Annotated in this window: 62 protein-coding genes and 2 pseudogenes (2 of these 64 running past the window's edge); 32 read left to right on the plus strand and 32 right to left on the minus strand. The window is 74.3% G+C overall.

The window, feature by feature from the left end; genetic code table 11:
* Positions 1–518, plus strand: partial view of a hypothetical protein gene (locus SJY06_RS01635; RefSeq protein WP_380163973.1) — the 3' end only. Its footprint begins 2,431 nt before the window's first position; 518 of the gene's 2,949 nt are visible here — the last part of the coding sequence; the start codon falls outside the window, past its left edge; the stop codon is at positions 516–518.
* A complete protein-coding gene (locus tag SJY06_RS01640) occupies positions 491–847 on the plus strand; it encodes a hypothetical protein (protein WP_380163975.1) in 357 nt (118 codons plus the stop codon). Before SJY06_RS01635 ends, SJY06_RS01640 begins: the two co-directional genes overlap by 28 nt.
* 72 nt (positions 848–919) lie before the next feature.
* On the opposite strand, the gene SJY06_RS01645 is transcribed toward SJY06_RS01640, so the two are convergent.
* Positions 920–1,285, minus strand: a complete 366-nt coding sequence (locus SJY06_RS01645) for a hypothetical protein (protein ID WP_380163977.1) — start codon at positions 1,283–1,285, stop codon at positions 920–922.
* Positions 1,286–1,510: 225 nt separating this feature from the next.
* On the opposite strand from SJY06_RS01645, the gene SJY06_RS01650 reads away from it, so the two are divergent.
* The 4 genes from SJY06_RS01650 (at position 1,511) to SJY06_RS01665 (ending at position 4,104) form a co-directional block, all read left to right on the plus strand.
* A complete protein-coding gene (locus SJY06_RS01650; RefSeq protein ID WP_380163979.1) occupies positions 1,511–2,434 on the plus strand; it encodes a hypothetical protein in 924 nt (307 codons plus the stop codon).
* A gap of 70 nt (positions 2,435–2,504) precedes the next feature.
* Positions 2,505–3,236 carry a DinB family protein gene (locus SJY06_RS01655; RefSeq protein ID WP_380163981.1) on the plus strand — a complete coding sequence of 244 codons (732 nt, stop codon included), beginning with the start codon at positions 2,505–2,507 and terminating at the stop codon, positions 3,234–3,236.
* A 149-nt stretch (positions 3,237–3,385) separates the two neighbouring features.
* Positions 3,386–3,673, plus strand: a complete 288-nt coding sequence (locus tag SJY06_RS01660) for a hypothetical protein (protein ID WP_380163983.1) — start codon at positions 3,386–3,388, stop codon at positions 3,671–3,673.
* Positions 3,670–4,104, plus strand: coding sequence for a PIN domain-containing protein (locus SJY06_RS01665; protein ID WP_380163985.1), 435 nt, complete (start codon positions 3,670–3,672; stop codon positions 4,102–4,104). The genes SJY06_RS01660 and SJY06_RS01665 overlap by 4 nt, the downstream gene beginning before the upstream one ends.
* 35 nt (positions 4,105–4,139) lie before the next feature.
* Here SJY06_RS01665 and SJY06_RS01670 read toward each other — a convergent pair whose 3' ends face one another.
* The 8 genes from SJY06_RS01670 to SJY06_RS01705 all read right to left on the minus strand — a co-directional run bounded on the left by SJY06_RS01670 (position 4,140) and on the right by SJY06_RS01705 (position 8,442).
* The gene (locus SJY06_RS01670; RefSeq protein WP_380163987.1) at positions 4,140–4,520 is read right to left on the minus strand and encodes a type II toxin-antitoxin system VapC family toxin; all 381 of its coding nucleotides are present in this window, start codon (positions 4,518–4,520) and stop codon (positions 4,140–4,142) included.
* Positions 4,517–4,759 (minus strand): AbrB/MazE/SpoVT family DNA-binding domain-containing protein, encoded by a 243-nt coding sequence (locus SJY06_RS01675; protein WP_380163989.1) that lies wholly within the window; start codon positions 4,757–4,759, stop codon positions 4,517–4,519. The genes SJY06_RS01670 and SJY06_RS01675 overlap by 4 nt, the downstream gene beginning before the upstream one ends.
* Positions 4,760–4,826: 67 nt before the next feature.
* A complete protein-coding gene (locus SJY06_RS01680; protein ID WP_380163991.1) occupies positions 4,827–5,204 on the minus strand; it encodes a VOC family protein in 378 nt (125 codons plus the stop codon).
* A 161-nt stretch (positions 5,205–5,365) separates the two neighbouring features.
* The gene (locus SJY06_RS01685; protein WP_380169747.1) at positions 5,366–5,815 is read right to left on the minus strand and encodes a hypothetical protein; all 450 of its coding nucleotides are present in this window, start codon (positions 5,813–5,815) and stop codon (positions 5,366–5,368) included.
* A gap of 132 nt (positions 5,816–5,947) precedes the next feature.
* Positions 5,948–6,925: a hypothetical protein gene (locus SJY06_RS01690; RefSeq protein ID WP_380163993.1), complete on the minus strand. Its 978-nt coding sequence runs from the start codon at positions 6,923–6,925 to the stop codon at positions 5,948–5,950.
* Positions 6,922–7,440, minus strand: a complete 519-nt coding sequence (locus SJY06_RS01695; RefSeq protein ID WP_380163995.1) for an RNA polymerase sigma factor — start codon at positions 7,438–7,440, stop codon at positions 6,922–6,924. Before SJY06_RS01695 ends, SJY06_RS01690 begins: the two co-directional genes overlap by 4 nt.
* 182 nt (positions 7,441–7,622) lie before the next feature.
* Positions 7,623–7,766, minus strand: a complete 144-nt coding sequence (locus SJY06_RS01700) for a hypothetical protein (protein ID WP_380163997.1) — start codon at positions 7,764–7,766, stop codon at positions 7,623–7,625.
* Positions 7,767–7,884: 118 nt separating this feature from the next.
* Positions 7,885–8,442: a peptidoglycan-binding protein gene (locus SJY06_RS01705; protein WP_380163999.1), complete on the minus strand. Its 558-nt coding sequence runs from the start codon at positions 8,440–8,442 to the stop codon at positions 7,885–7,887.
* Between the two features lie 530 nt (positions 8,443–8,972).
* Between SJY06_RS01705 and SJY06_RS01710 the strand changes: the two genes are divergently transcribed.
* The 4 genes from SJY06_RS01710 (at position 8,973) to SJY06_RS01725 (ending at position 11,159) form a co-directional block, all read left to right on the plus strand.
* Entirely contained in the window at positions 8,973–9,245 is a 273-nt protein-coding gene (locus SJY06_RS01710) for a hypothetical protein (protein ID WP_380164001.1), read from the plus strand.
* A gap of 70 nt (positions 9,246–9,315) precedes the next feature.
* Positions 9,316–9,813: a GNAT family N-acetyltransferase gene (locus SJY06_RS01715; protein ID WP_380164003.1), complete on the plus strand. Its 498-nt coding sequence runs from the start codon at positions 9,316–9,318 to the stop codon at positions 9,811–9,813.
* Between the two features lie 91 nt (positions 9,814–9,904).
* Positions 9,905–10,252: a hypothetical protein gene (locus tag SJY06_RS01720; protein ID WP_380164005.1), complete on the plus strand. Its 348-nt coding sequence runs from the start codon at positions 9,905–9,907 to the stop codon at positions 10,250–10,252.
* Positions 10,253–10,427: 175 nt separating this feature from the next.
* Complete coding sequence (locus SJY06_RS01725) at positions 10,428–11,159, plus strand: transposase (protein ID WP_380164007.1); 732 nt, start codon at positions 10,428–10,430, stop codon at positions 11,157–11,159.
* Between the two features lie 384 nt (positions 11,160–11,543).
* Here SJY06_RS01725 and SJY06_RS01730 read toward each other — a convergent pair whose 3' ends face one another.
* Positions 11,544–11,744 carry a hypothetical protein gene (locus tag SJY06_RS01730; RefSeq protein ID WP_380164009.1) on the minus strand — a complete coding sequence of 67 codons (201 nt, stop codon included), beginning with the start codon at positions 11,742–11,744 and terminating at the stop codon, positions 11,544–11,546.
* 572 nt (positions 11,745–12,316) lie between these two features.
* On the opposite strand from SJY06_RS01730, the gene SJY06_RS01735 reads away from it, so the two are divergent.
* The gene (locus SJY06_RS01735) at positions 12,317–12,757 is read left to right on the plus strand and encodes a hypothetical protein (protein ID WP_380164011.1); all 441 of its coding nucleotides are present in this window, start codon (positions 12,317–12,319) and stop codon (positions 12,755–12,757) included.
* Between the two features lie 1,015 nt (positions 12,758–13,772).
* On the opposite strand, the gene SJY06_RS01740 is transcribed toward SJY06_RS01735, so the two are convergent.
* On the minus strand, positions 13,773–14,222 hold the full coding sequence (locus tag SJY06_RS01740) for a hypothetical protein (protein ID WP_380164013.1): 450 nt from the start codon (positions 14,220–14,222) through the stop codon (positions 13,773–13,775).
* A 331-nt stretch (positions 14,223–14,553) separates the two neighbouring features.
* On the opposite strand from SJY06_RS01740, the gene SJY06_RS01745 reads away from it, so the two are divergent.
* The gene (locus SJY06_RS01745) at positions 14,554–15,270 is read left to right on the plus strand and encodes a carbon-nitrogen hydrolase family protein (protein WP_380164015.1); all 717 of its coding nucleotides are present in this window, start codon (positions 14,554–14,556) and stop codon (positions 15,268–15,270) included.
* A gap of 69 nt (positions 15,271–15,339) precedes the next feature.
* Here the strand turns inward: SJY06_RS01745 and SJY06_RS01750 are convergent, their stop codons facing one another.
* The gene (locus tag SJY06_RS01750; RefSeq protein ID WP_380164017.1) at positions 15,340–15,888 is read right to left on the minus strand and encodes a hypothetical protein; all 549 of its coding nucleotides are present in this window, start codon (positions 15,886–15,888) and stop codon (positions 15,340–15,342) included.
* Positions 15,889–16,069: 181 nt separating this feature from the next.
* On the opposite strand from SJY06_RS01750, the gene SJY06_RS01755 reads away from it, so the two are divergent.
* Positions 16,070–16,597, plus strand: a complete 528-nt coding sequence (locus SJY06_RS01755) for a VOC family protein (protein WP_380164019.1) — start codon at positions 16,070–16,072, stop codon at positions 16,595–16,597.
* A 6-nt stretch (positions 16,598–16,603) separates the two neighbouring features.
* On the opposite strand, the gene SJY06_RS01760 is transcribed toward SJY06_RS01755, so the two are convergent.
* Positions 16,604–17,200 carry a maleylpyruvate isomerase family mycothiol-dependent enzyme gene (locus tag SJY06_RS01760; protein ID WP_380164021.1) on the minus strand — a complete coding sequence of 199 codons (597 nt, stop codon included), beginning with the start codon at positions 17,198–17,200 and terminating at the stop codon, positions 16,604–16,606.
* 178 nt (positions 17,201–17,378) lie between these two features.
* Positions 17,379–18,035 carry a hypothetical protein gene (locus SJY06_RS01765; protein ID WP_380164023.1) on the minus strand — a complete coding sequence of 219 codons (657 nt, stop codon included), beginning with the start codon at positions 18,033–18,035 and terminating at the stop codon, positions 17,379–17,381.
* Positions 18,036–18,122: 87 nt separating this feature from the next.
* Here SJY06_RS01765 and SJY06_RS01770 point away from each other — a divergent pair, with 87 nt between their 5' ends.
* From SJY06_RS01770 to SJY06_RS01780, 3 genes are read left to right on the plus strand one after another with little or no spacing between them, the layout of a single operon-like run.
* On the plus strand, positions 18,123–18,734 hold the full coding sequence (locus SJY06_RS01770; RefSeq protein ID WP_380164025.1) for a TetR/AcrR family transcriptional regulator: 612 nt from the start codon (positions 18,123–18,125) through the stop codon (positions 18,732–18,734).
* Between the two features lie 14 nt (positions 18,735–18,748).
* Complete coding sequence (locus tag SJY06_RS01775; protein WP_380164027.1) at positions 18,749–19,189, plus strand: SRPBCC family protein; 441 nt, start codon at positions 18,749–18,751, stop codon at positions 19,187–19,189.
* Positions 19,190–19,199: 10 nt separating this feature from the next.
* Complete coding sequence (locus tag SJY06_RS01780; RefSeq protein WP_380164029.1) at positions 19,200–19,862, plus strand: class I SAM-dependent DNA methyltransferase; 663 nt, start codon at positions 19,200–19,202, stop codon at positions 19,860–19,862.
* A 40-nt stretch (positions 19,863–19,902) separates the two neighbouring features.
* Here SJY06_RS01780 and SJY06_RS01785 read toward each other — a convergent pair whose 3' ends face one another.
* A complete protein-coding gene (locus SJY06_RS01785) occupies positions 19,903–20,286 on the minus strand; it encodes a VOC family protein (RefSeq protein WP_380164030.1) in 384 nt (127 codons plus the stop codon).
* An 87-nt stretch (positions 20,287–20,373) separates the two neighbouring features.
* Between SJY06_RS01785 and SJY06_RS01790 the strand changes: the two genes are divergently transcribed.
* Positions 20,374–20,979 carry a hypothetical protein gene (locus SJY06_RS01790; RefSeq protein ID WP_380164032.1) on the plus strand — a complete coding sequence of 202 codons (606 nt, stop codon included), beginning with the start codon at positions 20,374–20,376 and terminating at the stop codon, positions 20,977–20,979.
* On the opposite strand, the gene SJY06_RS01795 is transcribed toward SJY06_RS01790, so the two are convergent.
* A complete protein-coding gene (locus SJY06_RS01795; protein ID WP_380164034.1) occupies positions 20,976–21,719 on the minus strand; it encodes a FadR/GntR family transcriptional regulator in 744 nt (247 codons plus the stop codon). The genes SJY06_RS01790 and SJY06_RS01795 overlap by 4 nt on opposite strands.
* A gap of 28 nt (positions 21,720–21,747) precedes the next feature.
* Between SJY06_RS01795 and SJY06_RS01800 the strand changes: the two genes are divergently transcribed.
* Positions 21,748–22,968, plus strand: a complete 1,221-nt coding sequence (locus tag SJY06_RS01800) for an MFS transporter (protein WP_380164036.1) — start codon at positions 21,748–21,750, stop codon at positions 22,966–22,968.
* Complete coding sequence (locus SJY06_RS01805) at positions 22,965–23,789, plus strand: SDR family NAD(P)-dependent oxidoreductase (RefSeq protein WP_380164038.1); 825 nt, start codon at positions 22,965–22,967, stop codon at positions 23,787–23,789. The genes SJY06_RS01800 and SJY06_RS01805 overlap by 4 nt, the downstream gene beginning before the upstream one ends.
* A gap of 44 nt (positions 23,790–23,833) precedes the next feature.
* Here SJY06_RS01805 and SJY06_RS01810 read toward each other — a convergent pair whose 3' ends face one another.
* Complete coding sequence (locus SJY06_RS01810) at positions 23,834–24,382, minus strand: 2'-5' RNA ligase family protein (protein WP_380164040.1); 549 nt, start codon at positions 24,380–24,382, stop codon at positions 23,834–23,836.
* A gap of 50 nt (positions 24,383–24,432) precedes the next feature.
* Here SJY06_RS01810 and SJY06_RS01815 point away from each other — a divergent pair, with 50 nt between their 5' ends.
* Positions 24,433–25,596, plus strand: coding sequence for a YcjF family protein (locus tag SJY06_RS01815; RefSeq protein ID WP_380164042.1), 1,164 nt, complete (start codon positions 24,433–24,435; stop codon positions 25,594–25,596).
* Positions 25,597–25,609: 13 nt separating this feature from the next.
* Here SJY06_RS01815 and SJY06_RS01820 read toward each other — a convergent pair whose 3' ends face one another.
* Complete coding sequence (locus tag SJY06_RS01820; protein ID WP_380164044.1) at positions 25,610–26,251, minus strand: hypothetical protein; 642 nt, start codon at positions 26,249–26,251, stop codon at positions 25,610–25,612.
* A 206-nt stretch (positions 26,252–26,457) separates the two neighbouring features.
* Between SJY06_RS01820 and SJY06_RS01825 the strand changes: the two genes are divergently transcribed.
* Complete coding sequence (locus SJY06_RS01825) at positions 26,458–27,570, plus strand: ThuA domain-containing protein (protein WP_380164046.1); 1,113 nt, start codon at positions 26,458–26,460, stop codon at positions 27,568–27,570.
* Positions 27,571–27,670: 100 nt separating this feature from the next.
* Here SJY06_RS01825 and SJY06_RS01830 read toward each other — a convergent pair whose 3' ends face one another.
* Both SJY06_RS01830 and SJY06_RS01835 read right to left on the minus strand, forming a co-directional pair.
* The gene (locus tag SJY06_RS01830; protein ID WP_380164048.1) at positions 27,671–29,080 is read right to left on the minus strand and encodes an acetamidase/formamidase family protein; all 1,410 of its coding nucleotides are present in this window, start codon (positions 29,078–29,080) and stop codon (positions 27,671–27,673) included.
* Between the two features lie 172 nt (positions 29,081–29,252).
* Entirely contained in the window at positions 29,253–30,338 is a 1,086-nt protein-coding gene (locus SJY06_RS01835) for an App1 family protein (RefSeq protein ID WP_380164050.1), read from the minus strand.
* A gap of 197 nt (positions 30,339–30,535) precedes the next feature.
* Between SJY06_RS01835 and SJY06_RS01840 the strand changes: the two genes are divergently transcribed.
* Positions 30,536–32,068 carry a diguanylate cyclase domain-containing protein gene (locus SJY06_RS01840; RefSeq protein ID WP_380164052.1) on the plus strand — a complete coding sequence of 511 codons (1,533 nt, stop codon included), beginning with the start codon at positions 30,536–30,538 and terminating at the stop codon, positions 32,066–32,068.
* A gap of 179 nt (positions 32,069–32,247) precedes the next feature.
* Positions 32,248–34,335, plus strand: a complete 2,088-nt coding sequence (locus SJY06_RS01845; protein WP_380164054.1) for a hypothetical protein — start codon at positions 32,248–32,250, stop codon at positions 34,333–34,335.
* Positions 34,336–34,414: 79 nt separating this feature from the next.
* On the opposite strand, the gene SJY06_RS01850 is transcribed toward SJY06_RS01845, so the two are convergent.
* From SJY06_RS01850 to SJY06_RS01865, 4 genes are all read right to left on the minus strand, one after another.
* Positions 34,415–35,089 (minus strand): MBL fold metallo-hydrolase, encoded by a 675-nt coding sequence (locus SJY06_RS01850; protein WP_380164056.1) that lies wholly within the window; start codon positions 35,087–35,089, stop codon positions 34,415–34,417.
* Positions 35,089–36,174: an S-(hydroxymethyl)mycothiol dehydrogenase gene (locus tag SJY06_RS01855; protein WP_380164058.1), complete on the minus strand. Its 1,086-nt coding sequence runs from the start codon at positions 36,172–36,174 to the stop codon at positions 35,089–35,091. The genes SJY06_RS01850 and SJY06_RS01855 overlap by 1 nt, the downstream gene beginning before the upstream one ends.
* Before the next feature lie 148 nt (positions 36,175–36,322).
* Positions 36,323–36,862: a DinB family protein gene (locus SJY06_RS01860; RefSeq protein WP_380164060.1), complete on the minus strand. Its 540-nt coding sequence runs from the start codon at positions 36,860–36,862 to the stop codon at positions 36,323–36,325.
* A gap of 46 nt (positions 36,863–36,908) precedes the next feature.
* The gene (locus SJY06_RS01865; RefSeq protein WP_380164062.1) at positions 36,909–37,673 is read right to left on the minus strand and encodes a class I SAM-dependent methyltransferase; all 765 of its coding nucleotides are present in this window, start codon (positions 37,671–37,673) and stop codon (positions 36,909–36,911) included.
* Positions 37,674–37,938: 265 nt separating this feature from the next.
* On the opposite strand from SJY06_RS01865, the pseudogene SJY06_RS01870 reads away from it, so the two are divergent.
* Positions 37,939–38,109: pseudogene (locus tag SJY06_RS01870) on the plus strand (LuxR C-terminal-related transcriptional regulator); the annotation flags it as partial.
* A gap of 260 nt (positions 38,110–38,369) precedes the next feature.
* Here the strand turns inward: SJY06_RS01870 and SJY06_RS01875 are convergent.
* Entirely contained in the window at positions 38,370–39,530 is a 1,161-nt protein-coding gene (locus tag SJY06_RS01875) for an epoxide hydrolase family protein (RefSeq protein ID WP_380164064.1), read from the minus strand.
* Between the two features lie 64 nt (positions 39,531–39,594).
* Between SJY06_RS01875 and SJY06_RS01880 the strand changes: the two genes are divergently transcribed.
* On the plus strand, positions 39,595–40,545 hold the full coding sequence (locus SJY06_RS01880; RefSeq protein ID WP_380169659.1) for a helix-turn-helix transcriptional regulator: 951 nt from the start codon (positions 39,595–39,597) through the stop codon (positions 40,543–40,545).
* Here the strand turns inward: SJY06_RS01880 and SJY06_RS01885 are convergent.
* Positions 40,469–41,230 carry an alpha/beta hydrolase gene (locus SJY06_RS01885; protein WP_380164066.1) on the minus strand — a complete coding sequence of 254 codons (762 nt, stop codon included), beginning with the start codon at positions 41,228–41,230 and terminating at the stop codon, positions 40,469–40,471. The genes SJY06_RS01880 and SJY06_RS01885 overlap by 77 nt on opposite strands.
* A 58-nt stretch (positions 41,231–41,288) precedes the next feature.
* Here SJY06_RS01885 and SJY06_RS01890 point away from each other — a divergent pair, with 58 nt between their 5' ends.
* The gene (locus SJY06_RS01890) at positions 41,289–41,867 is read left to right on the plus strand and encodes a helix-turn-helix domain-containing protein (protein ID WP_380164068.1); all 579 of its coding nucleotides are present in this window, start codon (positions 41,289–41,291) and stop codon (positions 41,865–41,867) included.
* Positions 41,868–41,925: 58 nt separating this feature from the next.
* Positions 41,926–43,302, plus strand: coding sequence for an alpha-amylase family glycosyl hydrolase (locus SJY06_RS01895; protein ID WP_380164070.1), 1,377 nt, complete (start codon positions 41,926–41,928; stop codon positions 43,300–43,302).
* Between the two features lie 10 nt (positions 43,303–43,312).
* Here SJY06_RS01895 and SJY06_RS01900 read toward each other — a convergent pair whose 3' ends face one another.
* Positions 43,313–43,822 carry a hemerythrin domain-containing protein gene (locus SJY06_RS01900; RefSeq protein ID WP_380164072.1) on the minus strand — a complete coding sequence of 170 codons (510 nt, stop codon included), beginning with the start codon at positions 43,820–43,822 and terminating at the stop codon, positions 43,313–43,315.
* Between the two features lie 333 nt (positions 43,823–44,155).
* Here SJY06_RS01900 and SJY06_RS01905 point away from each other — a divergent pair.
* Positions 44,156–44,641: pseudogene (locus tag SJY06_RS01905) on the plus strand (metallophosphoesterase); the annotation flags it as partial.
* A gap of 844 nt (positions 44,642–45,485) precedes the next feature.
* A complete protein-coding gene (locus SJY06_RS01910) occupies positions 45,486–46,268 on the plus strand; it encodes a LamG-like jellyroll fold domain-containing protein (protein ID WP_380164074.1) in 783 nt (260 codons plus the stop codon).
* A gap of 45 nt (positions 46,269–46,313) precedes the next feature.
* Here SJY06_RS01910 and SJY06_RS01915 read toward each other — a convergent pair whose 3' ends face one another.
* A complete protein-coding gene (locus SJY06_RS01915; RefSeq protein ID WP_380164076.1) occupies positions 46,314–47,138 on the minus strand; it encodes an endo alpha-1,4 polygalactosaminidase in 825 nt (274 codons plus the stop codon).
* Between the two features lie 69 nt (positions 47,139–47,207).
* Between SJY06_RS01915 and SJY06_RS01920 the strand changes: the two genes are divergently transcribed.
* Together SJY06_RS01920 and SJY06_RS01925 are read left to right on the plus strand one after the other, a co-directional pair.
* Positions 47,208–48,062 (plus strand): DsbA family protein, encoded by an 855-nt coding sequence (locus tag SJY06_RS01920; protein ID WP_380164078.1) that lies wholly within the window; start codon positions 47,208–47,210, stop codon positions 48,060–48,062.
* 13 nt (positions 48,063–48,075) lie between these two features.
* Positions 48,076–48,981 carry an aldo/keto reductase gene (locus SJY06_RS01925; protein WP_380164080.1) on the plus strand — a complete coding sequence of 302 codons (906 nt, stop codon included), beginning with the start codon at positions 48,076–48,078 and terminating at the stop codon, positions 48,979–48,981.
* A 62-nt stretch (positions 48,982–49,043) separates the two neighbouring features.
* Here SJY06_RS01925 and SJY06_RS01930 read toward each other — a convergent pair whose 3' ends face one another.
* The 4 genes from SJY06_RS01930 to SJY06_RS01945 form a co-directional block, all read right to left on the minus strand.
* Positions 49,044–49,367 (minus strand): TfoX/Sxy family protein, encoded by a 324-nt coding sequence (locus tag SJY06_RS01930; RefSeq protein ID WP_380164082.1) that lies wholly within the window; start codon positions 49,365–49,367, stop codon positions 49,044–49,046.
* Positions 49,368–49,552: 185 nt separating this feature from the next.
* The gene (locus tag SJY06_RS01935; protein WP_380164084.1) at positions 49,553–50,434 is read right to left on the minus strand and encodes an rRNA (guanine-N1)-methyltransferase; all 882 of its coding nucleotides are present in this window, start codon (positions 50,432–50,434) and stop codon (positions 49,553–49,555) included.
* Between the two features lie 23 nt (positions 50,435–50,457).
* On the minus strand, positions 50,458–51,183 hold the full coding sequence (locus SJY06_RS01940) for a LuxR C-terminal-related transcriptional regulator (RefSeq protein WP_380164086.1): 726 nt from the start codon (positions 51,181–51,183) through the stop codon (positions 50,458–50,460).
* Positions 51,180–52,508 (minus strand): PspC domain-containing protein, encoded by a 1,329-nt coding sequence (locus SJY06_RS01945; protein WP_380164088.1) that lies wholly within the window; start codon positions 52,506–52,508, stop codon positions 51,180–51,182. Before SJY06_RS01945 ends, SJY06_RS01940 begins: the two co-directional genes overlap by 4 nt.
* 168 nt (positions 52,509–52,676) lie before the next feature.
* Between SJY06_RS01945 and SJY06_RS01950 the strand changes: the two genes are divergently transcribed.
* A protein-coding gene (locus SJY06_RS01950) for a PspC domain-containing protein (protein WP_380164090.1) crosses the window boundary here: on the plus strand, positions 52,677–53,483 show its 5' portion. It continues 507 nt past the right edge of the window; 807 of the gene's 1,314 nt are visible here — the first part of the coding sequence; the start codon lies at positions 52,677–52,679; its stop codon lies beyond the right edge, outside the window.

Raw genomic sequence — 53,483 nt, forward strand, 5'->3', positions numbered from 1 at the left:
CGGCGGCCGCCCCCGCGACCGGCTTCTCGGTGCGGCTCGGCGACAGGGTCCTCGCCTCGAACCTTCCCGCGGGGGCCCGGTCCGCCACGGTCCAGGTGCCCAAGGGCCGGCACATCCTGTCGGTCTTCGCCCACAACGGCGGCGACCGCAGCGCGCCCGACCGGTGGGGCGCCGACTTCCCCGGTCCGGACAGCGTGGTGCCGAAGGTCCTCTCCACCTCGCTCGCCACGACGTCGCTCGGCACGTCCACCACCTACGCGTGGACGGGGTCCGACGACCGCAAGGTCGCGACCTACGACGTGCGCTGGCGCGGCGCGGCGCGGCCACAGGCAAGGCCCTCGGCGCGTGGCAGTACCCGAGCGGGTGGCAGAGGCGTACCAAGGCGTCGGTCCCGCTGCAGGAGCTGCGGGCGGGCGAGACCCGCTGCCTGTCGGTACGCGCCCGCGACGCGCAGGGCAACGTGTCCGGGTGGACGACCGCACGGTGCACCGTGGTCCCGCTGGACCAGACGAACCTGAGGACGAACGGCACCTGGACCAGTCCCAGGAGCAGCAGCTACTACATGGGCAGCGCGGCCCGCACCACGGCCAGGGGCGCGTCGATCCACCGCACCGGCACCCGGACCGACGCGGTGTGGCTGCTCGCCACCACCTGTCCGACGTGCGGCAAGGTCGAGGTCCTCGACGACGGCGTCCGCGTCGCGACCATCGACCTCCGCACCAGCACGACGAGGCACCGTCAGCTGCGGTCGGTGCCGCTGGGCGGCGCACGGCGAAGCGGGACCATCACGATCAGCCTGGGCAGCGCACCGGTGACTGTCGACGGGCTGGCCCTGCGTTCGTACTGACGTCCTCTGCGTCGTCCGCCGCACGGGTCCTGGGAGGGTGCGCCGTCGACGTCGACCGACGCGCAGACGACCTCAGGGCTCGGTGTACTCGGGGCAGCCTTCCCCCAGCAGAGCGGTGTAGCGCCCCGTCACCGTGGTCTCCGGGTCGGGCTCCTCGGCGCCCGAGGAGCCCGCGAGTCGGCCGTCGACGAAGATCCTGGTGAGCTCGCCCGCCGGCACCTCGGCCCGGTAGGTCGTACCGACCTCGAGCTGGGTGCTGGCGACCACCTCTTCGCCCTGCCGGTACTCGACCCGTTCGACCGTGCCCTCGCCGAGCGACGGGGACGTGCAGTACACGACCCCCACGGTGCGGTCGACGATCTGGTCGCCGCAGCCCGGGAGCGCCACGGCGCACACCACGACCCCTGCAACGACCGCCCAGCGGTGCCGACGAGGCATCTGCCCTCCTCCGACGGGGCCATCGGACGACGGGACCCGTGTCCGCTCTCGACGTTACCCGCCGCGGTGGCCGAGCATCCGTCGACCCCAGCACCGGGATGCACCATGGCGAGGACACGCCCGGTCGGGTGGACCTCGACCGGTCCCACGACGGGACCGTCGCCCGACCCGCACACTCTCGTCCGGGCCGGCAGCAGCCGGTGGCCGACGACCACGGGGGCGAGCATGGGACTGTTCAGCAGGAAGCCGAAGGAGACCGCGCGGCCCGACGGGGCCCTGACCTTCTTGACCGAGGCCGAGGCGCAGCAGCTCCGCGGCCTGATGCGGGAGGCCTTCGCCGAGCGCGGTCTGGAGGTCGTCGTCCACCCCGACCACGCCGTCGACGCAGCGGGTCGCCGCTTCGGGTTCTGGAACGCGGGGGCGGCCTGCCACGGGCAGCCGCGGTCGACGTGGCCCGGCCTGGTCCGCGAGCACGTGCGGCGGGTGCTCGACGACCTCGACGCACCTGACCCCTTCCAGGGCCTGTCCCCCGACGACGCCCGACGCTCGACGTACGCGCGGCTGTACGACCTGGCCTCCCTGCCCACGGCGGAGCACCACCCGTACCGCGAGTTCGCCCCCGGCCTCGTGGAGATGCTCGCGCTCGACCTGCCCGAGACGGTGACGGTCTTCCCCCACGAGGCGGTCTCGGCCGCGGGCGGTTGGGAGCCGCTGCACGCCGCGGGTGTCGAGAACCTGCGCCGGCTCCCGACCGAGGAGCTCGTCCCGGTGCCGGTGGACGGCGGCGGCACGTTCACGATCCTGCTCGGGGACTCGGTGCACACCGGCAGCCGGGCCCTGCTCATGCCCGGGCTGGCCGCGGACGTCGCGGGCGAGACGGCCGGGGCGCACGGCTGGCTGCTCAGCGTGCCGAACCGTCACCAGGTCGTGTGGCACATGGTGCGCGACATGTCCGTCGTCGGTGCGCTCAACGGCATGGCCGGCTTCGCCGTCAGGGGCTACGAGGACGCGGTGGGGCCGCTCAGCCCGCACGTGTACTGGTGGGACGGCCAGCACTACGAGCAGCTGACCCAGGTGCACGACGGCCGCATCGTCATACAGCCGACGGAGCGCTTCCTCGCGGTGCTGGAGCAGCTGGCCGCAGGCTGAGCGACCGTCACGCGGACCCGCGCGAGGAAGCCCTCTGGAACAGCGCGTCCGCGAGGACGAGGATGACGCCATGACGGTCTACTCCCGCACGAAGCAGTTCGAGGGCGCGACCTTCGTCCGGGCGAGCCTCAGGGGCGCCACCGTGAGGTCCTCCGACGTCAGCGGCGTCACGATGCGCGGTGTCGACGTCGACGGGCTCGACATCGACAGCCACGACCTGTTCATGGGCCGCCTCGTGGTCAACGGGGTCGACGTGGTGCCACTGGTGGACGCCGAGCTCAACCGGCAGTTCCCGGGCCGCGAGCTGCAGAGGGCGCAGACACCCGAGGGGCTGCGCGACGGCTGGGCCGCGGTGCAGGCCGCGTGGCGGACGACGGTTACGAGCACGCCGCCGGAGCTGGTGGACGCCCACGTCGAGGACGAGTGGTCGCTGGCCGAGACGCTGCGCCACCTGGTCCTGGCCACGGACGCCTGGCTCCGCGGCGGCGTCCTGCAGATCCCGCAGCCGCTGCACGAGATCGGTCTGATCTTCACCGGTGCGGGCGAGATGGGCTTCGACATGTCGATCTTCCGCCCGGACCCGCCGACCTACGAGGAGGTCCTCACCGTGCGGGCCGAGCGGCAGCAGCTGGTCACCGACCTCCTCGCCACGGCGTCGGCGGAGCTGCTCGCGGAGGAGCGCGCCGACCCGTGGGGCGACCCCGATTGGCGACCCACCGTCGGGGACTGCATCCGCGTCATCCTCGAGGAGGAGTGGGCGCACCTGCGCTACACCCGGCGCGACCTCGCCCTGCTCGGCTGACCTGCGCCCGAGCCCGCGCCTGGACGACCAGCGCACGAGCCTCTTCGGGTGCCCTCGCTGCAACCTGCCGGGTGGAGCAACGCGGACTGGCAGGCACGGGAGCAGGAGCAGCCGGGATCGGTTGCTATCACAGGCACTATCATTGTCGCATGCCCGACGTGCTGATTCGCGACGTCCCCGGCGACGACCTCGACCTCATCCGCTCCACCGCGGCTGGGTTGGGGGTGTCGCTGCAGAGCTACCTGCGAAGCGCCGTCCAGGCCCAGGCCACCTACCTACGGCGCCAGCAGGCCCTGGCCGACCTGAATCAGAGGCTGTCGGGCAAGCCGTCGGTGACCGAGGACGACAGGACGGCGGTGCTGGAAGGGCTCACCGACGACCAGGTGGAACGTGCCGAGGACCTGCTGGACCGCCGAAGCGGCGACCAGGCGCCGTGATCGTCGACGCCTCGGTCGTCATCGACGCCGTCGCTGACCCCGGCCCCCGTGGGCTCGCAGCCCGCACAGCATTCGCCGACCAACCAGCAGCCGAGCGGATGAGCTCTCCTGGGCACCTCGCCTTCGAGGTGCTCTCCGGCCTGCGTGCAGCAGCCAACCGCCCGAGCCACCCCCTCCAGGCTGAGGACGTCGAGCGCGCACTTCGTGACGCTGAGGCGCTGGGCATCGCCATCGACGCCACACCGTGGGCGGACGTCTCCCGCGCACGGCAGCTGGCGCAGGGCTCGATCCGCTACGCCGACGCCGTCTATGTCGCCGCGGCCGAACGCCTCCAGACCACGCTGCTGACCGCTGACGCGAGGATCCAGGGCTCGGGCGCCCAGGTCGGATGCACCATCGTCACGGTGACGCCAGACCCAAGTCCTGCTTAGCCGCGGACGTCAGGTGCGTCTCCGTTGGCGATCGGCTACCGGAGCAGCCGTACGTCGACCGGGACGTCGAGGTCCGCCCAGACGCGGTCGGCTGTGAGGACCTGCGGCGGATCGCTGCGTACCGCCAGGGCGAGGCAGCAGCGGTCCCCGAGGGACAGAGCGCGACCGCCGGGGAGGCCACGCATGGCTCCGGCGAGCTCGGCGTCGGCTTCGGTCACTGGTTCCACCCGCACCCCTGCGGCGCCCAGCAGTTCCCGTAGCCGTGCGGAGTCGACGTCCTCATCGACCAGCTTGCCGACGACCTCGGCCAGGTTGGCTGCCCCCAGCACAGAACCAGGCAGGGCGGCCATGACCATGTCGGCGCCGGGTTCGTCGTGCAGGAGGGCGAGGACGGCTGACGCGTCGAGCACGGTCATTCTCGAGCTGCCGCCTCACGCCGCTCGGCGAGAAGCTCCTCGACCAGCGAGCGGGAGGCCGACACCGAGGCGGCCAACCCCCGCAGATCTGCGGCGGCGTCCTGCTGACGCTGCAGGACGAGCCGGCGTCCCGCCAGGTGCAGGTGGAGGCGGTCGCCAGGAGCCAGACCCAGCGCGGCTCGGACGTCGGCGGGGATGACGAGACGACCTTGTTGCCCGAGCACCAGCGTGGCATCCATCTCTGTACTGTGGCACGACCCCTCACGACATGCCACACGCCTCTAGCGTGTTGTCGATGACCGATCGTCAACCGGAGGCACGGCTGGTGATGCGCCAGTAGTAGCCGGCCGGGTCCAGGACCCGGAAGTCAACCAGCCCCCACGATCGTTCGGTGAGGTCCTCGTCGACCGACCACCCTGCGGTGGTGACGCGGTCACGTGCAGCGGTCAGGTCGTCGACCTCGAGCACCAGCTCGACCCCTGCCGGTGGACGCCGCGACTCGGCGCCGCCGACGTCGTCACGCTGAGCCAGTCCCAGGCGGACCGTGCCGTGGGTCAACGCAACGTAGGGGGAGCAGGACGCCCGCTCGTCCCGGTCGAGGGTGAAGCCGAGGACGTCGACGTAGAAGCCGATCGCCGCGTCGAGATCAGCGGGGAAGAGCTCGCAGCGGAGGGATGCAGTCACTACCTCAGACTTCCAGCCGGAGCCCTGCCAGTCCGAGCTCGTCGGTCCGTCACGTCGGCCTGGGGATGGCGACGTCGATTGTGCCGGCGCGGGTGTCGAAGTCCCGGGGCCGGTAGCCGTTGGTCACGACCCTGCGGCGGCCCTGAGGTGCTGCAGTCCATTCAGGCGGTCCGTGACCAGTCCGGGTTGTACGCCTCAGCGAGCACCTCGAGCACGACCTGACGGACGTCCTCGGGATGCAACGTGGGTGCTGCGACGGAGAGGACCTCGCGATCCTCATGGTTTGCATCCTCGACCAGAGGGTGGGCGGCGACCGCTGCCTCCAGAGCGTGGAGCGCCTCGGCCCCTACAGCGAGCTCCAACCACTCCTCCAACCACAGAACGTGCTCGTAGTCGTCACTGTCCTCCGAGCTGCCTTCGTCCAGAGACGCGACGTGGACGGCCTCGGCCAGGCCGGCGTCAACCTGCACGTCGGCAAGTCGACGAGCGCGACCGTCCAGGGCCTCCGGGGGCTCAGTGGTTCCTGCCGGCGACCGGTCGAAGATGCGCCCCCTCGTCGCCAGCTCGACCCAGCGCGCTTCGGCGGCATGCGCCCCGACGGCGACGACCACGACCTCCCAGGTGACGACCGCGTCGACGTCGGACCTCGTGTCGGCGTCGCGGAGCGAGGGGCGTAGCTCGCGGCCGCGACTCCCCCGAGGGGTTCTGGCTCGACAGACCCAGGGGCCGTTCGGACACGGGTCTCAGCAGGCGTTCTGCTCGTAGGGGCACAGCTGTCCGAACATCGACGTGGCGGCGGCGCGTACGTCCTCGGCTGCGCTGCGCCCACCGGGGTACGGCGGAAGCGCGGACGCGCTGACCAGGGCGACGGCCGAGCCGCGTCGCAGGATCGCGGTCGCGGAGACGCTGTCCTCGGCGACCGTGTCGACCAGCAGTCCCTGCTCGCCGGTGTCCAGCGGCTGCACCGTGCTGCTGCTGGCCACGAAGCCCGGCTGTGGCTCGTACTCCCCGGCGCACGTACGGGCGTAGCGACCGAGCTCGTCGGCGGCCAGGGCGGCCTGCTCCGCGGAGGCGAACACCGCGACTTGCCGGATGGTGAGGCCCTGGTCCGTGAGGTCGTTCTGGGCTGTGCCCATCGTCGTGGCCCCGGGCGGGACGACGCCGTCGAAGTCGGGTGGGCACAGCAGCTCCCAGGTCACCACGTCTTCCTGGACGTCGGGGTAGCCGGAGAACGGCGCCTCGAGCAGCGTCGTGGGCGGCGCGTCCGTGGAAGGCGCGTCCGTGGAAGGGGTATCCGTGCCTGCTGCAGAGGGCTGAGGCAACGGCGTGCCGGGAGCCGTCGGCGCTGCCGCGTCTGTCGGGTCGGTGCTGGCTGTCGGGTCACCGGTCGGGGCCGTGGGCGCGACCGAGGGGTCGGCGTCCGGAGTGGGCAGCACCGGTGCTGCTGTTGGGGCCGGGATGGGGGTGGCCGGTGGCGGCGGGGGGTCCTGCACGAAGGCGGCGGTGAAGGGGACAGCGACGACGACGAGCACGGCCGCGGCCGTGACGGCGGCGGTGGTCGCGAACTGCCGGTGACGCGCCGTGCGGCGCGCGGCCTCGGGCCCGGGGCCCGGGGCCGAGGCGCCCGCGCCGGCGGCTCGCAGCCGCGACAGTCGCGCGGCCAGCGGATCAGCGTCCGGGTCCCGCGGGTCGAATCCGCCGGGAGGAGGCGTCTGGTTCATGCTCGGCCCCCTTCGGGCGCGGGGCTCATGCCGTCGGCGCGGCTGAGGGCGTCGGCGCAGGCTCGACGTCCACGGGCGAGCCTGGCCTTGATGGTGCCGGTCGGTGTGCCGGTGAGCCGGGCGACCTCGACCACGGACAGGTCGAGGACATGGTGCAGCACGAGAGCCTCTCGCTGCCGCTGCGGCAGCCGGTCCAGCGCGGTCCACAGCTCGACGTCCAGCACCCCTGATGCCTCGGCCACGTCGTGCGGGCGCTGAGGTCGGGCCGCGTCGCGCACCCAGGCCGTGGAGGCGTTTCGGGCCCGGCGCCACCGGCTGACCGACACCCGCAGCGCCGTGGTGCGCAGCCACCCGCCCGCGTCGGCGTCGAGCTGCTTGCGACGCTGCCACGCTCGCACGAAAGCCTCCTGGACGCAGTCGGCGGCCTCCTGCGGGTCTCCGCACACGAGCGTGACGGCCGCGACGAGACCGGACCACTCACGCTCGTACAGCGCGTCGAAGTCAGACCTGTCCACCGCCACCCCTCACATCCTGCGTACGGGCTTCTACGCCTGAGCCGGCGACCCGGTTGCATGCAGCCCCCCAGGGGGGCCCACGCTGCCAGGTCGCAGACGCGTCCCAGGCCGCCGAGGTAACGGATCAGGTCCTCGTCGGCATCCAGCAGCCCGAGCCTCCACCACACCCACAGCGTTCCGGTTCAGACGCCGGCTACCCCGTCGATGACGATCCGCCAGGAGACCGCGGCCACGAAGAACAAGCCGAACGCGGCTGCGGCCACAGCGACGCCGCGCTGCGCCAGCTGTCGCACCCGTCTGCGCGACCGCGACTCCGCAGAAGTCACCTGTCGACCTCGTGGCGCGGACTCGGGGCGCGGCAGCAGACGCTGGGCGACGACACCCCCAGCGAGCCGATGCCGCCCCAGCAAGGCCGCAGGCCCTCGGACCTGAGTGGGTGCCGCATCAGACGTCGTCCCGGACGTCCTGCATCGTGGCCCGGGTCCGCGGCCCGACGATGCCGTCGACGACCAGCCCGTACCGCTGCTGGAACGCCCGGGTCGCGGCAAGGGTCTTCGGCCCGAAGACCCCGTCCGCCACCGTCGCCGACGTGCTGCGCGGGTCACCGTCGAGCATGTGCTGCCACAACCTGACCCGCTCACCGCGGTCACCGACCTCCAGGTGACCAACCGCCGACACCGCGGTCGCGGGACCGACGCCGCTCACCGCACCCGGGTCCACCGGGGCGTGGCCACCGGTCACGTCCCCGGGGTTGACGGGGGCGTGGACGACGCGGGTGGCGCTCCAGGTCAGGGGCCCGACCACGCCGTCGGTGTCCAGGTCGAACATCTGCTGCACCTGTCGGGTGGCCGCCGCGGTCGCGGGCCCGAACCTGCCGTCCACGACGATGCTGTCCTCGCCGAGCACGTAGGTCACGATCGTCTGCCACTCACGCACGGCGGTTCCGGTGCTGCCACGGGACAGCACCGGCTCCTGCTCCGCGCGGACAGCCTTGGTCGCCATCGGCGCGACAGAGGAGGAGGTCACGGGGCGGGCGGCCCCGGCAGACACCGGAGGCGCCGCAGATGCTGCGGGGGCCGCAGCGAGCATCGAACCACCCACAGCGAAGACAGCGGTTGCGGCGACGGCCAGACGGCGACGGTTCACGGAACGGGCGGCGTTCATGTGGTGCTCCTCTGCGGTCGTTGTGCCCCCGTCCCGAGCGGGCCGGGGTGCGTACCTGACACCTCCCCTACGCCCGGCATCCACGCGCGGTTGCATCCCTCGGACGACCACACGAGGGAGCCACCGCCACCGAGCCGTCACACCGAAGTCCCGATCCACGACCGTCTGCCGGCGACGGACGGCGACGTGGGAGCAGGTCGCGCGACACCGGGCTCGCCGTCAGACACGGGATCGCCTGCGGGACGGACGCAGGCGTCCTGCGGCCGCTCCGCTAAGCAACGACGGTCGCCTCTGGCAATCGGCCCGTGGGCGAACGCTGCCTCGGTGAGACGGGTGCTGTGCCACCCGGCGTGCACCCTGAGGACGTCGTGGCGCTGGTGCAGCAGCAGGTCGTACCGGAGTACCAGCGTCTGTCGGACGACGTCACGCTCGGTCTGGAGCTGAGCCTCGACGGCACGCCAGTCGTCGCGATCCAGCGCTGGGCGAGCCGCGAGTCCCAGGAAGCAGTCATGTCGTCCGACGGCTTCGCGAGCTGGTGGGCCGACCATCAGCCGGCTCTGGTCGAGTGGGACCGGTTGCTCGAGTTCGTCAGCGAGTGGAGCACACTCGACGTCGACCTCCGCGGCCGAGACCTCGTCTGACCATTCCCGCTGGTCGATCGGCTCCGGGACGACGATGGCGTCACGGCGGCAGGTCGGGCAGCCTCGGGGGATGACGGCCCTGGCGGAACTCCCAGCTGCCGGGGGAAGCGTGGTGCTTCGGCGAGCCGTCGCCGAGGACGTCCCGACCATCGTCGACCTGCTGGCCGCCGACGAGCTCGGCGCGAACCGGGACCGCATCGTGACCGAGGACGACCACCGCACCTACCTTGCGGCCTTTCATCAGATCGACGCAGACCAGGCGCACTTGCTGCTCGTCGCGACCGAGGACTCTCACGTCGTCGCCACGATGCAGCTGACCTTCCTGCCTGGCCTCGCTCGGCGCGCAGCACTGCGAGCCCAGATCGAAGCGGTCCGAGTCCGGTCGGACTTTCGCAGCCGCGGCCTGGGATCCGCGCTGCTTGAGTGGGCGATCGCCGAGGCCGGGCGCCGTGGGTGTGCCCTCGTACAGCTCAGCAGCGACAAGTCACGAGCCCAGGCCCACCGCTTCTACGAACGCTTCGGCTTCGTCGCCTCCCATGAGGGCTTCAAGCTCATGCTGCCCCGGTAGACGATCGTTGACCGGCCCCCGTCGGCCCGAGGCGTACACGGCGAAGATCTCCGCACGACCGAACAATGCCGGTATGGCTGGTGGCGCGTGGATGATCGAAGACGCCCTCGACCTGCCGGGTGACTGGTGTCAGCTGACCGTGTTCGCGCCCGACCGTGCCGACTTCTTCCGGCAGGTCGATGCCCTCGGGCTCTCGCTTCCCAGGGGCTGGAAGAAGACGCGGCCCCGGCCCACGACGACCCACTCCTGCGGTTGGGACGAGGTCCCCCACGTCGCCCCCCTCATGGCCACCCCGACCGTCGTCGCCGGGACCATTGAGGGGCTGCTGGAGGTGCTGGAGTCAGCGGCAGCCAACCCGAAGCGCGGGACCTACTTCTGGCGTCTGAACCACGCGTTAATCAACAGGTCCGACGTTCGAATCTGCGAGCTCATCCGGTAGGCCAGCACCGAGCGTCCCAACAGCCGACGGCGGGCTCAGTCGGTCGTTGCAACACCCCTTCTGATTCGAGGTGTTGTTGGTGTTGTCCAGGAAAGAGTCGATCGAGAAGCAGGCCGCGTTCTGGGTGCTGATCGCGAAGGGTTCGACGCTGCAGGCGGCCTGTGACGCTGTCGGCGTGGACAGGCGAAGCGGCCGGTACTGGCGCCGGGCGACCGGCGGGATGGTGCCCCGAAAGAAGCCCACGCCTTCGGGCCGCTACCTGTCGCTGGAGGAGCGGTTGCGGATCGCGGACCTGCACCTGGCCGGGTCCGGGGTCCGGTCGATCGCGGTGCTGCTGGGCCGGTCGGCGTCTACGGTGAGCCGGGAGCTGCAACGCAACGGCAGCCCCGCGCGGCGAGCAGCGCGAGGGGTCTCCTATGCGCCGCACGCGGCTCAGAAGCGGGCCGAGCTGCGGGCCCGCCGACCCAAGGCCAGCAAGTTCGACACCCTCGAGCTGGCCGAGAAGGTGCAGGCCAAGCTGTGCCTGAAGTGGAGCCCCGAGCAGATCAGCGACCACCTCGCCGTGGTGGTTCCCGAGCGACTGGAGCTGCAGGTGAGTCCGGAGACCATCTACCAGGCCCTCTACGTCCAGGGCCGCGGGCACCTGCGCGCTGACCTGCACCAGCACCTGCGGACCGGGCGCGCGATCCGGCGCCCGCGACGACCCAAGACCACCGGCGGTTCCGGGAAGATCCCCGACATGTCCATGCACAGTCCCCAACGGCTGCTCGAGGTCGCCACCGAGCTCAACCAGCGACCCGCAAGACCCTCGGCGGGATCACGCCCGAGGACGCCCTACAGCGCCTACTGTCAGACCCCTCCAAGCCCGTCGTTGCGACGACCGCTTGAATTCGCCATCGGCTACTGACGCAATCTGGCGGCCATGTGCAGGGACCCATGGTGCGCGGCGGCCTAACCCCAGCAGCTAGCGTGAGTTCGTGACTGATCACCCGCCGCGCCCCAGCTGGCGCTGGCGAATCGCTGCTCTCTACGCGCTTGCGTTCGTCACCTCGGTGCTCGTTGCTACGGCTATTGGCGTCCTCACTGATGCGCCGGAGTGGGCACCGATCGCGGCGGGGGGGGTGTCTTCCTCGGTGCTCCGACAGGTCTCCTGGTCGTGCGGTGGATGTCCTTGACTGCGCGTGAGCGGGAGACCCGTCGCGCCGGAACCCGGGAAGAGGCCTAGACCGAACTCGGGAAAGGATCGTCTGCCGGACGCCTCTGGAGCACTGACGTCACGGCGCTTAGTTGCTTACGACGGACTGCGGTCAAGCCGCCGCCGGGTGGATCGCCGGCGGGCGACCTCGAGCAGAGTGGTCAGGAGAATCACGACAGCAAGAGCGACACCCCAGCGGGCGAGCACGGGCAGATCGAACGACACGTCGAGAACGATGTTGACCGCGAGGGCCACGAGCACGACTGCGGCTGTGCGGGCGATGCTGGCTCGGTCCATCATTCGACCGTATCCGACGACTCCCACCGCCCCACGACGTGGCGGCCGATGGCCCATTCCGTTAGGAGGACGTCGCCCGCCCGGGTGGGGGCTGTGATCGTTCAGCCCTTTGACGCCCCCTTGCCCCGCTTGCGTCGAAGCAGAACGTGGCCGAACCTCGCCTCGCTGAGGGCCGCTTCTCGCGGTCGCCGCCGAAGTCGGGAGATCACGTGAAGCCGCAGCCCACCTACTCCCCGGTCGGGATGCTCGTGGTTGCTGCCTTGTGCCTTCCTGCCGGGATCGGGGTTGTGCTGACGTACGACATGTCCGATGTCGGCAGGCGGGGACTGCCGATGCCCGTCGTGGGATGGGGGCTGGTCGCGGTTGCAGTGTTCTTCGCGGCTTATGCGGTCGTAGTGCACCGCAGGAAGGCCTAGCACCTTCGGTCCCGATGCCGTCCCGCCGGGGATGGTTCACCGGTACCTCGTCCGTTCGTAGGACGCCTCCGAGTGGTGACCGGCGTTCGAGTGGTCTGAGAACTGGCCCTGCCCGGGGCGTGGTCGGCCCGGGCAGCGGCGCGACAAGATGTGGGCATGGCGGCGGCGGTGCGAATCGGGGTGCAGGGGGAGTCAGGTTGGCTCGGTTTCGACCTCGCGCAGGTGATGGCGGTCGTAGGCCCTCAGCCACACCTCAATTGGGTCCTGCGAGAAGCGGAGTTCAACGGAGACGTGCGGACCGTGTGGCCAGCTGATTGGGAAGTCGTTCAGAGGCAGTCTGACCAGCCGCGAGGGGTGCCGCTGGACTGGGTGCAGATGACGACGCTTGCTCAGCAGTGCCAGCAGATTATCGACGGCCGGTTCACGGCTTATGACGAGTCCGGCCAAGTGCAGTTGCAGATGCAAGCCGTGGATTCGTCGTTCTGGGTGGTCTGGGCGCGGGACGAGGCTGTCCTCGAAAGGGTGCGAGGCGCCTTCGCGGGCGTAGAGGACTACGAAGAGCGCACGCCAGCACCACGGGGCACAACTATCGATTAGGCGCCGTCCAGGCGGGCTGACGCTCCTCCTCCGGTACACGAGCTGCGTAGGACGCGAGGGAGCTTTCAGCACGCGCGGCCCCGTGGCGCGAGGTCGCGCAATCAGGCCTGCCTGTCCCGACATGGTCCGATAGCCGACCGTTTGCTGGCGATGGATGGCGGTCCAGCGCAGGTCGCGCGGGACCGGCCTCGCCGTCCCAACGAGGATCGGCATGCGGAGCGTGCCAGTGACCGATTCCAAGCTAGCGATCGCTACCCGGTCTTTGGCGCCGTCTCGCGTAAATTCCGGCCGCTAGGCCTATCGAAATGCAGCAGAGCAAGGAGGCGACGTTGAAACGAAATAGCGTCCGAACGGCCTCTAGGTCATCCGCCAAGATGGCATGCCTTACGAAACCGTCGGCGTTAACTTGGGCGGGAATTGAGCCCTCGGTGGAACGAGAGTCCAATGGGATGCCGACGTACTCGAACCTGAACGGTTCTTTGTGGCCGCAGTCAGATCCGTCCACAAGTACAGCCAGAGGGTCATTGGTTCTACTTCGATCTTCAAGTTGAATGATCTGAAGATCGCAGGCTCGGGCGCCTTCAAATGACTTCTCTGTGCGGAGGTCCCACGATGAGGTGGCCGTTACTATCAGAACGAAGGGGAGGAAAGCGAGGCTTATGGCTACCACAAGGAGCGACAGAACGGTGCGCGCCAAGTCAGTTTTCCCTCCTTGATCCCTGCAGCCTAAGACGGCCACGTAACACGTCCGATTGGCTGGTTACGTACGTCCCTACTCCGCCACCGAAACCGAAGGCGGATCCTCCTTCAAGGTCCGGCAGCCATTGTTGCCACGGCTCCAGCGGCGACGACGGCGGGGAGTTGGGCGTCCTGGTCCTCGGCAGCCCGTTCGCGTCGCCCGCCGATCCGCGAGCTGGCCTCGAGCCTGCCGAAATCTGAGGACAGCGGCCGCTCTGCATCCAGAGACGCGCCCTGCTTAGCGCGGTTTCCTTGAGCCGGCCCCAGCTGGAGATCGTTACCTGACCAGACGCTTGTAGTAGTCGCGAACCGAGGGCAGTAGGAAGATCGCCCAGGCGACCGCTGGGAGGAGGAGCGAGAGCGCGACGAAGGGGTTTAGCCGCAGGCCCCAGCTGTCGTTCACGACGAGGCCGTCGGCAGCCCCTGCCGCGATGAACAGGGGCAGGACGCCGAGGGCAACCACTCGAGCTCGCCTGCGCTGGCGCCACAGGGCTGCCACACCCATCAAGGCTCCGATGCCCATGACGAGCATGCCGATGCCGAACGGGAACGCCTGCCACTGCAGTGAGGCGTCGCCCGCAACGAGGTCCATCGTGACGATCGCCAGGTAGACGATCGCGGCCAAGGTCGTCCCGAGGCCCAGCAGGCCAAGCACCGCGAAGGGAACCCACAGGACGTCGGGGGGACGAACGCGCGGAATCAGGACGGCTTCGCGCGTGTCGGTCACGACCATGATGATCCGCCCTCGACCGGCGACCGGCCCACCGATTGAGGCAAGACGTCCCCGACAGCCCACCCCCTACCGACAACGCGCTGGTCACCGGTAGGACCGACTCTCAGGTGGGCGATGCTGTTCCGGATACCCCGTCCGGCGCAACGTCCCGGGAAGGGTGCGTCAACCGCAGGTCCTCCTGACGCACCCTCTCAGCCGGGACTTGTTGTACCTGCCGAAACTCCCGCTGGTTGCACCTCGGTACAGGCGGTTTCGTCGAGCCGCTGTGACGGCCCCGCCGTGGCCTGACGTGTCGACCGCGACGGGCACCGTCGATGATGACGGGATGGAGCCCACGTTGACGGTCGCCGCCGCGCAACCACCGGTCGTCGGCGCGGACCTGCCGCAGACGGTGCGTGCCCACGCCGAGGTCGTCCGCGCCGCCCGCAGCCGGCTGGTCGTGTTCCCCGAGCTGTCCCTGACCGGGTACGAGCTCGACGCCCCCGCCGTGGCGGTCGAGGACCCGGTGCTGCAGCCGCTCCTGGACGCCTGCCGCGAGACGCGGACCGTCGCACTCGTCGGAGCGCCCGTCGGTCCGCCCGGGGCCACGTCGATCGCGGTGGTGCGGGTGGACCAGGCTGGCGCCCGCGTCGCCTACCGCAAGACCTGGCTGGACGGGCGCGAGGCCGCGCGCTTCGTGCCCGGCGACGGACCGGCGGTCACCGAGGTCGACGGCTGGCGCGTGGGGCTGGGGGTCTGCAAGGACACCGGCGCCGCCCAGCACACGGTCGGCACCGCCGCCCTCGGCGTCGACGTCTACGCCGCCGGCGTCGTGCACCACCCCGAGGAGCTGGCCGAGCAGGAGGCTCGGGCCGTGGTGATCGCACGCACCTGCGACGCCTACGTCGTCCTCGCCGGCTTCGCCGGGGCCACCGGCGGCGGTTACGCCCGCACGGCCGGCAGCTCGGGCGTCTGGTCCCCGACTGGCGCGGCGCTCGCCCGGGCGGGGACGGAACCCGGCGGCGTCGCGACCTGCACCCTGACCCGCATCCCCCCGGCCTGACGAACGGCGATCGCACGTCGCGAGGGACGGAGCCGCGCCGAGCGACCGGAGCCGGCCGAGGGACGCTTGCTACGACTCCGCGCAGGTGGCGCGCTCCAGGCCGACGAGCTCCTCGTGGAACAGCTCCTGCAACGCCAGTCCCGCGTGGGCGCCGACGCGGTACCCGAGCGCCAGGAGCACCGACATGGCCAGCGGTGCGGCGGCCGACGCGAGCAGTCCTGCAGCCTCGGCGGGGTCCCCGACGACGAGCTGGGCCGCACCCGCGACGAGCGTGCCGACCAAGGCCACGGCCAGGCAGGACCACGCGGTCAGCAGGAGAGCCACCGCCGTCTCGTCCGTCGCGAACTCCCCGCACAGCTCGACCGCGTCATCACGGTCGACGACCTCACCGGTGAAGTGGCGCCGGAACGCGCCCCCCGACCCGCCGGGCGCCGTCAGGCTCACCCGGCCCTCCACGGACAGGTGCAACCGGACGCCGCTGCAGGCGCTCGCGAGCGCAGCCGTCAACCCGGTCGGGCCCGCCACGCACAACCGGTACGACGCCGGCCTCCGGCCGGCGCGCGGCGCGACCGTGACGTGGACCGACCGGGCCAGACGCAGCATCTCGACGAACCCCATCTCCCGCAGAGCGGACGAGCCCCTCAGCCTGTCGCCGTCCCCCTGGTGACGGACACGGATCGCCGCTCCGTCAGCGTGGCACCGGACCGGAGCCCACGAGTGCAGTCCGGTGGTCCCTCACCCCTCCGGCCCCGGACGAAGCGGCTCCAGCGCCAACCTGCCGGCTCCTACCATCACGGCCATGACGAGCCCCGACCCGACGAGCCCCGACCCGACGAGCCCCGACCCGACGACTCCCGACAGCGGCGCCCACCGGACCGGCGGGGTGCGCCAGCTGCGCCTGGTCGTCGAGGCGGCGGACTACGACGAGGCCGTCGCGTTCTACCGTGACGTCCTCGGCCTGCCCGAGCAGGCGGCGTTCAGCGGTGAGGGTGACGCGCAGGTCGTGATCCTCGACGCCGGCCGCGCCACGCTGGAGATCGCCAACCCGGCCCAGAAGCGGATGATCGACGACGTCGAGGTCGGACGTCAGGTCGCCCCGGCGCTGCGGGTCGCGTTCGAGGTGGACGACGCCGTCGCGACCACCCGCGCCCTGGTCGACGGCGGCGCCGAGCAGGTCGCCCCGCCGACGCGCACCCCGTGGCGCTCGCTGAACGCCCGCCTGCAGGCGCCGGCGGGGCTCCAGATCACGGTGTTCCAGGAGCTCGAGCCGACCGAGGACCGAACCGCGCGGCCCGGTTCCGGCAGCGGGGCACCGACGACCGGCTGAGCCCCGTCAGACCACGGGCAGGGATCGGCCGTCGGGGAGCCGGCGACCGCTGAGCAGCGCCACCAGCGAGCGGCTGCCCGCCCGCAGCGTCGTGCCCGTCCCCCACCCCCGGTCGCCGTCGTCGGCCTCGATCCGGACGCCGGTGAGGTCCACCCCGAACGTCGTCCCCCCGGCGGCGGCGAGCTGGTCCAGGACCGTGACGACGGCCTCGTCCGGCACCACCTCCGCCCGGTCCAGCGGGATCGCGACGTCGAGGGAGTGGATCACGGCGTGGCTCAGCGCCCCGGCCGCGCCGCCGCCCGGTGGTTGCCAGGCGTGCAGCGCCGGCGAGCGCAGCTGGGCGAGCAGGTCGGCGACCGGCAGCGACGCGTCCCGGGCGGCCACCGCGTCCGACATCACCGTGAAGTCGCCGTGGGCCGCCGCCATCTCCGCGCCGAACCGCTCGGGCGTCAGCCGCACGGGCATGGTCACGTGGGCCACCACGTGCCGCACCGCCCACCGGTCGCACAGCGACGGCCGGTCCCAGGTCGGGGCCGGGGCGGCGGCCAGCAGGTCGGCGAGCGCCGTGCAGGTCGGCCCGACCCAGGCCCGGGGGTCGGTCACGGGCCGACGTGAGGCAGCGAGAGCGGGTGCTGGGGCATGGGACGTCGTCCTCCGTGTCGTGGTCCGCCTCCGGACGGGCCGTTGCGTCCTGGTGGACGCGCACGGGGCCCCGGACTCATCGGTCCGGGTGGGGGCCGCCGCCCGGGACAGGCGCTGACCCCTCCGGCGCCCCGCCGCCTCAGGTGCCGGCGCCGTCGAGCCAGCCGCGGTAGCGCAGCCGTAGCGCCCGCTCGGCGCTGCCCAGGCCGGCGGCCAGCCCGAGGTTGACGTTGAGCCACAGCGGCAGGTCCACCGGGGAGTCGAACGTCCCGAACCGCTCGGCCAGCGGCGGCACCTGCGACAGCGGCTCGAGCAGCTGCAGCAGGTTGAGCCCGACCCCGACGACCAGCAGGAGCACGGAGACCCAACCGATCCAGCGGCTCAGGCCGGGGTGACGCCGGTCCAGCCACGCCCGGCGACCGGCGGCCGAGCGGGGGTCCGGCACGAGCGCCTGCTCCGTCCCGTCGTCGGCCACCAGGTGGCAGCGCCGCAGACCCGCCCCGCTGACCGCCACCTCGACGACGCCGCCGCCGACGGCGAACGCCGCCGGCATCCGGGCGACGGCCTCCTGCCGGCCGTCGCGGTACAGCCGCGCGCGCACCTCCCCGTCGTGACCGTCGCCACCGTGCCGCACGTCGACCGCGTAGTGCGGCCGCGGGTGCCCCGGTGTCGACAGGTCCAGGTGCATCAGCGAGCGCCCGAACACCTGCCACCAGCGGAACGGCGGGAGCGGTCGACCGTCCCCCGGCCGCACCCGTCGCCGCGCGAGCCCCTGCCGCCACCCGCCTGCTGCCACGTCTCCCCCTCGGTGTCACACTGTGATAGCAAAGGACGCTAGCACAGCGAACTAGTACAGCGTGACAGTCGAGCAGCAGGAGGAGTCGTGGCCACACCACCCGAGCCGGCCGGCTCGCGGACGAAGGTGCTCGAGGCCGCGGCCGCCATGTTCGCCGAGGACCCCACCACGCGGCTCAGCGTGCGGGCCGTCGCGGCGCGGGCGGGGGTGAGCACCGGTTCGCTGCGCTTCCACTTCCCGACGCAGGCCGCGCTGCGCGAGGCGCTGCTGGCCGGCATCTACGACCACGTGTTCCCCGACGACGGCATCACCGACGCGGCAGTCCCCGCGCGCGAGCGCCTGCTGGCCGGCCTGCGAGGGCTGCTGGCCCCCCTCGGGACGGGGGCGCAGGCGCGTCAGGCGTGGCGTCTGGTCCACGACCGGTTCATCGACCCCGAGCCCACCGCCCAGGCACGCGCGGCCTACCGCGAGCTGGACGCCCAGGCGACGTACCGGGTGAGGCGGTGGCTGCAGGTCCTCACCGACGAGGGGGTGCTCGCCCCCGGTGACGACGAGGCCCGCGTCCGGTTGCTGCTGAGCGTCGTCAGCGGGCTGTCTGTCGAGCGGGCGATGCCCGGCGCCGAGGCGGACCTGCTGCCCCGCGAGGCCGCCACGCTGGGCCTCGCCGTCGACGCGGTGCTCGGCCCGGCCGCGCCGTGACGGTGGTCGAGGTCGTGACCCGGGCGCGGTGCGCGCCCGAGGTGCTGTTCGACCTGTCCCTGGACGTCGACGTGCACGCAGCTTCCCTGTCGGGCAGCGGGGAGACGGCCACGACCAGCAGCGGGTCGTCACGGCTGGGTCCCGGTGACGAGGTGACGTTCCGGGCCCGCCACCTCGGGCTGGTGTGGCGGTTGACCAGCCGGGTCAGCGAGTACGAGCGGCCGCACCGGTTCGTCGACGAGCAGGTGCGCGGGCCCTTCGCCGCCATGCGCCACGAGCACGTGTTCGCCCCCGACGGCGTCGGTGGCACCGTGATGACCGACCGGATGCAGGTCGTCGCGCCGCTGGGCCCGCTGGGCGCCGTGGTGGCCCAGCTGGTCCTGCGGCCGTACCTGCGTCGGCTGCTGCGGGGCCGCGCGGCGCACCTGGCCGCGGCGGGCGAGACGGCTGGCTAGGGTCGCTCGGGTGGAGCAGCCCGCCGACCTCGACCAGGTGCGGGACTCCTACGACCGCGTCGCGGACGCCTACGTCGACCTCGCGGTCGGCCGGCTCGAGGGCGAGCCCTGGCTGCGGGCCGCGCTGGACGCGTTCGCCGAAGGCGTCGCCGGCCTGGGACCGGTGCTGGACGTCGGCTGCGGACCGGGGCACGTCAGCGCCCACCTGGCCTCCCGCGGGCTGGACGTGCGGGGGGTCGACCTGTCCCCGCGCATGGTCGAGCACGCCCGGCGGCTGCACCCCGGGCTGCGCTTCGACGTGGCCGGCGCCACCCACCTGGACCTGGCCCCCGGGTCCCTGGCCGGCGTGCTGGGCTGGTGGTCGCTGTTCAACCTGCCCCGCCACGTGCTGCCCCAGGTGCTGGCCGAGTTCGCCCGGGCGCTGGTGCCCGGCGGCCAGGTGCTCGTCGGCACCCACGTCGGCGACGAGGACGTGCCGCGCCGCGAGGCCTACGGCGGGGTGCCCGTCACCTGGACGACCCACCGCTGGCGACCGGAGCAGCTGGTCGACATGCTCGTCGCCGCCGGGCTGGAGGTGGTCGCCGAGCTGCGTTTCCCGCCCTCCGGCCCGCAGCCGCCGCAGGTGCTCGTCGCGGCCCGGCGCGGCGCCGTCGCACCGTCCCTGCGGGGCTGACCACCGACTGACGCGCCGGCGGCTGCCCGGGACGCGGGGGTCAGGCCCGCGCCACCCCCGCCTCGTCGGCGCGGGTCGACAGGACGCAGAACTCGTTGCCCTCGGGGTCGGCCAGCACCGCCCAGCCGGTGTCGCCGTCGCGCAGGTCGCCGACCAGCGTCGCCCCCAGGCCCAGGAGGCGGTCCACCTCCTCGTCCCGGCTGCGGTCGACCGGGCGCAGGCAGACGTGCATCCGGTTCTTGACGGTCTTGGGCTCCGGCACCCGCAGGAAGATCAGGCAGCGCCCCGCCGGACCCCGGAGCTCCGCCTCGTCCTCGTCGTCCTGCTCGACGGGTACGAAGTCGTCGAGCACCTGGGCCCACCAGGCCACCTGGGCCCGTGGGTCGTGGGCGTCGATGCAGAAGTTCGCGGTGCGGGAGGCCATGACCAGACCCTGCCCGCGCGACCCGGGAGGGCGCGAGTCCTCGCAGCGGGCGCGAGCGTTGTCGGAGGGCGGTCCTAGCGTCCGGCCATGGAGACCGACGAGCTCTTCCTCGCCTCGGACGCCGCCCTGCGCAGCGTCGTGGACCGCATCGACCCCGCCGACCTCGACCGGCCCGCGCCGCAGGCGTGGAGCCACACCCCGGACCCCACCGTCCGCGACATCCTCGCCGCCCACGCCTACGACGAGGCCTGGGTGCCCGGCGTGCTCGAGGGCCGGTCCGTCGCCGACGGGGACGACCTGCGCGGCACCGACCTGCTGGGCGACGACCCCGTCGCCGCCTACGACGCCCTCAACGACACCGCCACGGCCGCCGTGCGTCGGGGCGTGGACCCGGGCACGGTGTTCCGGTTCCAGTACGGCGACTACCCCGCGGCGGAGGGCTTCGCCCACCTGGCGACCTACCGGGCGTTCCAGGCGTGGTTGATCGCCCACCACCTGGGCATCCCCTTCCACCTGTCGCCCGAGCTCGTCGCCGGCCTGACCGAGCACGTCCTCCCGCAGGCCGACCAGTGGCGGGAGTGGGGCGTCTTCCCGCCGGCGATCGAGCCGCCGGCGGACGCGGACGACGAGACCCGGCTGCTGTGCGCGGTCGGGTACTGGCCCGGACCTCCCCAGCCCGTCGGCAGCGCCTAGTCCCTCGACCCCGTCCGGTCCGACCGGCCCGAGCCGTCCATCGGGTCCGGGAGGTCCTCGATGAGTGGCTCGATGATGGCGGCGACGGCGGCGGCGGCCGCTGCGGGCTGCTGCTCGACGACGGCTCGGACCAGCTGCTCGTGCTCGGCCTCGTGCGGGTCGTGGTCCCGGTCGACGTCGTCCGCGAGCACCTCCTGGTACAACGGCACCAGCCCGTCGTAGAGCTCGACGAACAGCTCGTTGTGCGTCGCCGCGACCACGGCTCGGTGCAGGGCCAGGTCGGCGACGATCCGCGCCCCGCGGTCCGGCGCCTGCCAGGCGCGGCGCCGGGCCGCCAGCGCGTCACGCAGGGCCGCCACGTCGGCGTCGTCCCGACGACGGGCGGCGATCGCCGACGCGGCCCCGTCGATGGCGGCGCGCAGCTCCAGGCCGTCGCGGCGGCCGACGCGGGTCGCGCGGTGGGCCAGGGAGCTCACCAGGGCCGAGCGCGCGATGACGAACGTGCCACGACCCTGCTCGCGCCGGACCAGACCCGCCTGCACCAGGGACTGGATCGCCTCCCGCACCGTGTTGCGACCCGCCCCCACCCACACCATCAGCTCGGCCTCGACCGGGATCCGCTCCCCGACCGGCCAGGCGCCCGAGGCGATCGCGTCGTGGAAGCGCGAGGTCACGGCGTCGGTCAGGTTGGGCGCCCGGGGCACCGTCGTGCCCGACGGGCTAGCATCGAGCGAATTCATCCCACCATCCGATCTATGTGGAGCAGCCGTGACCGAGAACGCCCGCGCGAGCGCGCTGCCCCTGCTGGCCGTGGTCCTGACCGCGCTCAACCTACGCACCGCGGTGACGGGCTTCACGCCGCTGCTGGACCTGATCGGCGCCGACCTGGGCTTCGGGCCGTCGCTGTACGGCGTGCTCGGCACCATCGTCACCGCCAGCTTCGCCGTGTTCGGCCTGCTGGCGGCCGCCGTGGCCCGCCGCCTCGGCCTCGAGCGCACCATCGCGATCGCGGTGGGCCTGACCACGGCCGGCATCCTGCTGCGCGCGCTGTCCCCCACGACGGCGTCGCTGGTGGCCGCCACGGTCGTGGCCTTCGTGGGGGTCGGCGCGTCCAACGTGCTCGTCATCCCGCTGGTCAAGAAGTACTTCTCGGCCCACCTCAAGGCCGTGAGCTCGCTGTACATCGCGCTGCTCCAGGTCGGCCAGTTCGTCGCCCCGCTCGTCGCCCTGCCCGTCGCGCTGTCCGTGGGCTGGCGCTGGGCCGTCGGCATGTGGGCGGTCATGACCGCCGTCGCCGTCCTGCTGTGGGTCGTCCTGGCCGCCCGCGCCGGCGCCGGCGCCACCCCCGCCGCCGCGCCGCCACGGCTGACCGGCGCCTGGCGCACCCCGCTGCTGTGGTCCCTGGTGCTGATGATGGGCATGACCGGGGTCAACGTCTACGCGATCATCACGTGGCTGCCGGCGATCCTCGTCGACGCCGGCGCCGACCCCGCGTCCGGCGGCGCGCTGCTGGCGCTGTTCTCGGTGTTCGGGCTGCCGGCCGCGTTCGTGGTGCCGCCGCTGGCCATCCGGCTGCGCAACCCGTTCGTCGTCGTGGCCGTGTGCACGGCCCTGATGGCCGCCGGCTACACCGGGCTGCTGCTGTCCCCGGACGTCGGCGCGGTCGCGTGGGTGGTGATGCTCGGCATCGGCGTCAGCACGTTCCCGCTGTGCCTGACCCTGGTCAACGCGCGCACCCGGACCACCGCGGGCTCGACCGTGCTGTCGGGGGCGATGCAGGGCGTGGGCTACGGCATCGCGTGCATCGGCCCGCTCGGCATCGGGGTGCTCTACGCGTCCTCCGGGTCGTGGGCGAGCTCGTTCGTCGTCCTGTTCGCCAGCCTGGTGGTGCTGCTGGTCAGCGGCTGGGTCGCCTGCCGCCCCGGCGCCCTGGAGGACCAGGTGCCGGCTGGCATCCCGGTGGCCGCCTCGGGTACACGGGGAGCATGACCGACACCACCGACCCGACCACCCTGACCGCACCCCGACCCCTGGCCCTGGTCACCGGCGCCTCCAGCGGCATCGGCCTGGAGCTGGCCCGCGAGCTGGCCGAGGCCGGCCACGACCTGGTGGTCGCGGCCGAGGACGCCGGGCTCGAGATCGCCGCCGAGGGCCTGCGCGAGGCCGGTGGGGCGGTGCAGCCGGTGCGGGTCGACCTGCGCTCGGCGGCGGGGGTGGACGAGCTGTGGGCCGCGGTCCGGGGCACCGGACGGGACCTGGACGTGGCCGCGGTCAACGCCGGCGTCGGCGTGGGCGGGCCGTTCCTGGAGACCGACGTCGAGGCCGAGGTCGCCCTGGTCGACCTGAACGTGACCTCCACGGTGCGCCTGACCAAGCTGGTCCTGCGCACCATGGCCGCCCGCGGCACCGGCCGCGTGCTGCTGACCTCGTCGGTCGTCGCCGACGTGCCCGGCACGTACCAGGCGGTGTACGGCGCGTCGAAGGCGTTCGTGCTGTCGTTCGCCGAAGCGCTGCAGGAGGAGCTGCGCGGCAGCGACGTCACCATCACCGCGCTGCTGCCCGGACCCACGGACACGGCGTTCTTCGAGCGGGCCGGCATGCTGGACACCCCGGTCGGGCGCGCCGCCAAGGACGACCCGGCCGACGTCGCGGCCCAGGGCGTGGCGGCGCTGCTGGCCGGCCGCTCCAAGGTGGTCGCCGGGTCCGTGGCCAGCAAGGCCCAGGGGCTCGCGGGCCGGGTGCTGCCGGACGCGCTGCTGGCCAAGGTGCACCGCGCGGTCGCCCAGCCGGACGACCGCCGCGAGGCCTGACGCCCCCGGCTGACACCCCCGACTGACACCCCCGACTGGGCGCCTCAGCCCGGCGGCGGGTCGCCGACCGGCCACACCTGGCGCGCCTCCGAGTCCCAGCGGCGCAGCCCGGTCGCCTCGCCGTCGACGTCGCGGCCGGCCGAGGGCATCCGGCGCAGCGCGGTCAGCGCCTGGCCGACCTGGGTGTCGTTCAGGTGCAGGGCCAGGGTCACGTGCGGGGTCCACACCCCCGGGGCCATGTGGTCGGGGGTGTCCAGGGTGCCCTGCCAGGCCCGCTGCACCGCGGCGTGCAGGTCGAGCAGCGCCGCCGAGGGCACCACCAGCCGGGCCAGCACGTGCTTGTGCCCGCCCAGCAGCACCAGCCCGCCCAGGCGCACCGGCAGCGGCAGCGGGACCGCCGCCGCGGCGGCGACCAGCCGCTCCTCGTCCCGCGGCCCGACCCCCTGCGCCACCCCGAGCGTCACGTGGGGGCGGTTGCTGGCCCCGGTGTGCCGGCCGAGGCTCGGCAGGTCGGCCTCGACCAGCGCCCGCCACTGCGCGCGGACCTGCTCCTCCAGGTCGGCACCCAGCACCAGCTCGACGGACTGCACCATCCGGGCATCATGGGTCCGGTGAGCAGATCCCACGACCCGTCGCCGACCGCGTGAACGTCGCGGACAAGGGCTTCCAGGCCGCGTTCGACCACGAGACGCAGTCGCTCGGCACGTTCACCCTGGTGGTGCTCGGCCGCACCGGGGTGGGCAAGTCGACCCTGGTCAACGCCGTGTTCGGCGAGACCCTGGCCGAGACCGGCATCGGCCGGCCCGTGACCCGGACCAGCCACCTGTACCGCCGCGAGGGCGTCGGGCTGCAGGTGGTCGACACCAAGGGCCTGGAGATCGGCGACGACACCGAGACCGTGGTCGCCGAGCTGAAGGCCCTGGTGGCCCACTCCCGGACCCGGCCCGAGGCCGAGCGGATCCACGTCGCCTGGTTCTGCGTGCAGGCCGGTGACCTGCGCATCCAGGACGGCGAGCGCACCGTCATGCAGACCCTGCGCGACCTGGGGGTCCCGGTCCTGCTGGTGATGACCAAGGTGCCGCAGCGGGACGGGCGCAACAGCCCCGACAGCGTCGCGTTCCACCAGGCCATCCTCGAGATGGACCTGCCCGTGGTGGGCGGGCGCGCGTGGCCGGTGATGGCGCAGGGCGACGACTTCGCCGGCTGGCCGGCGCACGGGCTGGCCGAGCTGGTCGAGCAGAGCCGGCGGGTGGCCCCGGAGGGCGTGCAGGCCGCGCTCGTGGCCGCCCAGCGCGTCGACGGGGCGGCGAAGGCGAGGGAGGCAAAAAAAGTCGTGGCCTCCGCGGCGGCCGCGGCCGGCGCCGCGGCGGCGACCCCGATCCCGTTCGCTGACGCCGCGCTGCTCGTCCCGATCCAGCTGCGGATGATGTCCCGCATCGCGCTGCTGCACAACGTGCCCATGGACCGGGCCACCCTGCTGGCCCTGGGCTCCGTCGCCGCGACCACGGGCGCCGGCCGGTCGTTGGCCTCCGGCCTGGTCAAGCTGATCCCCGGGGCCGGGTCGATCACCGGTGGCGTGATCGGGGCGGGGGTGGCGTCGTCGGTGACCGCGGCCATGGGCGCGGCGTGGATCACCGTGTGCAGCCGCTACGGCAGCGACACCGTGGTCGGCACGGTGGCCTTCGACCCGTCGGTGCTCAAGGACGCGTTCACCACCGAGCTGGGCCGTCGCCTGCCCGGGGTCGGCAAGGGTGCCGGTGACACGGCGAAGGGGTCGAAGGGGACGAAGGAGCAGCGGGCCCCGTAGGGCTAGGGACGGCTCAGTCCTCGTGCAGCTCGCGGAACTCCAGCGGCACGGACTCCGGGTTGCCGTCCGGGGCCAGGAACAGGTGCACGTGCTCGCCGCCGGTCTCGACCACCAGCGTGTCCAGCCGCGCTGCGCCGGCCTGCCACAGCTCGACCGCCGCGTCCCGGTCCCGCCCCACCCGGGCGAGCGCCTCGGCCGCGGCCGCGTCGTCGGCGTCGTCCGGCACCGCGGCCGCCGTCTCGACCGCCACGCCCAGCAGGTCCAGCGAGCCGATCAGCGCGGCGCGGGTCACGCCGTGGTCGTCCGTGCCCTGCCCCGTGGCCGCGAGCAGGTCCCGCGCCTGCGCGACCTGCTCGGCCATGGCCTGCGGGTCGGTCTCCACCGGCTCGTCGGCGGGCAGGGCGTCCTCGGGCGGGGCGATGGTGGCCAGCCCGGCCAGCACGTCCTCGGCGGCGGCGTGGGCGTCGACCGCCGCCTCGACCAGCTCGGCGGCCAGCGCGGCCGACTCCTCCTCCTGGCCCCGGGCCAGCTCGGCCGCGATGGCCTCCACCGACCCCGGCTCGGGGGCGTCGGCCCCGTCGCCGGGGGCCAGGGCGGCCGCCACGCCGCCGGCCACCGCCGCCGCCAGCACCACGGCCAGACCCACCCCGGCCACCGCCCGGACCGTCGGACGGCGGCGGACTTCTGCTGGCGGCTGGCGGACCATGAGGTCTCCCGGGGGTCGTCGGCGTCGACTTCGATCGGTGACGGAACATAAGTTGCGGGCCCAAAGGTATTGACCGCGCTCCAGCCGGATCATACGTTCGGTCGCATAAGGGGCAGTTCACCGACGAACTCCCCCCGCGCAGGCCAGGAGGCCCCATGACTCACCGCCGCACCCTGCTCGCCGCTGCCGTCGGAGCCGCGCTCGTGCTCCCGCTCGCCGCCGTCGCCACCCCCGCGGTGGCCGCCGACGAGGACTACGAGGTCCTGGTCGTCGGCAAGACGCTGGGCTTCCGCCACAGCAGCATCGACGAGGCGACCACCGCCATCATCGCCCTGGGCGAGGCCAACGGCTTCACCGTCGACGTGTGGGACCCGCCGGTCGGGAACTCCCCCGGTCAGCCCACCCGGACCCTGCCCAGCACGCCGTTCACCACGGCCGAGGACCTGTCGCAGTACGCGACGGTCGTCTTCGTGTCCACGGTCGACGGCACCAACAACCTGGACCCCGCCCGCCCGACGCTGCTGGACCAGTCCGAGCTGGCCGCGTTCCAGGGCTACATCCGCGACGGCGGCGGGTACGCCGGCGTCCACGCAGCCACCGACACCATGCACACCATCCCCTGGTACAGCCAGCTCAGCGGCGGCGGCGCGCGCTTCGTCAGCCACCCGCAGCAGCAGACCGCGGTGCAGCAGGTCGAGGACCGCACGCACCCCTCGACCGAGCATCTCGGTGACACCTGGACCCGGTTCGACGAGTGGTACAACTTCAACGTCTCGCCCCGGGAGGACGTCCGCGTCCTGACCAACCTGGACGAGACCAGCTACAACCCCGGCCGCAACGCCATGGGCGCGGACCACCCGTTGTCCTGGTGCCACAACTTCGAGGGCGCCCGCTCCTGGTACACGGGTGGCGGCCACACCGAGGCGTCCTACGTCGACCCGGTGTTCCTCGAGCACCTGCTCGGAGGCATCGCCTGGTCCGCGGGCGCCGTCGACGGCGGCGGCGACTGCGTGACGTGGAACGAGCTGGACGGCCTGCTGGCCGACCTGGTCGCCGACGGCACGATCAGCGCCGACGCCGCGGAGCGCATCACGAACCAGGTCGTCCGCTCGGAGGACCTGGCCGAGGCCGGGCAGAACGCCCGCGCCGCGACCCGGCTGGCCGCCGCGATCGCCCAGGTCCGGGCACACGTCGACGACGCCGACGCCGAGGCGATGCTGATCAGCAAGGTGGAGGACCTGCGCACCTGGCAGCGCGAGACCAGCTGACCGCAGCTGCACCCGCACCACCAGAACCACCCGGAACCAGCTCGCAGGAACGGTCCGGTCGGCGCCCTCGGGGGAACCGACCGGACCGTTCGCGCGTGCGTCAGCGCCCGAAGTGGCTCTTCTGGATCACGCCGTGCACGCCGACCGTCCGGTCGACGACCTGCGAGACCCGGAAGTCCGCCGCCGCGGACAGGTAGGCGTAGGCCACGGCCCGCGTCATCCCCAGCTCGGCCTCGAGGAAGTCCAGCGCGTTGACCACGGCCCGGCGCATCGCGACGTCCAGGTCGGACTGCTGCCCGCCGATCGACCCGTCCGGGTCGCTCAGCCCGATCGGCACCCAGACGTCGTCGGTCTCGGCGAACGGGTACCCGAACGCGACCTCGGGGGCGTCGCCGGCACCCGGCTTGCAGACCGTCAGGCGGAACGTCGACCGCAGCGAGCCCTCCATCGCGGTCAGCGCGACCTCGCCGTCGCCCATGGCCATGTGCGGGTCGCCGACGTGGAACAGCGCCCCGTCGCTGAACACCGGCAGGTAGAACGCCGAGCCCGCGCCCAGCAGGTTGATGTCGATGTTGCCGCCACCCAGGGTCGGCGGGATCGAGTTGAGCGCCGGGGCCGTCGGGGCGCCCTCGGCCGACGCCACGCCCATCAGGCCCATGAACGGGTCGATGGGGAACGTGACCTCGCCCGACGCGCCCACCGGCATCACGCCGGACCAGACGCCGCGACGGCGGTCCACGGGCGTGAACACCGAGACGTTGCCGTAGTCCTCGGGGTCGACGCCCGGGCCGCGGCCGTCGGTGCCGACCGGGGGCATGACCTCGTCGATCGTGATGCCGTCGGGCGCCCCGCCGGCCGCGGTGCGGGGCAGCGCGCCCTTGCCGTGCCGGCTGGACACCACGCCGTACGGCACGCGGGGGACCGCCGACAGGGTCTCGACCTTGAGCACGTCGCCGGGCCGGGCGCCGGTGACGAACACCGGCCCGGTCACCACGTGCGGGCCGTCGACGTCGAACGACCGCGGCGTGCGGTCGTAGTCGCGGGCGATCTCGACCGCGTCGTCCAGCACCTGCCTACGGGGCACGCCGCGCTCGGCGAACCAGGCCACCGGGTCGCGGCCCTGGTCCTCGAGGATGCCCTCGTGCGAGACCGTGTCGATCGTGACCGTCGCCCCCGAACGCACGGTGAGCACGGGGTCGTCACCGATCGCCGGCACGTAGCCCCACCGGACCCGGTCGACGTCGGAGGGCAGGTAGTGCTCGCCGTCGATCCGGCCCCGACCGGGCTGCAGGATGCCGCGCGGACCCTCCACGCGCGGCGGCCGCGTCGCCGCACCGGCCGGGGACGCCGACAGGCCCGTGCCGGCTGCGGCCCCGGCCCCGGCGGCCGCCAGCAGGAAGCCGCGCCGCCCCAGCCCAGCGACCAGGGCGCGTCGGGCCTGCCCCGTGGTGACGTCCTCCCCCGTGCTGCCCGCTCCCCTGCTGTGCCCGGTCGTGACGTGCTCGGCCATCGTCGGTCCTTCCGTCGCCCGCACCGGGGGTCCCCGGCCACCCGTGTCTACGGGGACGGGGTTTCCGCGGTGTTGCCGGCGCGTCACCGGGACGAGTCGGACGTACCGGACGCCTCGGATCAGGTCGGAAGCGGTCGGAACGGGCTCGGGCGGCCCGCGGTCCGGCTTGCCGTCAGCGGCCCGGCGCCGCCGCCAGCACGTCCGCCAGCATCTGCTGCAGCCGGTGCCCGTCGGACGCGTGCACGAACGGGACGCCCTCGACCAGCTCCGTGCGGGGGCCCTCGTCCTCGACGATGCGGACCTGGCGCATGGCGACCGCCACGACCCGGCCGGGGTGGCTGCGGATGAAGTCGGCGTAGATGGCCGGGTCGTGCTCGCCGTCGTCACCGACCAGGACCCAGCGGACCCAGGGCAGGTCACGGGCCAGCCGCTCCAGCGAGCCCCGCTTGTGGGCCTGCCCGTCCCGGAAGAACCGGTCCGGACGCGGCCCCCAGTCCGTCATCAGCAACGACCCCCGGGGGAAACCGTTGCGCGCCAGGAACCGGGCCACCGGGCCGGCCAGGTTCCAGGGGCCGTTGCTCAGGTAGACCACGGCCGGGTCACGCTGGGAGCCGAGCACCGACCGCAGCAGCGCCGCGGTGCCGGGCACGGCCTGCCGTCCCTCGCTGCCCCGCGCCAGCGTCCGCCACGCCGCCCGCAGCGGGTGCCGCAGACCCGTCACCCAGGCCGTGTCGTCGATGTCGCAGACCACGCCCACGGCGGCCTCGGACGAGGCGACCTGGACCAGCGCGGGCACCTGCTTGCGCCCGGTCACGTGGAACAGCACGTCCGACCAGCCCGCCGGCAGCCGCTGCTCGAGGTCGACGTCGACGAACCCGCCCGGACCGCTGACCAGCTCGTGACGACGACCGGCGACCTCGACGTCCAGCCGGGCCCCGGGCCGCTCCAGCGTCAGCAGGCGACGCCAGCCGGCGACGCCGACGACCTCCGACGGCTCCGCCCCGGGGGCGGCCAGCACGACGCGCGCCAGCACCCGGACGTGGTCCGGGGCCCCGATGCCGGTGTAGGGCAGGACGGCCTCGCTCCAGCCCCGCCGCGCGGCCAGGCGCGACAGCAGCGCCGTCGCACCGACCTCGGCGCGGTACGCCACCCGGACCGCGGCGGTCCGCACCCGGGTCAGCGCCCGCCGCGCTGGTGCCCCCGGTCCGCTCACCGGGGGGCGGGCGGGGGTGGCTGGCGGGGTCGGACGGCTCGTCATGGGCGGCGACGGTGCCAGACGACGACGCCCCACGCATCGCGGTGCGGTCCACGACCTGGGACCGACCGGGTGACGGACGGGGCTGCACGCGGGATCCTGGGCCGACGCTCCAGCGCTGCCGGCACCCGACCGACAGACTGCAGGAGCCGCAGACGGCGACCCGCGACCAGGCCGGTGCGGACGGAGGGGGTGCGACGGTGACGACGGTGCTGGCGCTGCCCGTCGTGTGGTCCCTGCCGCTGCTCGCCGTGGCCGGGGTCGCGGTGGCGCTCACGGCCCTGCTGAGCCGGCTGCCGCTGCGCCTGGTCGGCTTCGGCGGGGCGATGGTCTACTCCCTGGACTCCGCGGTCCTGGCGTTCCTGCTGTGGGTCACCGTCACCACGACGGCGCGGGAGGGCCAGCTCGCCGACCCCGGGGGCGGGGCGCTGGTGCCCGTCGCGGCGGTCGCGTGGCTGCCCTGGCTGCTGGGCTACGCGCTGGCCGAGGCGACGGCGAGCCAGCGCCGGCCGGCGGTGCGGGCCTACAACGTCCTGCTGTCCGCGGTGGCCGGGCTGGTGTTCGTCATGGTCGCGCTGGTGGTGCGGGCCGCCACGGCCCAGCTGGTCGAGGGCGACCACGCCCCCGTCACGACCGGCGTCTGGGACGTGGCCGCGGTGGTCGTGGCCAGCGCCGCCTACGTCCTGGTCGACCTGCTGCTCAGCGCGGTGTACGTCGCCCGCGTGGAGGGCAGCGCGTTCACCGAGGTGCTGGCCGACCCGGCCGGCCTGGTGGGGGCGGGCACGGTCCTGGCCGTGAACGCGACGGCCGCGCTGGCCGCCGTCCTGCTGGCCCTGGCCCCCTGGGGCCTGCTGCTGCTGGTGCCCGTGGCCCTGGCCCTGGTCCACGCGACCCGCACCTCGACCGCCGCGATGGCCCAGCACGCACGGGCCCAGGCGCTGTACCGCGGGGCCGTGGGCTGCCAGGCCGCGACCACCCGCGCCGACGTGGTCGAGGCCGTCCGCCTCGCCGCCGAGGACGCCTCGGCGGCACCGACCACGGTCGGGTCCGAGCCCCCGGACGACGACCAGGTCGGCGCCGGCATCGACGACGACGGCGAGCTGCGCTGGCTGGTGGTCGGGCCCCGCCGCAACCGCCACGTGTTCGACGACGACGACCGGGCGGCCGTCGCGACGCTGGCCGCGCTGGCCGAGCAGGCCCTGGCGCGGGTGGGGGCGATGGAGCGGGTGCGCCACGTCGCCGAGCGCGACGCGCTGACCGGGGTGCTCAACCGCGGCGCCGTGCTGCGGCTGCTGACGCAGACCCTGACCCCGGCCTCGGCCGTCCTGTTCTGCGACGTCGACCGGTTCAAGACCGTCAACGACACCTTCGGCCACCGGGTCGGCGACGAGGTCCTGGTCCAGGTCGCGGCCGCGCTGCAGCAGGTCGTGGGCGAGCACGGCACCGTGGGCCGGGTCGGTGGCGACGAGTTCGTGGTCGTGCTGCCCGACGGCGACCACGAGCGCACGACGCAGCTGCGTGCGTCGCTGCGGCGCGCCCTCGAGCCCCCGGTCGTCGCCGGCGGGGAGGACCTGCGGGTCGGGCTGAGCGTGGGCGTGGCCCGGCTGGCGGAGCTGCAGGCGGCGACCGCCACGGACGCCGAGGACCTGGCCGAGGCGCTGCTCGAGCGGGCGGACCAGCGCATGTACGACGACAAGCGCGCCGAGCAGCGCCAGCCGTCGCCGCCCGGCTGAGGCTCCGGTCCGGGTCGCTGGGCCGATGGGGTGGCCCGCGACCGGTGGCGTCACCCCGGCGGTGCCGGGTCCGCGCAAACGCCGGACGCCGGGGGGCCCCGACCTGGACACTCACCGACGTCAACGCACGCCGCGGGGCCCGGGGGACCGACGTCACGCACTCCCACCTGGAGACCGTCATGTCGAGCCACGACCCCTACGCCGCCACGCCCGGGCCCGTCCCGGGCGGCACCCAGCTGCTGCCCCCGCCGCCCCGTCGCCGCCGGGGTCTGGTCGTCGCCCTGGTCGCCGGCGCCACCGTCGCCGTGCTCGGGGTGGGCACCGCGGGGGCCCTGGTCGCCCAGCGGCTGATGGCCGGCAGCCCCGACCGGCTGGTGGCCCTCGTGCCCGGCGACGCCGTGCTCTACAGCCACGTCAACCTGCAGCCCTCGGCGTCCAACCTGGTCGGCCTGGTGTCGCTGGCCGACCGGCTGGAGGAGGCCACGGGCGAGCCCTTGCTGGACGCCGACCGCCTGGTCGACGAGGTGGGCGAGGACGAGCCGGTCTGGGCCGATGACGTCGAGCCGTGGCTGGGCCGGCAGGCGGCCGGCTTCACCACGGCGCCGGCGGGCGAGGGCGCCGTGCCGGACGCCGCCGCCCTGGTGCTGGTCTCCGACCGCGAGGCCGCCGCCGCGTTCGTCACCGAGCACGTGACCACGGTGGGCGCCTGGGACGCCGGCGACGGCACCGAGGGGTGGCGGCTGGAGACCCCGGACCTCGGCACCGGCCTGGGTGCGGACCTGGGTGCCGACCTGGGCGCTGACCTCGGTTCGGACCTGGACACAGACGCGCCCGCCGTCGAGGTCGTGCTCGCGCTGACCGACGACCTGCTGGTGGTCGGCACCGAGGCCGCCGTCAGCGGGGTGCTGGCCGGCCCCGACGCACCGCTGGCCGACGTGCCCGCCTACAGCGCGCTGGTCGACGAGCTGCCGTCCTCCGTGCTCACCACCTGGGTCGACCTGGAGGCCGCGTCGGAGTCGCAGGTCGCCGAGCTGGGCGCGGGCACCGCCGGCCAGCTGCAGCAGCAGCTGCCCGCCCGCCAGATGGCGTTCGGGCTCGGTCTGCGCTCCGGTGCGGCCGACCTGACGGTCGTGTCCAGGCCCACCGAGGACCTGGCGGAGCTGCCCGTCACCGCGGCCGAGGCCGAGATGACCGACCTGCCCGCCGGTGGCCTGGTGTACCTGCACGCCCCGGCCGCCGGCGCCACGCTGAGCCGCAGCCTGGCCGCGCTCGACGAGACCATGGCGAGCGAGGGACTGGCGAGCGAGGGACTGGACGGCGGCGACGGCGCGGCGGTCCCGTCCGCCACGGCGGCGGTCGACGAGGCGCTCGCGGGCTACGGCACGGACCTGGACACGGTCGCGGGCTGGCTGGGCGACCTGTCCGGCATGGTGGCCTACGACCCGACGACGGCCGAGGACAACGCGGCGCTGCTGCTGCGGGCCGCCGTGTCGGACGAGGCCGCGGCCGGCGACCTGCTGGACGCGGCCACGGCGGACCTGCCCCCCGACAGCGGGCTGCAGGTGGAGCCCGGCTCCGTCGGCGCGGGCGACGCCCGCCTGGCCGTCGGCGACGGCGCGCTGACCCTGGCCGTGGGCCGGACCGGTGACGGGACGCTCGGCGACGACCCGGACTTCCGGGACGCGGTCGACGGGCTCGACGGCGACCCGGTGATGTACCTCGACGTGCGGGGCGCGGTCGGCGCGCTGGCGCCGTTCCTGCTGGAGGGGGCCGAGCCGGACGAGGCGGGGCGGCAGGCCCTGGACGCCTTCGCCGCGTTCGACGCCCTGGTGGTGACCCAGGAGCGCACGGACGCCGGCCTGGACCGCGGCAGCGTGCGGCTCAGCTGGGGCCGCCCGCTCGCGCCGGTCGACCTGGAGGCCCTGAACCCGCCGGACGTCGACCTCGGCGAGCTGGGCGAGCTGTCCGACCTGGCCGGGGCCGGCGCGCCGGAGCCCACCGACCCGGCCGGGCTGGACCTCGGCCCGGACCTCGGCACCGACCTCGGCACGGAGGACGGCTTCGGCGGCGGCCCCGCGGCCGGCGCGGACGCCTACGGCGACGACCCCGCCCTGGACGCCCTGTGGGACGCCTGCGCCGAGGGCGACGGGGCCGCGTGCGACGAGCTGTACTACACGTCGCCGCTCGGCAGCGGCTACGAGGAGTTCGCCCTGACCTGCGGCGGCCGGGCCGAGGAGGAGACCTTCGGCTGCACCGACGCCGGCTGAGCCCGCGGCCGCCCGGCCCATCCGGGTCGGGCGGCCGGGCGGCTCAGCGGCGGCGCATCCGGGTCGGGCGGCCGGCCGATCAGCGGCCGAGCCCGGCGGCCTCGGCGCCGATCGACGTGGCCCCGCCGTGGCCCGTGCGCACGACGGTGTCGTCCGGCAGCGGGAACAGGCGCGAGCGGATCGACGCCTCGATGACGTCGCGGTCGCTGAACGACCGCCCCGTCGCCCCCGGCCCGCCCTGGAACAGGGTGTCGCCGGTCAGCACCGTGTGCAGGTCGGGCACGTGCAGGCACACCGCACCCGGGCTGTGGCCCGGGGTGTGCAGGACGTGGACCTCGGTCCCGGCCACGCGCAGCACCTGGCCGTCGGACAGGTCGGCGTCCCAGCGCGCGTCGCCGTGGGTCAGCTGCCACACCGGGGCGTCGTCGGGGTGCAGCATGACCGGAGCGTCGAACCGGCGCCCCGCCTCCGGCGCCTCGCGGCAGTGGTCGTCGTGGGCGTGGGTCAGCACCACCGCGACGACGCGGCGGCCGGCCACGAGCGCGGCCACCGCGTCCAGGTCGTGGGCCGGGTCGACGACCAGGCACTCGTCCTCGTCGCCCAGGACCCACACGTTGTTGTCGACCTGGTGCGTCTCGCCGTCCAGGCTGAAGGTGCCGGAGGTCTCGACGTGGTCGACACGCACGACCCCGCCGGTCGTGCCCTCGGCCGTGCTGCCGTGCGCGTCCGTCGCGTCGCCCGTCACGTCGCCCATCAGAGCACCACCACCGAGCGCAGGACCTCGCCGCGGTGCATCTTGTCGAACGCGGCCTCGACGTCGCCGATGCCGATGGTCTCGGTGACGAACGCGTCCAGGTCGAACCGGCCCTGCCGGTACAGGTCGACGAGCATCGGGAAGTCACGGTCGGGCAGGCAGTCGCCGTACCAGGAGGACTTGAGCGAACCACCGCGGCCGAAGACGTCGAGCAGCGGCAGCTCCAGCGTCATCTCCGGGGTGGGTACGCCGACCAGCACGACGGTGCCGGCCAGGTCACGGGCGTAGAACGCCTGCCGGTACGTCTCGGGCCGGCCGACGGCGTCGATGACGACGTCGGCGCCGAAGCCGCCGGTCAGGGCCTGGATCGCCTCGACGACGTCGCCGTCGGCGGGGTCCACGGTGTGGGTGGCGCCGAAGCCCCGGGCCCACTCCAGCTTGCGCGGGTCGAGGTCGACGGCGATGACCGTGGTCGCGCCCGCGATCGCCGCACCGGCCACCGCGGCCGCGCCCACGCCGCCGCAGCCGATGACCGCCACGGAGTCGCCGCGCTGCACGGCGCCGGTGTTGACGGCGGCGCCGAAACCCGCCATCACGCCGCAGCCGAGCAGGCCGGCGGCGGTGGCCGGGGCCTGCGGGTCGACCTTGGTGCACTGCCCGGAGTGGACCAGCGTCTTGGCCTGGAAGGCGCCGATGCCCAGCGCGTTCGACAGCACCGTGCCGTCGGTCAGGGTCATGGGCTGGGCGGCGTTGTGGGTGTCGAAGCAGTACCAGGGCCGGCCGCGGCGGCAGGCGCGGCACTGACCGCAGACCGCGCGCCAGTTGAGGACCACGAAGTCGCCCTCGGCCACGTTGGTCACGCCCTCGCCGAGCGCGGAGACCACGCCGGCGGCCTCGTGGCCGAGCAGGTACGGGAAGTCGTCGCCGATACCGCCCTCGCGGTAGTGCAGGTCGGTGTGGCAGACCCCGCAAGCCTGCACGTCGACCACGACCTCACCCGGACCGGGGTCGGGGACGACGATGGTCTCCAGCGTCACCGGCTCGCCCTTGGCGCGGGTGACGACTCCCTGGACCTCGTACGGCATGCGTGTCTCCTTCGACGGTGCGGGGGCGGCGGCCCGAGGGGCCCGCGCGCCACGTGCGGTCGTGCGCATCCTGCTACAGGTGGCCGGGGCCTGCGCCCCGTGAGCAGGTGGGGACCCGGGTGGGGCGCCGGCCCGGTGACGGCCCGCCTCACTCCCCGGTGGTGCCGTCCAGGGCCTCGCGCAGCAGGTCGAGGTGGCCGCAGTGACGGGCGGTCTCCTCGATCAGGTGCGTGACGGCGTAGCGCAGAGAGAACTCCATCCCCGGGCCCCGGGCGGGCTCGTCGAGGCCGTGGGCCCGCACCACCGCCCGGGAGCGCTCGCACTCCTGCCGGTACCCGTCCAGGACCTCGGCGAGCGTCGCACCGTCGGCGACGAGGAACCCGCCGTCGCCCGGGTCGTCCTCGGTCCAGGGGTGGGGCAGGTCCTGGCCGTCGAAGTCGATGGCGAGCCAGAACCGCTCGACCAGCATCAGGTGCCGGACCACACCGGCGACCGTCAGGGTCGACGGCGGGACGGCGGCCGTCCGGGCCTGGGTCTCGGTCAGACCGGCCGCCTTGAGCTCGACCGTCGCCCGCAGGAAGTCCAGGACGTCGCCGAGGACGTCCCGCTCCGGGGCAGCCTGCCGCGGGTCGGGACGACCGTCGGGGCGGACGGGGCGGCCGAGCGGGTCGAGCACCAGGTCGGTCATGACGCGACGGTAGGCCGCGGCACCGACGACGGGCACCGACGACGGGTCAGCCGTCGGTCGCCCGGGCGGTCAGCAGCAGGTACTCCCAGCGCATCACCGGGGTCCCGGTCGCGGTGGCCGTCAGGTGCCGGGCGCCCAGCTCGACCAGCGCCCGGTCCAGCGCGGCGGTGCGCACCGGGTCGTCGGCCAGCCCGCGGTAGACCGCGACGGTCGGGCCGTACGCCGCGCGGAACAGGTCCCGGAAGTCCTCCGCCGTGGCGAAGCAGTCGACGACGAGCTCCCGGCGCTCGGCCACCACGTCGGTCACCCGGTCGCGCAGCAGGTCCGCCACGTGGGCGGCGTCACCCCACAGCGGCGGCGGCTGGGTCCCGGGCGGCGGGGCCGGCGCGAACGGCCGCATGGTGGCGAACAGCTGCCCGACGAACCCCTCCGGGGTCCAGCTGAGCAGCCCCAGCCGGCCGCCGGGCCGGCAGACCCGGACCAGCTCGGTCGCGGCCTCGCGGTGGTGCGGGGCGAACATGACGCCCACGCACGACATCACCGTGTCGAACTCCCCGTCGTCGAACGGCAGCGCCTCCGCGTCGGCCGTCCGCCAGTCCAGCTCCAGGCCCTCGGCGCGGGCCAGCTCCCGACCGGTGTCCAGCAGCTCCGGGGTCAGGTCGGTCGCGACGACGTGCGCCCCGGCCCGGGCGGCCGGCAGGGCGGCGTTGCCCGTGCCCGCGGCCACGTCCAGGACCCGCTGCCCCGGGGCCACGTCGCAGGCGGCGACCAGCACCGGCCCCAGCGACGGGATGACCCGGGCCGCGACCACCGGGTAGTCGCCCAGCGCCCAACACGGCCCGGTGCCGCGCCTTGAGCGCCTGGTCCTGCGGGGTGCCCGGCCCGTACCCCTCATCCCTGCTTCTGCTCGTGCTCGTGGTGCTCGCGTTCGTGGTGGTCATCGTCGGCTCCTCCGGCTGCGACCGGACGCTCCGGCCGGGTCCTCGCGGACCACGTCGAGCCTCACGTGGTCCGCGGCCGCGGTCATCCGTGCTGCGCACGGAGATCCCGGTGCGCGCGGGTCTAGGCTCGCCGAGGTGCGTTCGCCCGGTCGGCACCGGATCACGGCACGTGAGGCCGTCGTCCTCGCGGCGGTCGGGCGACGTCTGAGCAACGCCGAGATCGCCGCCGAGCTCGTGGTCTCCGTCCGCACGGTCGAGAGCCACATCGCCTCGCTGCGGCGAACGTTCGCCGTCACGTCGCGGGCCGAGCTGGTCCGACCCGCCCACGACCGGCGCGCGGCCTCGGTCCCGCTGCCCCGCGACTCCTTCGTCGGCCGCGACGGCGACCGGCAGCTCGTGACCGCGCTGCTGGGACGCTCCCGCGTGGTGACGGTGACCGGACCGCCCGGCTGCGGCAAGACGCGGCTGGCCCTGGAGCTGGCCGCGGCCGGGGCGAGGACCCCGGTGGTGGTCGACCTGGGCCCGGCCGCCCCGCGGGACGTGCCGACCCTGCAGGGCGCCGACCCTCAGCGCAGACCGCGGAAGAACTCCGACACGTCGGCCACGAGCAGCCCGGGCTCCTCCATCGCAGCGAAGTGGCCGCCCCGGCCCTCGACGTCGGTCCAGCGCGTGATCCGGTGCTCCGCCTCCGCGTAGCGCCGGATGCCGACGTCGTGGGCCAGGACGAGCACCGCGGTCGGCACCCCCGAGACGGCGGCCTGCTCGCCCCAGCCGTGCTCCTGGGCGTAGCCGACGTAGGCGCTGGTCCCTCCGGTCCCGGTCAGCCAGTAGAGCATCACGTCGGTGAGCAGCCGGTCGCGGTCGACGACGGTGTCGGGCAGGGCGTGCCGCGGGAACGTCCACTCCCGGAACTTGTCGACGATCCAGGCCACCTGCCCGACGGGTGAGTCCGTCAGGCCCGCCGCCAGGGTCTGCGGGCGGGTGCCCTGGATCGCGATGTAGCCGAACTCCTCGGTCATGAACGCCTCGGTCCGGGCGACCCGGTCCCGCTCGAGGTCCGTGAGCGTGGCCTTCTCGTCCTCGTCCGGACCGTGCAGCGCCACCCCCACGTTGCCGTTGAGGTGGACGCCCACGACCCGGTCGGGGTGCTGCCGGGCGACCTCGGGCGACACCGCGGCCCCGATGTCACCGCCCTGCACGCCGTAGCGGTCGTAGCCCAGGCGCGCCATCAGCTCCGCCCAGGCCCGGGCGATGCGGGCCGTGTCCCAGCCGGCCTCCGCGACCGGGCCCGAGAACCCGAAGCCGGGCAGGGTGGGGATGACCAGGTGGAACGCGTCGGCCGCGTCCCCGCCGTGGGCGACGGGGTCGGTGAGCGGGCCGACGACGTCGAGGAACTCCACGAACGACCCCGGCCAGCCGTGGGTCAGCAGCAGGGGCAACGCGTCCGGCACCGCGCTGCGGACGTGGAGGAAGTGGATGCGCTGCCCGTCGACCGTGGTCGTGAACTGGGGCAGGGCGTTGAGCCGCGCCTCCTGCGCGCGCCAGTCGTAGTCGTCCCGCCAGTGCGCGACGAGCTCGCGCAGGTAGGCCACGGGCACCCCGGTGTCCCAGTCGTCGCCGGGCAGCGGGGCGGGGAACCGGGTGCGCGCGAGCCGGTCACGCAGGTCGTCGAGGTCGGCCTGGGGGACGTCGATGCGGAAGGGGCGGATGGTCGTGTCGGTCGTCATGGGACGAGCCTGACCCCCCTTGCGGACAGCTTCTGTCCTGAAGTCCTGCCAGGCTGATCAGGTGATGGAGACCTCGGCCCGCCTGCTGCGCCTGCTGTCCCTGCTGCAGACCCACCGCGACTGGTCGGGCGCGGTGCTGGCCGAGCGGCTCGAGGTCACCGGTCGCACGCTGCGGCGCGACGTGGACCGGCTGCGGTCGCTGGGCTACCCGGTGGAGGCGCGCCCCGGCACCGGCGGCGGCTACCGGCTGGGGGTCGGGGCCGCCCTGCCCCCGCTGCTGCTCGACGACGACGAGGCGGTCGCGGTCGCCGTCGGGCTGCGCGGGGCCGCCATGTCGGGCCTGGGCGGGGTGGACGAGACCGCCGTCCGCGCCCTGGCCAAGCTCGAGCAGGTGCTGCCGTCCCGGCTGCGGCACCGGGTGGCCGACGTGCACGCCGCGGTGGTGCCGATGCCCGGCCGGGGCCCGACCGCGGACGTGGAGGTGCTGCTCGCGGTCACCTCCGCCGTGCGCGACCGGACCAGCCTGCGGGCGGACTACCGCGGCCACGACGGCCGCGAGTCGCGCCGGTTGCTCGAACCGCACCGGGTCGTGATGTCCGGGCGCCGCTGGTACCTGGTGGCCTGGGACGTCGACCGGGCCGGCTGGCGCACCTTCCGCCTCGACCGGCTCAGCCCCCGCGTCCCCGCGGGTCCCCGCTTCGAGCCCCGGCCGGCGCCGGCGGACGACCTGGCCGCCTACGTGTCCGACGGGATCAGCACCCGCGCCTACCGCCACCGGTGCCGCGTGACGGTGGCCGCGTCGGCCACGGTGGTGGCCGGGCACTTCGACCCCACCATCGCGACCGTGACCCCCCTGGACGCCGGCTCGTGCGAGGTCGTCACCGGCTCGGACGACCTGACCGAGGTGGCCTGCTGGCTGGGGATGCTCCGGGCCGAGATCACCGTGCACGAGCCGGACGCGCTGCGGGCCGCGATGGTGGAGGTGTCGGGTCGACTCGCCCGCGCCGGCCGGTGACGTCCGCCACCAGGCGCACGACCGCACCGGCCACCGCCACCGGGTCCTCCAGCATCGGCAGGTGCCCGGTCGGGAGCGTCTCGACCCACGCGGCAGCCATCGCCCGCGCCGACCGGGCCTGCTGCCGGGCGGTGACCTCCCGGTCCCGACCGGTGGCGAGGTAGGCGCTCGCAGCGGGGGCCGGGTAGGACGGGACCGGGTCCAGGAACAGCCGGACGGGCTCGGGCTGCGCGTCGGCCACGAGCCGGTCGGCCAGCGCGACCTGGACCCCGCGCGTCGCGGCCCGCCGGGCACGCTCGGGGGGCAGCGTGCCGGCGCGGCGCAGCACGGGCCCCAGCACGGCCCGGGCCGGCCACGGCTGGGCCGCGACGAAGGACCGACCGGGCCGGGGGACCACCGCCGCGACCCCCAGCACCGCCGCCACCCGGCCCGGGTGCCGGGCCAGGACCTGCGCGGCGACCACGCCGCCGACCGAGTGCGCCACCAGGACCACGTCCCGGGCCGGTGGGAGCTGCGCCACGAGGTCGTCGGCGACGTCCGCCGCCGAGGCGTCCGGTCGCCGGAGCGGGACGACGACCCCGCACTTCACGCCGGCCAGGTGGTCGCGCACCCCGTCCCAGACCCAGGGGGGCAGCCCGGCCCCGCCGAGGAGGGCGACGTGCACGTCGTTGTGGGTGGCTGGCATGGCTCCTCCTCCTGTATTGGACATCGTCCAATTTAACTGGACGGCGTACAGTTGTCGAGTGACCTCCGCCAGACGTCCCGGCAACCGCGCCGGACTCGACCGCGAGACCGTGCTCGCCGCCGCGCGCCGGCTGCTGGACCAGGGCGGGGCCGACGCCCTGACCATGCGTGCCCTGGCGCGGGACCTGGCCGTGGCGCCGAACGCGCTCTACAGCCACGTCGCCGACAAGGACGCCCTGCTGGACGCGCTGCTGGACGACGTCCTGGCCGGCGTCACCGCCGCCCGGCCCGGTGCGGCCCGCCCGGTCAGCGAGCTGCGCCGCCTCATGCTGTCGACGTACGAGGTCCTGCTCGCCCACCCCCACCTGGTGCCGCTGCTGGTGACGAGGCGGGGGGCGCGGGGCCCTCACGCCGCCCGGCTGGGGCGGGAGACCGACGACCTGCTGCGCCGGGCCGGGGTGGCCGAGCCCGACGTGGTCCCGGCCCGGACCGTGCTCGTGGTGCACACCATCGGCATGGCCGCGTTCAGCGCCGGCCCCACGGACGCGGTGGCGCTCACCACGGGGCAGGCCTCCGCCCGGACCTTCGCCGACAGCCTGCGGTGGCTGCTGGTGGGCACGACCGGGGTGGAGCCGTAGGTGAGGGACGATGACAGACCCGACCCGACCCGACCCGACCCGACCCGAGGAGCCTCCGATGCCCGACCCCGACACCGCCGCCGGACGGGTCGACGGCCCCGACTGGGTCCGCCACGCCGTCGTGTGGCACGTGTACCCGCTGGGGTTCACCGGGGCCGAGGCCGCCCTCGCCGACCTCACCGACGGCCCCCGGCACCGGTTGCCCCACCTGCAGGCCTGGCTGGACCACGTGGTCGCGCTGGGGGCGTCCGTCGTCCAGCTGGGCCCGGTGTTCGAGTCCGAGACGCACGGCTACGACACCACCGACCACCTGCGGGTGGACCCCCGGCTCGGGGACGACGCCGACCTCGACGCGTTCCTGGCCGCCGCCCGTGAGCGCGGCGTCCGGGTACTGCTGGACGGGGTCTTCAACCACGTCGGCCGCGGCCACCCGGCGTTCCGGGCGGTGCTGGAGCAGGGCCCGACGGCCCCGACCGCGTCGTGGTTCCGGCTGCGCTGGCCGGGCGGCGCCGAGGCGTGGCGGCCCGGCGTCGAGCCCGAGCACGACGACTTCGAGGGCCACTCGCACCTGGTCGCGCTGAACCACGCCGAGCCGGACGTGGTCGACCTGGTCGTCGACGTGATGACCCACTGGCTCGACCGGGGGGCCTCGGGCTGGCGGCTGGACGCGGCCTACGCGGTGCCGACGTCGTTCTGGGCGCAGGTGGGCGCCCGGGTGCGGGAGCGGCACCCCGACGCCTACCTGGTGGGCGAGGTCATCCACGGCGAGTACGCGGCGGTGGTGCGTGAGGGCGGCCTGGACGCCGTCACCCAGTACGAGCTGTGGAAGGCGGTCTGGAGCAGCCTCAACGACCACAACTTCCACGAGCTGGCCCACGCCCTCGGTCGCCACGACGAGTTCGTGGGCTCGTTCACGCCGTTCACGTTCGTCGGCAACCACGACGTCACCCGGATCGCCAGCCGGCTGTCCGACCCCGCGCACCTGCAGCACGCCGTGGTCGTGCTGGCCACGGTGGGCGGGACGCCCGCGGTCTACGCCGGGGACGAGCACGGGTTCACCGGCGTCAAGGAGGACCGGGCCGGGGGTGACGACGCAGTGCGGCCCCGCTTCCCCGACACCCCGGAGGAGCTGTCCCCGCTGGGCCTGCCGACGTTCCACCACCACCAGGAGCTGATCGGGCTGCGCCGCCGGCACCCGTGGCTCCACGCCGCCCGGACCGAGGCGGTCGACGTCGCGGACGAGCGCCTGGGCTACGTCAGCACCGACGGCGAGCACCGTCTGCTGGTGGCGCTGTCGACGGCGGCGGGACCGGAGCCGGTCAAGGTGCCCGGCGCGACCGAGGTGCTGGCCGGTCAGGGCGAGCTGCACGAGGCCGGCACCGACGGCGCCCGCATCGACCTGCCCCCGGGCGGCTGGGCCGTGCTGGCCGGCTAACGCGGGCCGCTCAGATCAGGAGCCGGAGCCGGTCCAGCGCCGGCACCAGGGCCTCCTCCTCCACCCGCAGGTGCTCGACGAGGGCCTCGGCCAGCGCCTCGAGCGCGACCGCGACCCGCTGCGCCGCCGCCACCGTGTCGTCGGCGCCGTGGGTCCGGGCCAGCTCGTCGTCCAGGGTGCGCAGCAGCCCGCCGATGCGGACGTGGTCGGCGGTCAGCTCGTCGACCACCGGCTGCAGCGACGGGTCCGCGGCCAGCAGGTCCGGGTACATCCGGGCGTCCTCGATGCCGTGGTGGCCGTGGACGAACCGGCAGTACATCTGGCAGAACGCCCCCAGCTGCGCGAACGTCCGCCGCAGCTGCGAGTCGCGGACCTGCTCGCGCACCTCCCCCAGCGGCAGCCGCCCCTGGGCCAGCGCGGCGGCGGCGGAGCGCAGCTCGACCAGCTCGTGGCGCAGGTGGTCGTGGATGGCGACCAGCAGCTCGCCGGAGCCGCCCGGCTCGGGGGTCACGGTGCTCACGCAGGACATGGTGCCCCGCCGCCGGTGGTCCGGGCCCGCGAACCCGGTCTCGCGGCCGGTTTGCCGACCGTTCAGCCGTCCTGCCCCGCCTGGCCACCAGGCGTCCTCACTTTCGTCATCCGCGGGCGAAAGGGTCCGGACGCTCCCCCCTGCCCCCTGACGAACGGTTGGACCATGTCCTCACGCACCTCCCGGCCCGGCCTGCTGCGCCGGGCCACCGCCTCGGCGTCGCTGCTCGCCGTGCTGCTGGCCGGCCTCACCCTCGCCCCGGCCAGCACCGCCACGACGGTCGAGCCCCCGGCCGACCTCGGCTCCCGGTTCACGCTCGCGGTCATGCCCGACACGCAGTTCTACTCCCGCTACGCCCTGTCGCAGTTCGAGCGCCCGGACCGCTACGGCCCGGGCAACAACCCCTACGCCGCGCAGACCGAGTGGCTCGTCGAGCACGCCGACGAGCTCCGCATCCCGTTCGTGGCGCACCTGGGGGACGTCGTGGACCAGGTCAACACCCAGAGCGAGTGGGAGGTGGCCGACCGCGCCATGACCACGCTGGAGGACGGTGGCCTGCCCTACTCGGTGCTGGCCGGCAACCACGACGTGCGCAACTCCGACGACAACCTGTTCGACGAGGAGTACGACCTGGCCGCCGAGCCGTACCTGCGCTGGTTCGGCCCCGAGCGTGCGGCCGAGCAGTCCACCTACGGCGGCAGCGACCCGACCGGCATGAACCAGTTCCATGTGTTCGAGGCCGAGGGGAACGAGCTCATGGTGCTCGCCCTGTCCTGGCGGGCCTCCGACGCGACCCTCGCCTGGGCCGACGCCGTCATGGCCGAGCACCCGGACGTGCCGGTCATCCTGACCACGCACGACCTGCTCAACATCGACGCCGACGGCGTCACCCCGCGCGAGACCACCAACGGGCTGCGGCTGTGGGAGGGGCTGATCCGGTCCAACGACCAGATCTTCATGACCTTGAACGGGCACTACCACGGGGCCACGCGGCTGGTGAAGCAGAACGACTTCGGCCACGACGTCACGCAGATCGTCATGGACTACCAGATGGCCTACGAGGGCGGGAACGGCTACCTCGGCCTGTTCGAGTTCGACCTGAGCGCAGACCAGATCCGGGTGCAGAGCCCGTCGCCGTGGGTCGTGTCCAAGCCCGCCGAGAAGCTGACGTCCTTCGACTCGGCGTTCCTGCCCGGCAACGGCTCGGAGTTCACGCTGGACATCGACTTCGCCGAGCGGTTCTCCGGCTTCACCACCGACTTCGGCCCCGGGTCCGCCGACGAGCCGAACCTGACCGCCCTGGCCCGCGAGATCGTCCTGGACGGGTTCACCGAGCCCGACACCTCGACCAACGAGCAGCCCGGCGCCACCGACGACTACCCCGTGGTCGACGGCACGCTGGCGCACTGGCGCTTCGAGGACCTGCCCCAGGGTGTCCTGCCCCCCGGTGGCACCGTGCCGGACGTCGCCGCGGGCAACGACCTGACCCGCGTCGGGCTCGCCGCGTCCGGCTCGGCCCACGGCCGAGGCCGGCGACGTCGTCATCACCGACGACGCCAACCCGTTCTCGGCGTCCGGGCAGGCCATGTGCTTCCGGAACTCGAGCCAGGCCGCGAACCGCCTCAGCTACCTGACCACCGCGCCGGACGCCTCCGTGAACGACGCGCACCTGGAGGACGGCTACACGATCGAGACGCTCCTGCGCATCGACGAGAGCTGGGCCGCGAGCGACAACGCCTGGATGAAGGCCCTCGTCCGCTCGGGCAACCGGTCGAAGATCGGCGTGCCGCAGAGCCGCTGGGACTGGACCGCCTCGCCGACCGCCCTCGGCCTGTCCAACCTGCGCGAGTTCCAGTGGACCGAGATCCCGGTCGAGACCAGCAAGGGCGACCGCACCAGCTGGTCCGGCGAGATCATCCTCGACCGCTGGGTCCACGTCGCGCTGGTCAACGACCCGGCCAACCGCAGCACCACCATGTACGTCGACGGCGCCCCGGTGCTGCGCAACGCCACCGACACCCTGGGCCACGGCCTGCAGGACGGCATGCCCTGGCTGTTCGGCAGCGACTGGGTGGACGACCGCGCCACCAACGGGTGGCTCGGCTGCATCGGCGAGACCCGGGTCGTGGACCGTCCGCTGCCCGCCTCGCAGTGGCTGACCGCCCGCGTCGACCTGACCGGGCTCACCGTCGAGGGCCCGGCGCCGGTCGTCTCCCGACCCGTGGCCACGCTGGAGGGCACCGGTCGTCCGGGCTCCGTGGTGACGGTCGAGGGTGACCTGACCGTGACCACCACGGTGGCCACCGACGGCACCTGGTCCGTGCCGGCGCCGCGTCGTCAGCGCCCCGGCACGTACGCCGTCGACGTCCGGCAGTGGCTGGGCACCCGCGCCTCGGAGCCCGTCGAGGTGACCTGGCGCTACGGCACCAGAGGCTGAACCCGCCCGCGGTGGGGTCGGGCGACCGGCCCCACCGCGAACGGCTCAGCAGCGCTCGGCGCGGTACCCGGGGCTGCCGGGCACGCTCAGCCCCGCGTCCCGCAGCACGACGGCCACCCGGTCACCCAGGGCCTCGCAGGCGCGGGCCAGCCCCTCGTCGGTGTACTCCACGACCAGCAGCCGGTCACCGTGCACCGCGGCGTAGGCGTCGCACTCGTCGTAGCGCCCGCACTCCTCGACCACGGCCAGGTCGAAGCCCACGTCGGCCACCTGCTGCGCGCTCAGGCCGGGGGTGTTCTTCTGCGCCACGGCCAGACCGCGGTCGTGGGCGAGGTCCGCGAGCAACCCCGCGTAGGCGAGCGCGTCCTGCTCGCCGAACGGCACCACCTCCGGCCGGTCGTCGAACCGGGTCCAGGAGTCGAGGTTGTCCAGCTCGACCGCGTCGAAGCCCTTGTCCGCGCAGGTGTCGACCATCTGCGCCAAGTGCTCCGCGGCGGCCTCGCGCGAGTCCTCGGTGCCGAGGTCGATCAGGTGCTCCCCGGGCCAGCCCGGGTCCTCCAGCCCCGCCAGGACCAGACCCGCCGGCCAGGCGCGGTCCTCGTCCGGGCGGTCGGCGCCCGGGTCGTCGGCCTGGGTCTGGAACGCGTTGACGTAGCAGAGCGAGTACGCGTCGTCCCGCTCCAGCGGCACCCCGGCGTACCAGTCCCGCACCACCACCCGGACGTCGTCCGCCGGCTCGTAGTCACCGCCCAGCTGGTAGTCGACCGCCACCCCCGCCGGGAGGTCCGGCACGGCGGGTGCGCCGGCGCAGCCGGCCAGCAGGACGACGGCGGCGCCGCAGGCGGCGGCGGACCACGGCAGGGCCTTCACGCCTCCTATCGTCCTCCCCGTCCCGGCGCCGGCCGGAACAGCCCGCCCCCGGATCCGGTTGGCACCCCCGTGAGCCTGCCTACCTCCCCCGCCCCGCTGACCGTCGAGGTCTGGTCCGACGTCGTGTGCCCGTGGTGCTACATCGGCAAGCGCCGGCTGGAGGCCGCGGTCGAGCAGACCGGGGCCGACGTCCGCGTGGTCTGGCGGTCGTTCCAGCTGGACCCCACGTCGCCGCGACCCGGGGAGCCCGGGCACGGCACGGACGTGGCCACCTACCTCGGCGAGAAGTACGGCGGCGGCCGCGAGGCCGGGCTGCAGATGAACGCCCGGGTCAGCGAGGTCGCCGCGGGCGACGGGCTGGACTTCCACCTGGAGCACGCGGTGCGTGGCAGCACGGCCGACGCCCACCGGCTGATCCACCTGGCCGCCTCGCTCGACGCCGACGGCTCGGCCGACCTGCAGGACCACCTCAAGGAGCGGTTCCTGCGGGCCTACTTCACCGACGGGCTGGACGTGTCCCGCCCGGAGGTCCTGCGCGACCTGGCCGTCGAGACCGGTCTGCCCGCCCAGCAGGTCGACGACGTCCTGGGCAGCGCCGCCTTCGCCCGCGACGTCGCCGCCGACCAGGCCCAGGCGCAGGCCTACGGCGCCACCGGCGTGCCGTTCACGGTGGTCGACGGCCGGTACGGGGTGTCCGGGGCGCAGCCGGTCGAGGTGTTCGTCGAGGCCCTGAGCCGGGCGCTGGCCGACCGGGCCCCCACCCTCGTGCCGGTGGGCGCGGGCTCGACCACCGACGGTTCGACCCCCGGCGCGGCGGGTACCCAGGCTGCGGACGACGCGGCCTGCGGGCCCGACGGCTGCGCGGTCCCCGACCACGCCGCCGACCCGGCCGCCGGTACGCAGCAGGCAGTTCCCCAGCAGTGAGGAGCACCACCGCATGACGAGCCCCACCTCGAACGGAACGCTGACGACCCGCACGATCGGCGAGCGCGCGGTGTCCGCGATCGGCCTCGGCGGCATGCCGATGTCCATCGAGGGCCGGCCGGACCGTGACCGGGCGGTCGCGACCATCCACGCCTCGCTCGACGCGGGGGTGACGTTCATCGACACCGCGGACGCCTACCACCTGCACGCCGACGACATCGGCCACAACGAGACCCTGATCGCCCAGGCGCTGCAGTCCTGGGGCGGCGACGCCGACACGGTGCTCGTGGCCACCAAGTCCGGGCACAAGCGGCCCGGTGACGGCTCCTGGACCCAGGACGGCCGGCCCGAGTACCTCAAGGCCGCGGCCAAGGCGTCGGCGACCCGTCTCGGCGTCGAGGCCATCGGGCTGCACCAGTTCCACCGCCCCGACCCGGACGTGCCCTACGCGGAGTCCGTCGGCGCGCTCGTGGAGCTGCTCGACGAGGGCGTGATCCAGATGGCCGGGATCAGCAACGCCGACCCCGACCAGATCCGCGAGGCGCAGCAGGTGCTGGGCGGCCGTCTGGTCAGCGTGCAGAACCAGTTCTCGCCGTCGTTCCGCAGCAGCGAGCCCGAGCTGCGGCTGTGCGACGAGCTGGGTCTGGCGTTCCTGCCCTGGAGCCCGCTGGGCGGCATCAAGAGCGCCGCCGAGCTGACCCCCGGTCTGGCCGACTTCGCCGAGGTCGCCGAGGCGCACGGCGTCACCCCGCAGCAGGTCACCATCGCGTGGCTGCTCGCCAAGTCGCCGCACGTCATCCCGATCCCGGGCTCGTCGCGGCCCGAGACGGCGCGTGCATCGGCCGAGGCCGTCGGGCTCGAGCTGAGCGCGGACGAGGTGGCCCGCCTGGACGCCACCCAGCCCCCCACCGACGACTGACCTGACGCATCCGACGAGACCCCCGGCCCGGTGGCCGGGGGTCTCGCGCGTCGCCGGTGGGGTCAGTGCCGGGCGTGGTGGTGCAGGGCCGCGTCGAGCCAGGCCGCGAGGTCCTCGTCGGACGCCAGGGCCTGCCGGTCCACGCTGATCCAGCCCTCGCCCATCGACCGGTCCCGGCCCATCGTGGCGCGCCGCGCGCCCGGCCGGGTGAGCAGCTCGGCGTCCCGGGCGGGGTCGACGCGGACGAGCAGGTCGTCGGCGCCGACGCTGACGAGCATGCGGTCCTCCAGCATCAGGGCCAGGCCCCCGAACATGCGGACCCCGCGCAGCTCCCGCCCCGGCAGGGCCGCCTCGACCCGCTCGACCAGCTCCGCGTCGTAGGCCACGGCGGTCCCTCCCTGAGTCGCCCGAGCACGTCACGGGCGGGGTGTGAACGCTAGCCGGTCCGCGTTGCCGCCGTCTGCGCCTCACCCGCCTCGCAACCCGGGTGAGATCCGTCCCCTGACGGCTGGGGACCGGCGTGTCGCCGTCGTCCCACGGATCTCGTCGACCAGGCCGTCGACGTTGGCGCTCAGGTGCGGGTGAAGGTGGAGACGGTGACGGCGACGGTGTCGTCGAGGTGGTCGGGCAGGGCGGCGAGGGCGGCGCGGCGGGTGTCGTCGGCGTGCCAGGCGTTGGGGCCCATCGCGACCACGTCGGCGGCCTGGGCGGGGGTGAACGCGACCGCCGACGCGATCTCCGTCCGGCCGGCGGGGGTCCACGCGTCGCCGAGACGGGCCGAGAGCCGGTCGGGCTTGCCGGCGGGGACGTCGAGCAGGTCCAGCCGGGACCGCAGGGCCGCCAGGTGGTCCGGTGTCGGCGTGACGACGACGAGCCGTGCGCCCGGCCTGGTGACGCGGCGCAGCTCGTCGGCCGTCGGCAGGGGCGCGAACACAGCCACCAGCGCCCCGTCGCGATCGACCGCTGCGTCCATCAGCGGGAGCGAGCGGCTCAGGTCGGTCCCGACCGCGGCCAGGCGCGGGTGGGTCCGGGCCGCCACGCGCAGCGCGGGCGTCGACAGCTCCAGCGCGAGGCCGAGGTGGTGGGGCAGGGCGTCGAGCAGGGCCGCGGCGTAGGTGCCGGGCCCCGCCCCCAGGTCGACGATGAGACCCGCCCCGGCACCGTCCCGACCCGATCCGTCGTCGGCACCCTCTCGCGACCCCTCGGGCACCGGCACCAGGGCCGTCACCAAGGCGTCGGTCACGGCGTCGAACGCGCCCGAACCGAGGACGCGACCGCGCGCGGCCACCATGTCCGCGGTGTCGGCACGCAGCTTCGTCCCCCCGCTGAGCAGCACCACGTGCCCCTGCCGGGCGACGTCGAAGCGGTGCCCGGCGCCGCAGGCCAGCACCCGGGGCCCGACCCCCGGCGCGAGCAGGTCCACCGTCCCCGCGCAGACCGGGCAGCGCAGCACCGGGGCGACGTCGGCGAGCGCGCTCAGATCAGCCTCCGGTCCGCGGCCCAGCGGGTCAGCTCGTGGCGGCTGGACAGCTGGAGCTTGCGCAGCACGGACGACACGTGGGTCTCGACGGTCTTGACGCTGATGAACAGCTCCTTGCCGACCTCGCGGTAGGCGTAGCCGCGGGCGATGAGGCGCATCACCTCGCGCTCGCGGGCCGTCAACCGGTCCAGCTCGTCGTCGACGGCGGCCAGGTCCGCGGCGCCGGTCCCGAACGCGTCCAGCACGAAGCCGGCCAGCCGGGGCGAGAACACCGCGTCGCCGCCGGCCACCGTGCGGACCGCGCGCGACAGCTCGGGCCCGTCGACGGTCTTGGTGACGTAGCCCCGGGCGCCCGCGCGGATGACGGAGATGACGTCCTGCGCGGCGTCGGACACGCTCAGGGCCAGGAACCGGACGGGCTGCCCGGTGGCGGTCTCCAGCCCGGCGCAGCGGGTGAGGACCTCGGCCCCGCCGCCGCCGGCACCCCCGGGCAGGTGGACGTCGAGCAGGACGACGTCGGGACGGTGCCGGGTGACCTGGGCGACGGCCTCGTCGACGTCGGCGGCCTCGGCCAGCACCTGCAGGTCGACCTCGAGCTCGGCGCGGACGCCGCTGCGGACCATGCGGTGGTCGTCCACCAGGACGAGGGTCACGGCGCGGCCCGTCGACAGGTCCGTCGTCCCGCTCGTCGAGCCGTCGGGGACGGGCGTCGGGTCGTTCATCGGGCCTCCTCGTGACCGGCGGGCTGCCGCACCGGCAGCTCCAGCACCACCTCGGTGCCCCCGGCGGGGGCCGGACGGACCCGGGCGGACCCGCCGGCGCGCACCATCCTGCCCACCACGGACTCGCGCACGCCCAGCCGGTCCGGCGGCACGTCGTCGGGGTCGAAACCGTCGCCCCGGTCGGACACGAACGCCTGCACGGCGTCGTCGGCGACCTCGACGTAGACCCGCACCGGAGGCCGACCGTGGCGGACCGCGTTCAGGGTGGCCTCGCGGACGGCCTGGACCAGCGCCTCCACGGCCGGGTCCAGGGGGCGGTCGCCCACGACGACGACCTCCACCGGCACCGCGTGGTCGTCCTCGACCTGGGCCACGACCTGCTCGACCGCGGCCCCCAGGGACGCGGCGCCCGACGTCGACCGGCTGCCGTACAGCCAGCCCCGCAGCTCGCGCTCCTGCGCCCGGGCGAGCCGGGCCACCTCGACCGGGTCGTCGCTGCGGCGCTGGATCAGGGCCAGGGTCTGCAGCACCGAGTCGTGCAGGTGGGCGGCGATGTCGGCCCGTTCGGTCTCGCGCACCCGGGCCGCGCGCTCCGACTCCAGGTTGCGCCACAGCCGCAGCGCCCACGGGGCCAGCAGCAGCGCGAGACCCGTGACCACGGCGAGGGTGGCCAGGGTCGCCGGCCCGAGCGCCGCCGCGTCGGTTCCGGTCAGCGCCAGCAGCAGCAGGCCCGTCACGGCCAGCAGCAGCCCGACGGCCAGCCGGAGCCCGCCGCCGGGGGTGCCGCCGGTGGCGCCGGCCACCCAGCGGGTCCGGACGGTGCCGTCCAGGTGCGTCCAGACCAGCACGGCACCGGCGATCGCCAGGGCGGCGGGCACGGCCGTGGCCAGGCCCAGCCCCCAACCAGCGCGGTCGGCCAGCGCCACCAGCCCGACGACGAGCAGGACGACCCCCCACAGCAGCCAGGCGCCGGTCTCGGTGTCCGGCACGAACCGGCCCCACCGCCCGGCCGCCGTCGGCGTGCCGTCGGTCGCCGCACCGTCCGCGGCCTCCGTGACCTCGCCGTCCGCCGCCCTGCCGTCCGTGACGGTGACGCCCGCACCCCGAGGCGCCCGGGACCCGGGCGGGGCGGGCGCCGGCGGGACCACCAGCCACAGCAGCAGGTAGGCCAGCACCCCGGCGCCCATCACCAGGGCCAGGCCGACGAAGCCCAGGCGGGCCGCGGGCACCGGCATGCCCAGGTGGTCCGCGACCCCGGCCGCGACCCCGCCGACCAGGCGGCCCTGCGTGCGGCGGCGCAGCGGGGGTCGCGGCGCGGGGTCCATCACCCCATCCTGCCCCCGCGGACGGCGACGGGGACCAGGGAGCGACCCGGGTACCGACCCCGAGGTACCGACCCGAGGACCAGGGTGGTCCCAGGGTCGTCCCCGATGCCCCGGGGTGGCGCCGGCGGCCAGGCTCGAGCCATGGAACCGACAGGTAGTCCGGACCCCGTGACCGACACCGACCCCTCGACCCGCCCCGCCGGCGGCATCCAGCCGTTCTGGGACGCCCTGCGCCGCTCCGGCATCCGTCGTCCCGCCGACGACCGGTGGGTGGGCGGGGTCTGCGCCGGGGTCGCGCGCCGGCTGGGCGTCGACCCGGTCCTGGTCCGCGTCGGCGTGCTCGCCCTGACCCTGCTGGGCGGCGCCGGGATCGCCGTGTACGCGGTGGCGCTCGTGCTGCTGCCGGACCACGACGGCCGCATCGAGCTGGAGCGGGCGAGCTACGGCGACCTGACCGGCACCACGGTCGGGGCGGTCGCCCTGCTGCTGCTGGCCATGGTCGTGCCCGTGCCGTGGGAGGTGTGGCGCGGGGACGCCCTGGTCGACGGGGGCGAGCTGGTCGGCGCCCTGCTGGTCGGCACCCTGCTGGTCATCGGCCTGGCCTACCTGCCCCGGCTGCGCGAGGTCATCGAGCGGAGCAGCCGCACGTCGAGCTCGGCCCCGGCGCCCGACGGCACCACCACCGCGGGTCCGTCTCCCACCGGTCCGACCGCCGACCGCTGGGCCTCGAGCGCACCGCCAGCGCCGCCGGGACCGACGTACCCGACGGGCGCCGGCCGTTCGACGGGCCCGGACCGGCCGACCGGCCCGCCGCCGGCGCCTCGCACGCCCCTGGTCCCGCAGCGGAAGGGTCCCGGCCCGGCGGTGGCGTCGGCCGTCACCGGGACGGCGCTCCTGGTCGGCGGCGGGGTGTGGCTGGCCGCGGAGGCGGACCTGCTGCTCGGGCGGCCGTGGCTGCTGGCCGCGTGCGCCGCG

Source organism: Jannaschia sp. R86511, from assembly GCF_042466345.1.
Lineage (GTDB): Bacteria > Actinomycetota > Actinomycetes > Actinomycetales > JBBAYJ01 > Aquipuribacter.

What these genes read in the sequence shown, in the direction of transcription:
- SJY06_RS01655 (WP_380163981.1), top strand. Translation starts at nt 2,505, where the DNA reads ATGACGGTCTACTCCCGCACGAAGCAGTTCGAGGGCGCGACCTTCGTC.
- SJY06_RS01805 (WP_380164038.1), top strand. Translation starts at nt 22,965, where the DNA reads ATGACCGACACCACCGACCCGACCACCCTGACCGCACCCCGACCCCTG.
- SJY06_RS01835 (WP_380164050.1), bottom strand. Translation starts at nt 30,338, where the DNA reads ATGACGAGCCGTCCGACCCCGCCAGCCACCCCCGCCCGCCCCCCGGTG.
- SJY06_RS01690 (WP_380163993.1), bottom strand. Translation starts at nt 6,925, where the DNA reads ATGAACCAGACGCCTCCTCCCGGCGGATTCGACCCGCGGGACCCGGAC.
- SJY06_RS01860 (WP_380164060.1), bottom strand. Translation starts at nt 36,862, where the DNA reads ATGACCGACCTGGTGCTCGACCCGCTCGGCCGCCCCGTCCGCCCCGAC.
- SJY06_RS01880 (WP_380169659.1), top strand. Translation starts at nt 39,595, where the DNA reads ATGGAGACCTCGGCCCGCCTGCTGCGCCTGCTGTCCCTGCTGCAGACC.
- SJY06_RS01645 (WP_380163977.1), bottom strand. Translation starts at nt 1,285, where the DNA reads ATGCCTCGTCGGCACCGCTGGGCGGTCGTTGCAGGGGTCGTGGTGTGC.
- SJY06_RS01830 (WP_380164048.1), bottom strand. Translation starts at nt 29,080, where the DNA reads ATGGCCGAGCACGTCACGACCGGGCACAGCAGGGGAGCGGGCAGCACG.
- SJY06_RS01885 (WP_380164066.1), bottom strand. Translation starts at nt 41,230, where the DNA reads ATGCCAGCCACCCACAACGACGTGCACGTCGCCCTCCTCGGCGGGGCC.
- SJY06_RS01785 (WP_380164030.1), bottom strand. Translation starts at nt 20,286, where the DNA reads ATGGCCTCCCGCACCGCGAACTTCTGCATCGACGCCCACGACCCACGG.
- SJY06_RS01790 (WP_380164032.1), top strand. Translation starts at nt 20,374, where the DNA reads ATGGAGACCGACGAGCTCTTCCTCGCCTCGGACGCCGCCCTGCGCAGC.
- SJY06_RS01715 (WP_380164003.1), top strand. Translation starts at nt 9,316, where the DNA reads ATGACGGCCCTGGCGGAACTCCCAGCTGCCGGGGGAAGCGTGGTGCTT.
- SJY06_RS01855 (WP_380164058.1), bottom strand. Translation starts at nt 36,174, where the DNA reads ATGCCGTACGAGGTCCAGGGAGTCGTCACCCGCGCCAAGGGCGAGCCG.
- SJY06_RS01735 (WP_380164011.1), top strand. Translation starts at nt 12,317, where the DNA reads ATGGCGGCGGCGGTGCGAATCGGGGTGCAGGGGGAGTCAGGTTGGCTC.
- SJY06_RS01675 (WP_380163989.1), bottom strand. Translation starts at nt 4,759, where the DNA reads ATGGATGCCACGCTGGTGCTCGGGCAACAAGGTCGTCTCGTCATCCCC.
- SJY06_RS01730 (WP_380164009.1), bottom strand. Translation starts at nt 11,744, where the DNA reads ATGGACCGAGCCAGCATCGCCCGCACAGCCGCAGTCGTGCTCGTGGCC.
- SJY06_RS01750 (WP_380164017.1), bottom strand. Translation starts at nt 15,888, where the DNA reads ATGGGGTTCGTCGAGATGCTGCGTCTGGCCCGGTCGGTCCACGTCACG.
- SJY06_RS01850 (WP_380164056.1), bottom strand. Translation starts at nt 35,089, where the DNA reads ATGGGCGACGTGACGGGCGACGCGACGGACGCGCACGGCAGCACGGCC.
- SJY06_RS01670 (WP_380163987.1), bottom strand. Translation starts at nt 4,520, where the DNA reads ATGACCGTGCTCGACGCGTCAGCCGTCCTCGCCCTCCTGCACGACGAA.
- SJY06_RS01720 (WP_380164005.1), top strand. Translation starts at nt 9,905, where the DNA reads ATGATCGAAGACGCCCTCGACCTGCCGGGTGACTGGTGTCAGCTGACC.
- SJY06_RS01895 (WP_380164070.1), top strand. Translation starts at nt 41,926, where the DNA reads ATGCCCGACCCCGACACCGCCGCCGGACGGGTCGACGGCCCCGACTGG.
- SJY06_RS01945 (WP_380164088.1), bottom strand. Translation starts at nt 52,508, where the DNA reads ATGGACCCCGCGCCGCGACCCCCGCTGCGCCGCCGCACGCAGGGCCGC.
- SJY06_RS01660 (WP_380163983.1), top strand. Translation starts at nt 3,386, where the DNA reads ATGCCCGACGTGCTGATTCGCGACGTCCCCGGCGACGACCTCGACCTC.
- SJY06_RS01650 (WP_380163979.1), top strand. Translation starts at nt 1,511, where the DNA reads ATGGGACTGTTCAGCAGGAAGCCGAAGGAGACCGCGCGGCCCGACGGG.
- SJY06_RS01940 (WP_380164086.1), bottom strand. Translation starts at nt 51,183, where the DNA reads ATGAACGACCCGACGCCCGTCCCCGACGGCTCGACGAGCGGGACGACG.
- SJY06_RS01925 (WP_380164080.1), top strand. Translation starts at nt 48,076, where the DNA reads ATGACGAGCCCCACCTCGAACGGAACGCTGACGACCCGCACGATCGGC.
- SJY06_RS01705 (WP_380163999.1), bottom strand. Translation starts at nt 8,442, where the DNA reads ATGGCGACCAAGGCTGTCCGCGCGGAGCAGGAGCCGGTGCTGTCCCGT.
- SJY06_RS01825 (WP_380164046.1), top strand. Translation starts at nt 26,458, where the DNA reads ATGACTCACCGCCGCACCCTGCTCGCCGCTGCCGTCGGAGCCGCGCTC.
- SJY06_RS01795 (WP_380164034.1), bottom strand. Translation starts at nt 21,719, where the DNA reads ATGAATTCGCTCGATGCTAGCCCGTCGGGCACGACGGTGCCCCGGGCG.
- SJY06_RS01845 (WP_380164054.1), top strand. Translation starts at nt 32,248, where the DNA reads ATGTCGAGCCACGACCCCTACGCCGCCACGCCCGGGCCCGTCCCGGGC.
- SJY06_RS01810 (WP_380164040.1), bottom strand. Translation starts at nt 24,382, where the DNA reads ATGGTGCAGTCCGTCGAGCTGGTGCTGGGTGCCGACCTGGAGGAGCAG.
- SJY06_RS01755 (WP_380164019.1), top strand. Translation starts at nt 16,070, where the DNA reads ATGACGAGCCCCGACCCGACGAGCCCCGACCCGACGAGCCCCGACCCG.
- SJY06_RS01745 (WP_380164015.1), top strand. Translation starts at nt 14,554, where the DNA reads ATGGAGCCCACGTTGACGGTCGCCGCCGCGCAACCACCGGTCGTCGGC.
- SJY06_RS01875 (WP_380164064.1), bottom strand. Translation starts at nt 39,530, where the DNA reads ATGACGACCGACACGACCATCCGCCCCTTCCGCATCGACGTCCCCCAG.